Genomic DNA, 57,671 nt, shown 5'->3' with positions numbered 1-57,671 from the left:
TTCGCGCTGGGCGTAGCCGCAGCACATGCCGGCGTTCCAGGTCTTCATCGTGGGCAGGCGGCCGGTTCCATTGGGAAAGACCGTCACGAACCCCGCTGCATCGGCATACTCGTTCATTTCGCAGAAACGAACCATCGTCGGGGCATTCGACAAACCACCATGAAAAACGAACACCAGGGGCCAGCCTGCTTCTGGCTGCTGGGCCTGGGTCGGAATGTACACCCAGAACTCCCGCTCGCGATCGTCCGAATCGATCGTCAGGCGGTGACGTCCAGGTGGAAGTTCCTTGATCGGTGTCGTCGTCATGGTCTCTTTCCAGGAAAAACTAGGCTGGCTGCTTCTTGGCATCCAGAATGGCTCGCTGCAGCTCTTGCATCGTCACGATGCCGATCGGCACGCCGCTGCGACTGACTACCTTGGCCATGAGTTCGCCAGTGCTATGCAATTGAGTGATGGCCGAGATGCAACTGTCGCTCGCTCTGACTTCGGGAAGGGGGTGGTAGTTTTCGATCTCTTCACCGTCACCCATATAAAGGTCGCAGATACGAACGTATCCAATCGGAACGGTACGCTTCCCCTGCGTTTCAACAATCGGAATCACTGAGATCTGCTTCCGCTTGGCAACGCGGATGAGGTTGTTCACTTTGGAGCCTATCTTTGCGGTCCAGACTCGGGAAAGGGGCGTGGAAATCGAGGTTACCCGGCGGTTGGCCACCCCGAACACCCCTTGGGCGACACGCCGCTGGGCTTTGTTCAAAATGCCGAACTCTCCCCCTTCTTCCAGGAAGTCTTCCAGCTCGGTCCGAGCCAACGCCAAGCGAACCGTTTCCGGCGATTCCCCCAGCAGCGTCTGCAGGGCTCGTCCCAACACCCACAAAAGTGCCGAGCAGGGGGCAAAGAGCACGGTGAACACGAAGAAAAGCCAGCCTGTTCGACGAAGCAAAAAGTTCGGTGCTCGATAGAAAAAGTACTTCGGCAACAGTTCGCCATAGACGAACAGAACCGGCGCCATTACCAGCGGCAGCGCCATTTCGGCAGTCGAGTTTCCGGGGAATGTTGCCTGCGTAAAGAGCACGATCGAGAGGGAAACCATGTAATTGGCGACGTTGTTGCCAATGAGCGTGGTCGCCACGAACAGTGCGGGGTGATTCGTCAGAAACAACAGGAACCGTGACAGCCAATCGCCCCCCAGCCCATCGAGGACGAGGCGCACTCGCGTCACGCGATAGAAACCCGTTTCCGAGCCACTAAAGAAGGCACTGAGAAACACACCGAGCACGAATAGAAATAGAACGATGCCCATGGCGTCACTCTTCCTCCTGACGCATGGTCAACCGAACGAGTATGTGCCCCTCGGAGTGCTGTTCGACCACTTCGAAATGAAAAGGCCCCCACTCCACTACATCTTCGACTTCCGGGATGTGTTCCAGTTCTTCCTGCAAAATACCGTTGATCGTCGCGTGCCGCGTATCGGGTAACTCCAGATCAAAATGCTTGGCGAGACGACGCACGCTGGTCATGCCGGAGACCAGGTAAGCACCATCTTCCTGCTCTTCGAACGTCTTTCGCTGCAGGATTCGTTCACTGCGTCCGTGGGCGTACGAGAAGATCGTTTCCATCATGTCCCGCAGCGTGATCACGCCGATGGTCTCGCCCAGTTCATTGACCACCGCGGCGACTTCGTTCTCGGTGGACAGCATTTGCTGGAACACTTCCGAAGCCTTGGCACACCAGGGGAAGACCAACACTTCCTGGGCAAACTCTTCCAGCTTGTCGGCCGGCAGTTCGGTGGCATCCACCAGGTTGATCGCGCTGACGACGTCGTCTCCCTGTTCGTCGGAAATCAGCAGATAACCGCTGGGAGTCATCTCGGCATCGAGATCTTTCAGCGAGACCGGCGGATGAAACATCTTATAGCGCATCCGTGGCCGCATCATTTCCTGGGCCTGCGAATCGGACAGGCTCACGATTCCCCGCAGGGCCATCTCTTCCTGCTTGAGCACCGTGCTGCTTTGCATCGACATCTGGATGGCTCGTTCCAGGTCGGAAACCTGCATGTAGGGTTCGGCCTCGAAACGTGGCCAGATCAACCGCTGAGAGAGGGTGCTCACGCCGCGCATCACGGGTCGAATCGGATCGATGACGCGAACCGCAAAGGCGATCGGCACCGCCAGCAGCGCGGCCAAGGCCGGAGCACGCAGCACGGCCAGGCTTTTGGGAAGCATCTCACTGAAGAAGATGATCACCAACAGGGAAAGGGTCGAAAAGAGGGTCGCGTAGGTCGACCCAACGCTATTCTGCAGACGCAGCCCGACGATCGACGCAACCGCGAAGTAGGCGACGTTGACCATCAGGTTCCAAAAGAGGATGGCCGAGAGGAGCCGGTCTGGGTCGCCTAGCAGACTGGCCGCGGCACGCTGAGACGTCGTTCCCTTACGAAAGCGTTTGCGATCTTCCAGCTTCAAATAGAAGAAGGCTGCTTCCGATGCGGAGAAGACTCCTGAGCAGGCGACCAACAGCAGCATTGCTACCAACCAGGGTGCAATGGCCACAATGACGTCCAACCCGCCGCTCCTTTCCGATGTATCGTTGTTGCGAATCTACGCTTACATGACCAGTCGAGACTAGTCCTCGTCGTTCCCTGAACGACGACCAACCTCGATGTCGAACTGGCTGATGGCCGGAATCAGCATCGCGATGGTCGTAAAACCATAGGCCAGTGCCGTCGCCAAAGCCACCTCAAATCCTTTCCCCAACAGAAAGCTGACAATCGCAAAAAACGAGATACCAGGCAGCAGGAGCGTCGCCGTAAGGATCGCAGGGGAAGGATTTCGATGACCGATGGCCACGTACAAGCCCAAGCCACCTCCAGCAACAAAGCCCAGGAAGGGGAACAGTTGAAAGTGGAACGACTCGGTGAAACTAATCATCAGCAGGATACACGTTATCACGCCGAGAAACAAAAAGAAGACCGTTCCCAGGCTCACGCCGATCGCCGTGCGGCTGTTGGCGTAGGTCATCCCGCAGTGTAGCCCCAGCATCGTGACGAAGAAATACATCACCACTAGGCCGGCGGTGACGAAGATGAAGCTATCCAACTGCATCGCTCCGGCAATCCAGAGATACGCCGTAACGGCCATTGGCGCCAGGATCATCTCGCGCGTGACCCACATCACCCCCCACAGCTTCCCGAAGGTGAACTCTTTGGGGGTCAGGTCGGTGACCAGCAGCAGATCGAGGGCCTGACCGTCCCGTTCGTTGGTTACGGAAGTCACCGCCAATGCGTTCACGATCACCAGGCTGATCAGGTAAAGCGGGACGATCCCCCAGGCAATCGGCGGAATGGTCGTGCCCAGCTGGTCACCTCGGTAAACGGCCGTGCCGGCGGCAACCATGCTGTACAGCATATAGGTCGCGGCAACCGCCAAGGCCAGGTAGACGAACTTGATGATCAACACCTTGCGGCCATAGGCCCAGGTCTGCGTTTCCCGCCAGAGGATTGGGTTTTCCCAAACCTGGCGATGATCGATTTTGACCTCGGTGGTGCGGGCATCGACATGGCCGGAACGGCGTTGTTCGTTGGCGGCATGCTGGTCGGCAGCCTCGTCCATCTTGGCCATGTCGTGCTCAGCACCCCAGATACTCTCTTCCAGCTGCTTCGCTTCCATCTCCTTCCCACGCCGGGCTTCCCGCGAAGGATTCCAGACGCGGACCAAAGCGATCGCGATGCCGTTCATGATCACAATGCCCAGCGACATGATCAGCACATGCAGGCCAATCACGCCGCCGATCGATGCCAGATTCCCTTCCGCGGTTGGAAAGGGGTTGGCGGCTTCCATCACGGCCCAGATAGGATTGATGGCGGTTGCCCAATCGGCCGCCGAAATCCCCAGCAAGCGATCAAACAGGACCCGCTGCGAAACGACGACGCTAAAACCGAGAAGCACCGTCACCAACATCGCGGTCAGTGCGAGCGTCTGGAATGTTTTTTCTCGCCACAGGGCAATCGTGCTGCCGATACTGCCGGCGGCCAGCGCCGTGATGAAGGTCACCAGCAGGACACGAAGAACCTGGTCAGCCGAAACCCCGCCAAAGAGAAAGAGAGCACAGAACACAGGAGCCGCGGCCATGATCAGCGCGAAGACATTGATCAGGCTCGCCAGCATTTTTCCTAGCACCAACTCCGAATTATTGAGTCGGGTCATCAGCAGCAGAATGAGCGTCTTGCGGTCCTTCTCTTGGGCCACTGCCCCGGCCGCGCTAAACGCCGCGAAGAAAATCACCAGGCAAAGCTGAATCGGGGCCAGGATATGAAAGATGCTCGCCCCGAAGCGTGCCATATCTCCAACGCTGGCAATCACTTGCGTTCCCGCGAGCACCAACCACGCCGTGCACATCAATAGGAACAAAGCGGCCACATAGACCGAACGGTAGACGTAAAACTTACTGCGACGCGGAGTTACGGCTGCCTCACGCGTAAAAACCGGACCGATAAACAAGTCCAGACTCCCAAACAGGTTACGTGATATCGGGGAAACGAATCATTATAACACGGGCAGGTAAAACGAAACCCTTCGCTTGATCCGCTGGTTCAATTTAAGCGAATCTTCGTAATTTGGGCGAATCGGAATGGTAAAGCCTCTGGGAAAGGTCCCACCCGCGAAGAGGAATATTTTTCCGCAATTGAAACAATAATCCTCCCCCCTTATCCCTCTTACTTTTTAGATGCCACCTGGCGACCGTGGCATGATTGGACATCAAGGCGTTGACTTCACCTGCACCCGACCGGCTCAGCGAAGCCGAGATAGCCGATTTGCATGCACTCCATGCGGAAGAGCTGCGCAGGTTTCTGTGGGGTGTGGTAGGGGAAGCGAGCCTGGTTCAAGACATCGTTCAGATTACCTTTCGTAAGCTGGTCGAAGTCGGTCACGAAACCCAAGTCGAGAGTCGCAAGGCTTGGCTGTTTCAGGTCGCTTACCGCGAAGCCCTCGCCCAACGCCGGCGAAGTGCAACGCAGAAGAGGGTGCTGGAAAACCTCCAACAGGATCCTCGCCGAAACGAAGATGGCTCACCAGCCGATCCCCTGGTCGCCCAGGAAACGGCAGAGTCGGTTCGCCAGGCCATTAACGAGCTTTCGTCAGAACTCCAGCAGGTCCTGCGAATGCGGATTTACGAAGACAAGACATTCGCCCAAATTGCTCAGCAGCTCGACATTCCGTTGGGCACGGCACTCGGCCGAATGCGAAACGCGATGAACAAGCTGCGCGGCAAGTTAGCTTGGATCGAGCGTGAACCATAACCTCAACTCACTTAGTGAACATGATTCGTAACGACGAACATCCCCAGCAGCCCGCCGATGACGACCGCTTCCTGGAAGCGACGCGGTATCTCCTGGACGAGATGACCAGCGAAGAGGTCGAGCAGTTTGAAGCCGATCTGGCCACCGACCAATCGCTCCGCGAGCGGCTGGCGGAGGCCGTTCTGCTCGTGCAAGCAAGTTACCAGGCGTATGTGCCTCATACCGTTTCCAAGGAGCCCGTCGAGGTAGCCTCACCAATCGATGCGGCTCCTGGAAGCGGGCTACGGCTGCGTATTCTGCTTTCCTTGGCTGCTGGCCTGCTGCTGTTCCTGGCGAGTGGCTTTGCGATGGTTGCCTGGTCAGGCGGGGGTTCGCATATGGCCGAACGTACCGTGGACAAAGAAGACATGCAACTCGCCGCCGTCTGGGTAGAACGCATTGAAGACAACACGGACGCCTTGACCGAGCAGTGGGCAGAACTGCCGGATGACGAAGACGAATTCATCGATCAACTGCTGGTCAGCACGCCTGAGAATCCTCCGAGTTGGATGCTCAAGGCTTTGGCTGCCCAGCAGGAAACCGATTCCGAGGCACCCGCTCTTTAATGGCCTTTTACGGCTAAAACCTCGATCCCCTGTCGATACGTTATGAATATTTCCTCGCGAACTCACGGCCTTCTCATCACCGCTTGCCTGGCAGCTTATTGCTCGCTGGCCTGGGTCGGGAACGCCGTAGGGCAAGAGCGGACGACGCCTGTTTCCGCCGTCAAGCCGGACGCTGGTCGTCGGCAAATCGCCCAAGCCCCCATGAGTGATCTGCGTCTCTCAGCCGAGGAACGTAAACGCCGCGAAGAAACCGCACTCGCGTTCGCCAAGAAACATCATCCGGAACTCGAGAAACTTCTGCGGCAGCTGCGGGGTATGGATCAGAAAGAGTACGCCAAGGCCATTCGCGAACTTTACCGTGTGAGCGAACGCCTGAGCCTGCTCGAATCGCGCGCTCCACATTTCTACCAGGTGCAGTTGGATTTGTGGAAAGCAAACAGCAGCGCCACCTTGCTCGCGGCAAGATTACAACTGAATCCCGGTAACGAAGACCTCCGCCAGGAATTCCGAGCCGCGCTCCAACGGAAATTTCAAACGCAGATTCGCGTCAATGAAGAAGAACTCGCCCGGGCTCGAGAACGCGTCCAACGTTTGGAACAAAACCTCGAACGTCTGGAACGAGACGGCCCTGAAATGATCGAGCGGCAGCTACGACAGCTGACGCCGAAGAAGAACCCCAATCCCTAGTCGAAACACCTGGTGCCCATGGCACCTCATTGCCAATCAATCTGACAACCGCTCATGACACCCCATCACCACGCGAAGGATAGCAATTTCATGAACGCCACTTTCGCTCGTTTTTGTTTCTCGTTGTTCGCCCCTGCCATTGCCTTGGCGACCGTGGCTCCGCTTTCCGCGGAATCCCTGGAAGGGAGCCGTCCGTCCGGCAAGGTCATGCCGACGCTCATCGAGCGTTTTACGCCTGAGGACGTCCAGGAAACGCCAGACTTCCAGAAACACGTCTCGCCCCTGATGGGCCGCCTGGGCTGCAATGGCCGCAGCTGCCACGGTTCGTTCCAGGGACGCGGCGGTTTCATCCTCTCGCTGTTCGGCTACGACTTCAAAGCGGACCATGCCGCCATCACCGAAGGGGACGATCCTCGCGTCGATACCGATTCGCCCAACGAAAGCATGCTCATCTACAAACCCACCGATGAAGACATGCACGAAGGGGGCAAACGTTACGAACTGAACAGCTGGGAACATCGCGTCCTACACAACTGGATCAAAGGTGGAGCGAAATTCGACGCCGATAACGTGGCCATCCTCGATAAGCTGGAAGTCACGCCGGAAGAAATCGTCTTCAACCGTAAAGACCAAACCGAACCCCTGCGCGTCGTGGCTCACTGGGCCGACGGTACCAAGGAAGACGTCACCCCACTCTGCCGCTTTACGACCAACGACGATCAGGTCGCGGAGATCAACGGCGACGGCCTGGTCACCAGTGCTGAAGCTGGCGACACGCATGTGGTAGTGGCGTACGACAAAGCCGTCGTGGCCATCCCGGTCATACGTCCGGTCAGCAAGTTGATTGGCGACAACTACCCGGCCGTTCCCACGCCCACCAAGATCGACCAGTTGGTCGTTCAGAAACTGAAAAAGCTGGGCATCGTCCCATCTGATTTGTCATCCGACGAGCAGTTCCTCCGCCGCGTGAGCCTCGATATCGCCGGGACGCTTCCCTCCCCCAGTGAGATCCGCGAGTTCGTGGCCGACAAGGATCCGAACAAGCGCGAGAAGAAGATTGATCAGCTTCTCGACACGCCTGCCTACGTCGCCAAGATGACTACTTTGCTGTGCGACATCACCGGCAACAACGACCAGCAGTTGGTCAACGTATCGCCGATGCGAGTCGGTCCCGCCCAGGAATGGTACGACTGGATCTACGACCGCGTTGAGAAGAACGTCCCTTACGACGAAATCGCAGCCGGTATCGTTCTCGCCCGTAGCCGCCTGGAAGGAGAAAGCTACCGCGAGTATTGTGAAGAAATGAGCGACATGTACCGCGACGGAGGCACCTTCGCCGACCGCGATTCCATGACGCACTACTGGGCTCGCCGCGAATTCCGTCAGCCGGAGGAACGGGCCATCGCGTTTGCCTATGCGTTCATGGGCGTGCGGATTCAATGTGCCCAGTGTCACAAGCACCCGTTTGACGTCTGGTCGAAGAGTGACTTCGACGAGTTCAAGACTTTCTTCACCGGTGCTCGCTTTGCCACTCAGCCACCTCGTTATGACCAGGAAGGCTTTGCTCAGTACGAAGAAATCCTCGACAAACTCGATATCGACAAGAGCTTGAAGGGGAATCAGCAGCGCCGCGAGTTTGCCAAGGAACTGCAAAAAGGCAAGACGGTCCCCTTCCCGGAACTGGTCGTCATGCCGGTCAGCAACATCAGCCGCAATGCGAAAAACAACAAGAACCGCAAAGGCCTGCCATCCCGTTCACCGGAAGCCCGTGTTCTCGGCGAGGAAGCGATCGATCTTCGCGACTACGAAGACGTCCGTGAACCGGTCATGGAATGGCTGCGCGGGAAGGACAACCCCTACTTCGCTCGGGCCATCGTCAATCGAATCTGGGCGACCTATTTCAGCGTGGGCATCGTCCATCCGACCGACGATCTGAGCCTGGGCAATCCTCCGAGCAACGAGCCACTGTTGGATTACCTGGCCAAGGGCTTTGTCGAGCACAACTACGACCTGAAGTGGGTTCATCGCGAAATCGCCCTGAGCCGTACCTATCAGCTCTCGTGGGTTCCTAATGAAACCAATCGTCTCGACGTACGCAATTTCAGCCGATCGGTTCCGCGCCGTTTGCCTGCCGAAGTCGCTTACGACATCATCCAACAGGCAACTGCCGGAGACGATTCGATCGCGACTTACCTGACCGACATTGAAGATCGGGCCATCTCGATCCCTGGCACTCGGATTCAGGGGAACGCTCAGTATCCGCTGCAGATCTTCGGACGAAGCGAGCGAGCCAGCAACTGTGACTGCGATCGCAGCATGGAAGCTACGCTCCTACAGACCGTCTTCCTGCAAAACGACTTTAGCCTGCACGCTTCGATGGCCAACGGCAACAGCTGGATTGGTCAGGTTCAAAAGTCGATGAAACCGCAGATCGACAAAAAATCAACCGAAGCCAGCAAGATCCAGGCCCAGATCAAACGCTTGTACGAGCAAATGGGTAATGGTCGTGCTTACGCCGAACGCCTCGCCGCCAAAGGGGACCAGCAGCGTGCCAGAGAAATGCGTCAGAAATTGCTGGCCGGCAAGAAGCGTTTAGAGGTCTTACGTGCCCAATTGGAAAAGGTGCAAGCCAAAGAAGAGAAAGAAAAGACGGAAGTAATCGCTTTTGATTCACCAGCCGAAATGGTAACCGAGGCGTACCTCCGCACGCTCAGTCGCGAGCCGAGCGAAAAGGAAATGACGATTTCGCTGGCACATCTGAGAAGTGCCGACGAGCCCGTTGCCGGTCTACACGATCTGATGTGGGCCTTGCTGAACACCAAGGAGTTCATCGTCAATCACTAACGTCCTGTTCCCTCTCCCTTCCCAAGGGAGAGGGCTAGGGTGAGGGTTGGAAAGCGTGCGCCCGGCTTGCCCCCTCACCCTAACCCTCTCCCCCTTAGACGGTGGAGAGGGGACCCAAAAACTGAACACTACCCACTGCACACTCAAATACTAGGATCACCCGTATGCCCACGAATCAAACATGTGACGGAGTACGCCGCCGCGACTTTCTGAAAGTTGGCGTCATGGGCGGCATTGGCCTGAACTTGGCGACCTATCTTTCCATGGCTGAAGCTGGCGAAGTCTCCGGCGGCGGTCAGGCGAAGGCCGGGATCTTCGTGAACTTGAACGGGGGACCGACGCACATCGATACGTTCGATCCCAAGCCGGAAGCCCCCAGCGAATACCGTGGGGAATTCAAGCCCATCAAGACCAACGTGCCCGGCATCGAGCTGAGCGAGCACCTCCCCAAGCTCGCCCAACAGGCCGACAAGTACGTCGTCATGCGGGGTGTTTCGCACACGCTGGCTGCCCACCAATTGGGTACCGAATACGTCAACACCGGCACGCGTCCGATTGCTTCGCTACAGTATCCTGCCTACGGTTCGATCGTGAGCAAGGAGCTGGAAACGCCGGAAGATCTTCCTCCATTCGTCGCCATCCCACGTAGCGCCCAATCGGCTGGCTACCTAGGCGTTAAGTACGCTCCGTTGGCGACCAACAGCACGCCTCGCCCTGGTCAGGCTTATTCGGTGCGCGGGATAAGCCTGGCCGGCGGGCTGACGATCGACACCGTCGAGCGTCGCCACAAACTGCTGGCCCAGTTGGACCAAACCTTCGCTGGTTTCGAGTCGGACGATCAGCTGTTGGATGGTCTCGATCGTTTCAGCCACCAGGCGCATGCGATCATCACTTCCAAACGAGCACGCGATGCGTTTGACGTCTCGAAGGAAAGCCCCGCGTTTGCCAAGAACTTCGAGCAAGACGAGTTCAGCATGAGTTGCCTGCTGGCGATTCGCTTGATCGAAAGTGGCGTCCGTTTCGTTACCATCACCAATGGTGGATGGGACACGCATCAAGACAATTTCGCTCGTTTGAAAGATAGCCTGCTTCCCAAGCTGGACAACGGCCTGGCAGCGCTCTTCAATGGACTTCACTCCAAGGGCATGTTGGATTCGACGGGCGTGTTCGTGACCGGTGAATTCGGTCGTACGCCGAAGATCAACGGCCGCGGCGGTCGCGATCACTACCCGCGCTGCATGACCATGCTGATGGCTGGCGGCGGCGTCCGCGGCGGTCAGGTCGTCGGCGAAAGCGATGAGAAGGCCACCTTGCCGAAGGATGGTGTCGGGTTCAAGCCGGACGATGCGGCAGCCTCGTTCTTCTATAACCTCGGCATCGATCACACCAAGGAATACCACACGAATACCGGCCGACCGATCACCATCGTGCGTGACGGGCAGGTTATCCGCCAACTCTTCTCGTAAGAGAAGCCGAGGCATTTTCGCGTTTCACACTTCGTATCTTTTCCCCCTTCCCATTTCGGAGTCCCTGTAGTATGTCTCGTTGTCACACCCTGTTGATGTTCGCCTTGGTGGCCGTCCTGTCCGTTGGTACCGCCCTGGGCGCGGACGACGCCAAGCCGAAGAAAAAGGAAGCCAAGGCTCCGCAGCGCGGAATCTTCGCTCAAGTCATGAAGCTCGACCTGAGTGCCGAGCAAAAAGAAAAGGTCACCGCCATCCAGAAGGAATTCGGTCCGAAACTGGCCGAACTGACCAAGGCCGTCGGTCTGACCAAGGAAGATCGTGAAGCTCGCATGGCTGCCATGAAGGAAGCCAAAGAAAAAGGCCTCAAGGGCAAAGAGATGCAAGAGTACGTCAGTGCCAAGGCTCCTCTGACGGACGAACAAAAGGCAGCTCAGAAGGCAGTCGCCGAACTGAACGGCAAGATCCGTGAAAAGCTGGCTGGCGTTCTGACCGACGAACAAAAAGAGAAGCTCGGCCTCAATAAGAAGAAGCCAGGAGCGAATAAGAAGAAGAACAAGGCCGAATAGGCTTCCCGCCACAACAGGCTGACGGCGGCCAAGTGTCGTCGTCAGCTGGCACCTTCGCGAAGCGGACCGGACATGTTTCGGTCCGTTTTTTCGTTTCTTGAGCGTAAAATTCCCCTACAACCGGCATAATTGCCCCCAAACCGAGCTTGTCGGATGATCCCCCGGTTGGCGATGATTCTCTCTGCCGCGTAACCTAAACTATCCCATGAGTTTCTTTCGTCACTTATTAAGCCGAATCCCCATGCCCCAGCCGTGGAAAAACCAGGGTCTTGGCCTGATCGTGCTGCTAGTCCTACTGGGCCTGGCCATGATCTACGTCCCCGGCTGGATTGCCGGCATCATCCGCGAAGGAAACGATCTGGGCCCCGTCGGCAAATGGATTTACTTCTCCTTTGTCAGCGTCGGGGCAGCGCTGCTTTTGGGTCTTGCCGGATGGGGGCTCTGGACTTTGGTGATCGCCAAGATCCGCAAAGAGCGACGCCGCGAAATGCGGAACCGCAACCCAAACGAACTCACGCCGGACCAGCGTCGAGCCGAGCTGAAAGAGAACCTGGAAAGCATCTCCGAACTTCGCGACGAGATGACCGACGGCGACTTCCGCGATACGGTCGATCCGATGATCGATCGGATTGAAGAAAAGCTCGAAGGGGGCAACCTCGAAATCATCGCCTTCGGCACGATCAGCAGTGGAAAGTCCTCGCTACTCAATGCTTTGGCCGGGCGCGATGCGTTCAGCACCGATGTGGTCGGCGGAACGACCGTTCGCCGCAACAAAGTCGAGTGGCCCGGCAACAACAAGGTGCAACTGATCGATACGCCAGGGCTCGGCGAAGTCGATGGAAGCATTCACCAGGAAATTGCTACCCACTCGGCTCACGATGCCGACATCGTACTGTTGGTAGTCGACGGCCCTTTGCGTCATAGCGAGTTCCAACTGCTGGAACTGCTGGCCAAGATGGACAAACGGGTCATCATCTGCCTGAACAAGGAAGACTGGTTCACCGACGCAGACAAAGCCAAGCTCCTGCAGCAGATCACCCAACAAACCAAAGAAATCGTACAGGCCGAAGACATTCTCTCGGTTCGCAGCCGTTCCACCAAACGAAAACGTGTTCGCGTGCTGCCCGATGGCAATGAGATTGATGAAGAAGTGGACGTTCCGCTAAGCATCGAGCCACTCGCTCGGCGGATGATGCAAGTCATCAAGAAGGATGGGACTGACCTGCTGCTGGCCAATCTTCTGACGCAGTCTCGCGGACTGGTCGAGAAGGCCCGCAAGGAAGTCGAGGACTCCATCGATCGCCAGGCCAACCAACTGGTCAATCGATACATGTGGGCCTCAGGCGGAGCTGGCGCGTTCACCAACCCTTTGCCTGTGCCGATGGTCGAACTGGCAGCCGGCGTCGCGATTTCCACGAAGATGGTAATGGACCTAGCCAAGATTTATCGCCAGGAAGTCGACCTGGACATCGCGGTCAGCCTGCTCGGTCAGCTGAGCAAGCAATTCATTGGTTACCTCGGCGTGCAAATGGCTGCTCCCGTCGTGGCCATGGCGATCGGTTCGATGATCAAAACCATTCCCGGCATCGGAACCGTGTCCGGCATGCTGCTCAACGGCATCGTGATGGCGCTGGTCACCCGTTGGATTGGCAACATCTTCATGGTCTACTTCAAACACGGAATGCAAGAGCCTGAGGGCGGTCTGGCTGGGCTGGCCCGTCGCGAATGGGACAAGGTCACCGATTCCGCCTACCTGCGAAAACTGGTTCAGGAAGCCCGACAACGTTATGTCGACCGAAAGTAACGACAACCTAAGTCCCGATCGGCCTGCAACGACCGATGATGTCGTCGATTCTGGCGTCGCCACGGCCGCTCCTTCCCCCGAGGCGGTCTCGGCCGACGATCGTCGCTACATCGACGCGCTGCAGTCGGTGCGCCATACGCTCGACCGCTTCCGAGGATGCAGCGACCAGGAAAAGGAGTTATTGCGGCGAGATCTCGGTCAACTCCAGAACATGGAAACGAAGCTGACCAGTGGCCGCGTCGAGATCGTCGTCTTCGGCGAAATCAGCACGGGCAAGTCGGCTTTGATTAACGCGCTTGTCGGCAAGGCCGTCACCCAGGTCGATATCCAAGGGGGATGGACCAAAGAGGTTTGGCACGTTGCCTGGGAAGGGGCCGGGTACCGCATTCCCGGTCTCGCCGATAGCGAAGTCGTGCTTATCGATACGCCTGGCATTAACGAGGTAGGCGGCGCCGATCGTGGAGAAATGGCTCAGGACACCGCTCGCCAGGCCGACGTGATCTTGTTCGTGATCGACTCCGACATGAACGAGACCGAATACTCGGCACTGATGGCGCTGGCCAACGTCAACAAGCCCATCATTATCGTCCTCAACAAGATCGATCAATATTCGCCGCGCGAACGAGAACGACTGGAAGAGATTCTCAACGAGCGTCTCGCGGGCATCATTCCTCCCGAGAGCATCGTCGAGACGGCGGCTCAGCCGAAAGAAGTCGAGTACATCATTCAACAGGCCGACGGCACCGAACGCAGCGAATGGAAAACGCCTCCGCCGAAGGTCGAAGACCTGAAACTGCGTCTGCTGGAAGTCCTGGAAGAGGACGGGCTCGGTCTCTTGGCACTCAATGCGGCCATGTACGCGGCTGACAAGTCGGACCGAGTCGCCTCGCTGAAAGTGAAGATCCGCGAGCACCGCGCCAACCAAACCATCTGGAGCTTCGCCGTCGTGAAAGCGACCGCCGTGGCAGTGAACCCAGCTCCGGTTTTCGACGTGCTGGGTGGCAGCGCCGTCGATGTCGCCATGCTGCGGGCCTTGGCCCATATCTATGGCATCGAGATGACCTGGTCGAATATCGAAAAGCTGGCCAGCAGCATCCTTCAAGCAGCCGGCTGGACCATTACCGCCGAATTGGGTACCCACGCGCTGAGTTCCGTCGTGAAAACGCTCACCTTGGGCTGGGGCACGGTCCTGACGGCCGTCCCTCAAGGTGGTGCCGCCGGCTACGGATCGTACATCGTCGGCAAGGCGGCGAAGTACTACTTCGAGCACGGGGCCAGTTGGGGGGACGAAGGACCGAAGACCGTCGTCAAGCGGATCCTGGAAGAGACCGATAAGAAGTCGGTCGTGCAGGATTTGAAGGAAGAGATCCAGAAGAAACTGCACCTGAACCGACACTCGACCGGCGGGAATTAGTCCGCTACTTGGTGGAATGCTTCTGTTCGACCTCTTCAATCCCTCGTTCGATCATCTGCTGAAGCACATCCAGGTCGACGTCGGCCAGTCGCTTGATGTAAAGACATCCCTTGCCGGTCTTATGCTTTCCGAGCTTCGCCAGAAGCGGGGCCATCTGCTGGATGTCACATGTCAGATACAGACTTATCTGGTTCTTACGCGGCGCGAAGCCGACGATCATGATGTCTCCTTCGTGTCCTGACGCGTACTTGTAATGGTACGTGCCGAAGCCCACGATGCTGGGGCCCCACATCACGGCTCGTTCCCCCGTGGCGGCTCGCATCATCTTCGACAACTGCTTGCAGTCTTTTTTCTGTTGAGGGTCTTCCAACGCGTCGATGAACTTTGCCGCGCTGACCTGGGTCGGTTTCGTCTTGTTTTCCACCATCGCTACTTCGTGCCCTATCCAATACAACTTCAGATGAGATGCCTGCCCACTAAAGATACCATGGTCGAAATCCGACAAGCAAACCTTGTCAGGCAATCGGCGGACGGGCAAATGCATTACAATGCAGACGCTCGCGTAACCTCGATAAATCAAGGAAGGCCCCATGCAACCGACATACGAAGAACTGGCCAAGATGATCGACCATTCGCTGCTGCACCCGACCATGACGGACGAGCAGCTGGAAGCTGGCTGTCAGGCCGCGATCCAATACGGCGTCGCGTCGGTTTGCATCAAACCATACTACGTCCGTCGTGCGGCCCAGTTACTTCAGGGGAGCGATGTCCTGGTGGGAACGGTCATCGGTTTCCCCCATGGCAGTAACCTCACCGAAATCAAACGATACGAAACCCAACTGGCCTGTCAGGACGGCGCGGTTGAGGTGGATATGGTGATCAACGTCGGCAAGGCCATCAGCGGCGACTGGGAGTATGTGCAGCAAGACATCGAAGCGGTCTGCCGGGAAGCTCACGGGCATGGTGCGAAGGTCAAGGTAATCATCGAGAACGATTACCTGGCCAGCGGCGGGGGTGGCTTGAACGGGGATGCCCTCAAAGAGAAGCTTTGTCAGATCTGCGAAACGGCCGGAGCCGACTGGGTGAAGACCTCCACAGGCTTCGGTTTCGTCAAGCAACCCGATGGCGGCTACAACTACCAAGGTGCAACCGAGCACGATCTGAAACTGATGCGTCAGGCCGTTTCCGAAACCGTTCAAGTGAAAGCAGCCGGCGGTGTACGCGATCTGGAAGGACTCATCCGCGTGCGGGAGCTCGGCGCATCACGCTGCGGCGCCAGCGCCACAGCCCAGATCCTGGATACCTACGGAAAAGACGACGTCAGCGGCACTGGGACGCTGGGTGGCGGCGGCTACTAAAACTCGCCTGGATCGTGGGTAGATTGGTAGAATGAAGCAGACACCTTCGCTTCATTCTACCAACCTACCCTGGCCATGCTTCGACTTGCCTTGCTATCGATCTTCCTACTCACTCTTCGAGTACCGGGATCTCTCTGCGCGCAGGAAACTTACTTCAGCGACGTGCCACTGGGCATCGACTGGATCATCGTCCCGCAAGATAACCCCATGTCGGCCGCCAAGGTCGAACTCGGCAAGCAGCTATTCTTCGACGTTCGCCTGTCCGGCAACGGCACGCTCAGCTGTGCCAGTTGTCATGATCCCAACAAAGGCTGGGCCGACGATCGGAAGTTCTCGCCAGGAGCCCACGGCCAGTTCACCACGCGCAACGTTCCCAGCGTCGTCAACGTGGGTTTGCATCGGACCTTTTTCTGGGACGGGCGAGCCGCTTCCTTGGAAGAACAAGCCTTGGTTCCGATGACCAACCCTGCCGAAATGGACATCAGCCTGAACGAGCTGGAAAACCGACTTCGGAGTATTGACGGCTATCGCTTGCAGTTTGAAGCCATCTTTGCGGACGGCGTCACGTCCCAAAACGTCGCCAGGTGCCTGGCCTCGTTTCAGCGAACGCTGGTCGCTGGCGAAACGGCTTACGATCGTTTCCGCGGAGGGCATGCCGATGCACTGGAAGGAGAAATCGGCCGCGGCAGTGGCATCTTCTTCGGCAAAGCAAACTGTGGCAACTGTCATATCGCCAAGATCTATACCGACCACAAGTTTCATAACATCGGAACGGGTATCCATGACACCAAACAGGATCGAGGCCTTGCACAGCGAACCGGCAAGGAGGCAGACATTGGCAAGTTTCGCACTCCCCTGCTCCGCGATCTGGCGTTAACGGCCCCTTACTTTCACGATGGCAGCAAAGCGACGCTTCAAGAGGTGGTCGACTTCTACAATGAAGGGGGCGGGAAGAATGCGAACCTCGATCCACATATCGTTCCGCTACAGTTGACGCCGGAAGAAAAGAAGGCACTGGTCACGTTTCTGCGAGAGGGACTGCGGAGCAACGTCTATCCCCGAATCGAGAAGCCCCAGTTGCCGAAGTAAGCCCTACTTGTCCGGGTCCAGGCACTCCAGTTCCGTGTAGAACATGGCAGCCGGATTGATGCGATTCGCTTCCAGAAAAGCTTCCCGCTCGCGCACGATTTCCGTCTGAGCCAGTGCTGGCAAGACGATCCCCCAGATCCCGGCGATACAAAGTCCGGTGATTCCGAGAGCGACCCAACCGCGGTAGCTGCGAGTTGACTTCATTACGATCCCCAGGGAATGACTTTGAACGCCAGGTACGCCATCGCCAGGGTCAGAATGACATTCAGCGTCTGACCGCAGACATACAGCACCAACGGCTTGCCACCATGGAACTGGGACGACAGTTGGCGGAAGTTCAGGTCGATGCCAATGCAGATGAAGGCCAAACAGAACAGCCAGCCGCGTAGTCCTTTGGTGACCGCGGTCGTGCCTGAAACCAGCATCTCGCCTTCGCTCGAGGAAGCATAGATGAGCGAGGCGACGATCGAGGCCCCGATGAACCCCAGTACGAACTTCGGAAAACGCTTCCAGATTTCGCCAGCGCCGATCGTGGGCTTCTCTCCCTCTTCGCTGTCGGAGCGCGTCGTCCAGTAAACGGCAACCCCAAAGGCAATCACGCCGATGAGAATGTTCTGGATCATCTTGACGGTGGCAGCGACTTCCAGCGCGGTATCACCCAGCAAACCACCGGCGACTGCCACGGCTCCGGTCGCGTCGATGGTTCCGCCGATCCACGCTCCGCCCAGTTCTTCGTCGAGCCCCATCCACGTAATCAATGCCGGCATGACGGCCATCATCACGGCCGTGAAGCAGAGCGACAGACCAATGGCAACGGACAGTTCTTCTTTTTTCGCCTTGCACGCAGCCGCTGTTGCGATCGCCGCCGAGACGCCACACACCGACATATCGGCCGAGATGGTCATATTGAGTGACGCCGACTTCATCTTCAAGATCTTCTGGCCGAACCAGAACGTCGTGATCAGCACGATCGGCGTCACCACCCAGGCCACCATGATGCCAGGCATGCCCAGGGCCATCAGGCGACTGAAAAGGACTTCCGCACCCAGGATGACCAGGCCCGTCTTGATGTACAGTTCCGTGCGCATCGCCGCTTCGCCCAGCGCGCCGAAGGCCTGCTTGCCAATCGTATTGCCGATAATCAAACCGACCACCAGCGCCCACAGGGCATACTCCAGGTTGTAGTTCTTCACCACGGACTGTCCCGCCAGAACGTAGGCAATGGTGGCCAATAAGAACAGGATCAGAAAGCCCCCCAGGAACGCCGCTGGGTTGGCCTTGGGGCGCATCAGAGGCGACAGCGCCGTCATGAAAACGCCCAGGATCACAAGTGCCCCGAGGGTGCCGGGCCAGGTCGCTTTCGGTTTGTCCGCCGGTCCGGTGAATGCGTCGACCGGATTCGCTTCCCAGCCCCCAGGCTTGCTGACGTAACCCTTCAATGGGTTGGTGATCGCCGTGACGGTGTCCCCTTCAACCGTCTCCTTCCCCAGCATGAGCGTGGCCGAGAAGCACAGAACCAGCAGCAACATGCCGGCCACGATGGCAATCACATCTTCGGAAAGTCCCGTCCGGTTGTCCGCAGTGGAAGCAGGTGCGCTATCAGATTCGTTCATGAGGTGCTACGGCGAGGAAGGAAGTTGGGCAGGCGTGTTATTCTCTGGAAAATATAACCAAATCGTTAAGAGTTCCCAAGTCGGAAGACCGTAAGATCGGTCGCTTCGCAGCGAATCACCCCCTAGAATGCCTTGTTGCTGAAGGAATTGGGAAATCAACCGCCTCTTGTGACAACTTTCTCCTAAGGATCGCTGCAAGGAACGCCGCTGGTACAGTAGAATGCGAAATGGCAAATCCCCCTCTCAAGACGGACAACGAATCGGTGAAGGGGAAGATGCTTTTATCGTTTCTTGATTTGGAGGCCCATCGCAGGCAGCGCATGTTTCCCGATGAGACTGCCCTCAGCAATTTGAAGGACAACGAGCGCGTCGTGCTCTACCCTTCGTATGCCTATCCGGCTCCTGATCAAAGCGGGTGGATTCTGCAGGTCCATGGAAGTGTTTTCGAGGCCGTGCCGGAGAACCTTCCCCGCAAGATCATGATCCGTGTTCTGGCACGCTTGATGGGGGCTACCCAAGAACAACTCGAGACCAGCGTCTTTAAGCAGCGGATCTTAGGCTTCACCGTTTATCAGCACGGCGGCAAAGAGATTGCCGTAAAGATCGGCGACAAGATCTACCAACTGCGCGGAAAGACCAAGAAGAACGGCCAGTTCCGCGGAACGGTGTTCATTCCCAACGAAGACGTCGACACCATCGCCATGACCGTCGGGGCGACTCGGCATGTGCGCTACGCAATTCACTCCAAGTTCGACGTGGCGACCCCGCTGGAAGGTCTGGTGAAGCTGATCGATCGCGACGGTGTCTCGGTCATTTCAGACATTGACGACACCGTCAAACATACCCAGGTTCATACACGAAAGGATATGTTGGCCAATACCTTTCTGCATGAGTTCGCCACCGTGCCAGGCATGGTCGAACTGTACCAGAAATGGCAACAGCAAGGAGCATCTTTTCACTACGTCACCAGCAGTCCCTGGCAACTGTTTGAACCCCTCTCGGAACTCTTCCGCGACCAAGGTTTGCCGGACGGTTCGTTCCACATGAAAAGCGTTCGCTTCCGAGACCCGACGGTGTTGCAACTGTTCATTGCACGACGATGGGGTAAGCGCAAAGCGATCAAGCAATTGCTGCGGACGTTCCCCGATCGCAAATTCGTGATGGTAGGGGATTCGGGCGAGAAAGATCCGGAAACCTACGGCGTGATGGCTCGCAAGTTTCCTGAACAGGTCGTGAAGATCTTCATTCGCGACCTGGGTGGGAAGAAGTCAACCGACCATCGCTTCGCCAAAGCATTCCGACGCGTGCCGGAAGAGAAGTGGCAGCGATTCACCTGCCCTTCCGAGATAAGCGACTATGACATGCCGGCCCCAGCACAGCTCTCGCGGGTCGAGGCCAACGGAGACACCAAGTCGTAGGCGTCTTCCTAGACTTGGGTATATCCCAAACCGGTGATGATTTCGTACATCTCTTCGTACGTGATGAATCGGCGACGATTGCGGAGCTTGTACTCGTCGATCGCCAAGGCCAATTCATGAGCGCCAGGGGATAACCCTTCATGGCTGTTGGTAAATTGGCGTCGCTCGAAGACCGGCGTTTCGCTCGGTTTACGAGGGCTACGTCGGTCGACAAAGGAAGTCGTCGTCGCAGGCACAGGTTGATTCATCGTTGGACATCTCCGACTGTCAGTCTTCTTCTATACGTTGACGGATACTGGCTCCGTGGTTCGGTCTTGAAAACTTAGAACGCATGTTGGCGAAGTCAAACCATGATGACGGATTGCCACACTCTGCAGCGTGACTTGAGAAAGGCGAGCCCAAGCGATCGGCATAACCGGCACAATCTGACGTTCCATCAGCAGCGAGCCTAGCGCCGCATCGTCTGTTGTGCCTGTTGTCGGAACACCGGCAACTGCCCGACCAACTGCAAAGCGGACGCATGCTGCGGATTTACCTGCAGCGCGGAGTTCGCCGCGTACTCGGCTCGAGCCAACCGTCCGGCGGCGACTTCGCATTCGGCCCAGGTATAAAGCAGGTCGGCAGTCATCTCGTTCGTTTCAGCGAGTTCCGCCAGGCAATCGGCCGCATCAACATGCCGCCCGAGATCTCGGTAGGCCAAGGCCTGTTCCACTCCCACATCGGCCGGCAATCGATGACCGAACTCGGCTTGCCGGACCATGGAAATACAGGCCAAAGCCTGGCTGGGCTGTCCCAATTGCCGATAGGTCGATGCCAGTCGTAGTTGGACATCACGATTGGCCGCCTCGCTGTTGGTTGCGGCTCGAATGTAGCACAGCTTCGCTGATTCTAGATCTCTGCGCACCAATGCCAAATCGCCTTGAAGTTGCCACGCCGGAGCGTATTTCGGATCGCATTCGATCGCCCTGTTCGCCGAAATGTGAGCTTTGGTCGGATCGCCGGAGTCGAGATACATCCGCCCGATTCGAGCATGCAAATCAGGATCGTCACTTCCCAGCGTCTGGGCCGATTCCAGTTCCGCGATTGCCTCGGCCTGCTTACCGGTCTTCCAGAGCGTCTGGGCGTAATGCATTCGGGCTTGAAGATCGTAGGGAGCGTTCTTCTTGGCCTCGGCCAAAAGTTTCTCGGCATTCTCCCAATCGTCGCGGTGCATTGCCTGAACACCGCGCTGCGTCAGTTGACGTGCCTGGACGATTTTCTGATGCGAGGCGTTGGCCTGGCTGAACGTACTGCATCCACTGAGAACTGCTAGCACGAGCGCACCGAGCACGATTCCGCTTGCGCAGAAGGCGCGGCGCCTGGCCAATTCCGAGGATTGCATCCATTCCATAGGGGTTTCCAGCGAATCGTTCGCCGTCGGTAGTCAACTGGCAGAGACTACCAAACCTGCGATTTTCATCCTAGATCAGGCTCGGCTCGTCGGTTTGATCGCCAATAGGCAAACAAGCTAAACCCGCTAAAATACGGAAAAACAGATCGAATTGATTCCCAGGGCGATTCGCCCCCGGCTTCTTGAACCATTACGCATCGAAGGCTGCCGTGGTTGCCACATATGACAATTTAGGCGTGAAGTTCTCATACCCCGAGAACTGGCGAATTTCGGAAGACCAAACCAACGCTTGGCCGCGTAGCGTCTCGGTCCACAGTCCCACCGAAGCGTTCTGGACGTTGATGATCTACGAACCCGGCACCGAGCTCGAGGCGCTAGTCGACGCCGTTCGCGACGCGTTAAGTGAGGAATACACTGACTTCGAGTCGGTTCCGGCCCAGCAGACGATCGAGGGAGTCGACCTCATTGGATGTGACCTAAACTTCTACTGCCTGGACTTTCTGGTTCAAGCCAAAATCCGGGCTTTGATGCTGGGGGTACGCCCTTGCGTGATCCTTTGCCAAGGGGAAGACCGTGAGTTCGACGAAATGGAACGGGTTTTTTCCGCAATCACGCACGACCTGATTCGCTCGTAGGAGAACACTGGAAAGGGGACGTTAGCGTCCACTATAATTTTTCTCTGTTGGCGGATCATTCATCTACGATTCTCAACTTGAGGAGAGCCTCGCGATGTCGATTTCCACCGATCTCCACGAAGACACCTTGCAGAAAATCGGGGAGACCTCAGGCCAAATCTGGGCCTATCTATCAGCCGAAGGTCCCGTCACCATTACCAAATTGGCCAAAGAGGTGGGCGAAAAGAAGGACCTCGTCCTGCAAGCCGTCGGTTGGCTGGCCCGCGAGAATAAGCTGTTCTTCTTCGAGAAAGGCCGCAATAAGCTGATTGGCCTGATCGACGAGCACGGCCCTTCAGAGTCGTAAGCCCCTTCTTGTTAGCTCTCAGGATGGCTACGGCTTTCTAGTTGATAGCCATCCGATCTCTTAGTTGGCCACGTCGTCGTAAATCGGCAGATGACGGTGATACACTTCCAGCGAAAGCAGATTCATCGTCGTCACGTAGATGCGTCCGGCAAAGCCGCCCCAGCGGTCCGGTATGTCCCCCTTCGGATCCCAACTGCCAGCTGCCGGGCCTTCGAGAACCTGGGTCTGCTCAAGCATCACGTGCAGTTTGCTATCCCAGGCCTCCCAGTGCTCGCCCCGCATGTGGAACATCACTTGGGTCGCGTAATACCAGTAGTACGTATCGCGCAGCGGAGCTTCCGGAGTACCGAGCGCCGGCAAGTTCTCTTTTAGATAGTCCGCGCTATCCTGCAGGATCCGGCTGTCGCGACGATTGCCCAAGTAAAGTTGAATCAGAGCCCCCACGGCCGTCATTGTCTGGCTTGGGTCACGGCCATGACGCTGCTGTGGCGTATCAGGAGCATTCGGATTGTAGACGTAGACGGCACGGCCGCGTTGGCGTGATTCGGCCGATGCCAACCATTTGCGGATTCCCTCAAACGACTTCGGATCAACCCGTAGCCCTGCCAGCTGACCGCTCTTAAGGGCTAATGTCATCCAGCCGGTCACCGACGTATCGCTTCCATTGCCAGGAGTGTACCGCCATCCACCCAGTTCCGGATCTTGCGAGGCCTCGATGAAGTCAAGCGATTTCTGAGCTGCCGCGCGCAGGGACTCATCCTGTGTCATGCCGTACGCTTCACATAGGGCTAGTGCCGCAATCGCATGGCTATACAGACGACAACTGGAATTCGAGGTGGCGTCCATTTCGATGTACAGGTCGCCGTTGGGTTTCTGATTCTCAACCAGGAACGTGACCCCACCACGCACCTCGGTTTCGTATTTGTCGCTCAAATGATCGTAGCCGGCCCCCAGGAACGCCAACAGCGAGAGTCCCGTAGCTGCCGTATCCGAGTTCAGTGATGCCAACTCGTTGCGGTAGATGTTGAAGTTCTCGGGATGAACCGCCGCGAACCCCTTCAGGCTCCAGCGTCCATCCGAGGATTGGTGACGAGCCAGAAACGCGAGACCGCGTTCGATGGCTTCTTCGGTTTCGCGGCTGGGTCGGCGTGAACCATCCCCTGCCCCTTCCCCCTTCCGCATCGCGCGGCGGCTGAATGCTTCGGTCGGAACGGCTGCCTTGGTGCTTAACAGCGGACCACGACGCCCAGGCGACCGGACGGGAATGTTGGCCATGTTCGTTGTGATTTGAGGTGCATCACTGGTACGTCTTCGCCCAATGAATCCTGGCTGGGTGGCCGCTCCGATCGGAGCTCCGGCCAGATCGTTGATTCCTGGCCGTCCTGAGGGCATCGCCGCACCGCCGACGTTACGTCGACGAATCTCCGGTACGCTACCCAAGCCTGGCAGCGAGCCTGCAATATCGCCTCCACCGGGCTGCATCGCGGCACCGCCACCGCCAGGAACGCCTTCGGCGGTTGCGCGCGTGCCAATCACCGGGCTCGCACCAGGCGTCCGGCTACCCGGTAGTCCCTGGGTTCCGGAGGCCATTTCGGCCAGCGAAGGGCCATCGTTTCCGCGATTACCCGTCCCGCGCGAGAGTGCCGAGAAATCGGCGCCACGATTGGCACCTGGTGTTCCGACTTCGGCCGCTCCGACTTGACCACTACCTATCTGATCGGCTCCGTTCCCGTTGGCTCGACCGAGGTTCATCGAAGGGGACGAGAACTGTCCGGAAGCTAACGCATCGGCGTTGGCAGCCGCTTGGTTGCCGCCTGCTGGTCCCTGGAATTCGATCTGAGCACTCGGACCGGCCATCGCTTGAGCACCGGCGGAAGGAGTTCTACCGATCGATGGGGTGGCCTGATTGCTGGTTACGATCCCCTCGTCACGCGAAGCCGTGCTACGTGTGGCTCCATGTTGCTGCACCATCTCCGCCGTGCGATCGGCGGTGGAAGGCCGAGCCCAAAGCTGACCTGGGTTGGTCGCGTTGGCCGTCACGCCATCGCCACCGACCTCTTGCCGAGCGACACTACCGGCGGCAGGCCGTAGCTGCGAATTGTTTGATTGACCAGGTGTAGGTCGGGGAAGTTGATCGCTGACGGTCGTGTTGATCGTGGGCAAGTTGCTGGCCGAAGCATTACGGGCAATATCAGCCGACGAAGCAGACGGAGCGATCTGCATCTGGGGGCTTTGCTGGCTGCGCGTCATTGCCATGCTGGAAGCCATCGTGGTTGGACTTGGCGATTGGACCGTAGCACGAGGCTGATTGGCCTGCTGCTGGGCTTCCTGGCGAGCGAGATCAGCGGCTTGAGCCTGGGCGCGAACTTGCTGCGGGTTATTGCGCTGAACCTGGACGTTCTCGGCCTGGGTTTGCGCTAGATTATTGGTTTCCGTTCGCTGACGCTGAACCTCTTGTGCCTGGCTAGGGGAAAGACTCGGCAGGTCTTGGGCAGTATTCTGCCGCTGAAGATCGGTCATCCTTTGCACAGCATCCTGGATGTTGGATGCCTGACGCTGCATTTCGAGAGCTTGGGCGGATCGCTGTGCGGCAGCTTCCGCGGCGGATAACTCAGGCTGGCGTTCTTCTTGCCGCTCGACTTCAATCTGCTGAGCCTGTTCGACTTCGCGCTGTTGCATTTCGCGCGCCTGCTTGGCAAGCTGCGACGGCAGATCTTGCAGCGTTTCCTGCTTGGGCTGTTCGACCTGCTGCTCGCGACGCTGCATTTCCTCGGGCTGAACTTCACGCGGCAGATCTTCCTGCGACACGTCGTTCTCTTTCATCTGCGGCTGCTGGTGTTCGATCTTTTCCTGCTCGAGCGGATCGACCTGAGCTTCCGCCTCTCGGGTTTCGACCGGTTGTTCGTACTCGCGTTCCGCATCGCGATCTTCGTTGATCTGAGCGGGGCTATAGTCGGGAATTACGACGGGTTGCCGCTGGGGCGTTCTCTCGCGATTTTGATTGAGTGAGGTATCGGCAACTTCGCCGACGTCGATCGCGACCATGCCGAGAAACATGCTCAGGTGGAGTACCAGGCTAAGCACAATCGAAAGTTGAATACCGCGACGAACGCTGCCCAGGTCCAACAGAGGAATGATGGCCATCCCCACCAGCCATGCCACCGCCGCGAACGCGATATAGACCTTGGCGTTGAAGTACCACAGCTCGTGATCCCAGTCGAACAGAAGATAGCTCGACGCGCCGAAGTACAGCATGAAGAACGTGAATGCCGTGTAGACCGGCCACGCCTTCTCGTCGGTTGACGAGAGCTGTGGGATCTGATCGTCCTTACTCCAATGCTTTGCCATGGTTTTCCGCTAAGCTCCAAATTTCATGCGGAGCGATTGCTACCTAGTTTGGCTCGAGGGCAGCCGTGCTGATCGAGTAATTGCTGAGCTTGGCCTTATTGCAGGCGTTCATCACCTGAACGCTAAATTCAATCTTGCTTTCCTTGTCCGCTCGAATGATCACGGAGCTTTCCGGATTATCGGCGGCCGTCTGCTCGAGGATCTCTTCGATCTCCGTGATCGAGCGTTGGTCGCCGCGTACGAAAAAGCGACCATCCGCATCGATATTAATGAACAACTCGCGCGGCTGGGATATCAGCGGCTGAGCCTCGCTGGCGGTCGGCAATACGACATCCAACTTGTAGTCTTCTTCATCGAAACGGGTCATCACCATGAAGAAGATCAGCAACAAAAAGACGATGTCGATCAGTGGAGTAATATCCAACATCGATCGAGCTCGTCCACGATTCAGTTTGACTGCCACGGGCTTGGTCTTCTTCGCAAATACTTTTTTGTGGGATCAATACCGACGACTACTGCGACCTGGGCAACGCTTGCGTTTGCGAGACATCCAACGTTCCGCCGGGAGCCGCGGTCTTGGGTGGCTCCATCGTCTTGACCGCCGGCGTAGATGGCCCGTCGTAAGTACGGTGCTTCGCTCGCAGCTTGCCTTCGTAATGCTCGAAGCCAGGGATCAAATCGAACAGAATTTCGTCCATCTCGTGAAACAGCGCCACAATCCGGCTTTCAAAGTACTGGGCGAAGATCATCGCGGGAATGGCAATCGTCAAACCACCCAGCGTCGTGACCAGGGCCACAAAGATACCACCAGCCAACTGGTCGGCACGATCGGCCCCAATTTCCAACTGGGTTGTTTTGTAAAACGTCCAGATAATGCCCCAGACGGTACCCATCAGCCCTAAAAGCGGTGCCACGCTTCCCATCAGGGCGATCCAGCGGACGTTGCCGTACAAACGATCCGCTTCGCGTTCGGTGGCCTCGGCCACGGAGTGCTCGACCTCCGACTGCGGGCGACCAATTCGCAGGAGCATCGTTTTAATCACATTCGCGAGCGAGGAGGGATACTTCTTGCATAGCTTGTACGCCTCGCGTGGGTCGAGCCCTTTCTCCGAAAGACGCAGCTGGGAAAGCTCGCGTTGGAGTTGATAGGGGATGATCTTCGACTTTCGCAGCGCGAAGAGACGCTCGAACGTCAGCGCTACCACGATGACCGACATGATCCCCAGCGGGATCATCATCCTGCCGCCACGCAGAATCAGACTGACCAGCGTCAGCGAATCGGTGTCGCTTAGTCGCTGTTCAATCAGCGCCGGCGACTCTTCGTCGGTTGGCTGCTCGGTCGCGGCGCCCCCATCCTGAGCAAGAAGCGGCAGCGTGAAGGCCATTACCGCCAGGATAACCAGGATAGAGCGAGCTATTGGTGACATAGAGAATACGCTTCCAAGTCGCGTTGAATCATTCATTTCGGACAGGTCACTTCGCCGGGTTCGGCGTTAAAGTTGGGCCAAGGCCTCAAGCCGGGCCTGGGCCAGCTTGGCTTCCGCCGCTTGTGGATAACGCTGGACAACAAGGGTGTAAAACTTCTTCGCTTCCTCAACAAACGTTGCTTTCTCGGCGGGCGGAGCCTGACGAATCTGTACTTCGTTACAACGACCGATTTCATAGGCACACTTGGCCTGCCATGGCTTGACGCTATCGAGCGACTGCTCGCCGCCGAAGCCATAAACCACGCGTTTAAACTGGCCAAGAGCATCGTCGTACTTCTTTTGTTCGAAGTAGATTTCGCCCAACATGAATCGGGCCCGAGCCCCGGCGAGCCCGCGTGACTCTTCGGCGGCTTTATCAAAGTAGGTGATCGCCTCAGGCGTTTTCTTTTCGTTGTAACTGGCCCAGCCTAGTTCATAGTACGTTTCACCCAGAAGAGGCGAGCTTGGCAGTTGCTCGACCAATTGCGTGAACCACTTCCTCGCTTCGCCCCACAACTTCTGCTGGCTGGCCGATTGGCCGGCGTGCAGCATCAACAGCGATCGCATTTCATCGCTGGAAAGTCGCTTGGGATCGACACGACCATACGAGTCGAGCGCGGCGTCGTACTGTTTATCCTTGTAGAAGCATTCTCCCTGCATGAAGATGGCATCGGATGCCAACGGACCGTTGGGGAACTTGGTGATCTGGCTGCCGAATCCGTCCAACGCTTCCTTCGTTTTGCCCTGTTGGTACTGCGACCAAGCCTGCTTGTAGAGCGCCTTTTCCCCGATTTCAGGGGCCTTGGCCTGGTTGGCCGACGAGGTGTACCACGTCTCGGCTTCGGCAAAGTCATCCTTCGCGTAGTACGATTCCCCCACATGATACATGGCCTCCGCAGCGAGCGGGCTCTGGGGGTGTGCTTTGGCAAGCTGCTGGAAGCTGGCGTTGGACGCGTCTCCCTTGCCCTGGGCTCGTTGAGCCCAAGCTAACTCGTAAAGGACCTTATCGTCGCTGATGAACTTGGGATTCTGCTGATGGATCGCGGTGAACACCTTTTCCGCTTCCGCCGGATTCTTGGCATCTACCAGGCTGACGCCTTTGAGGTACTCGGCTTCTAGCTTCTGCGTCGGATCTTTGCTCTTGGCGACGACCTGGTTCAAGTCGTCAATCGCTTCCTGGTACTTCCCTTCCGAGCGACGTGCGATCGCCCGACCGGTGTGGGCATCTACGATCAACTCGTGCCCTCCATGCTTGGCAATTAACTCACTAAACGCTTGATCGGCTTTGCCGGGGTTGGGCTGCTTCAGGTAGGCCCATGCTTGTCCATACAGGGCATGCGGCGCGAGCGTAGAGTTTGGCGACTTGGCGAATACCTGGGCATATGCGGCAGCGGCTTCGTCGAAACGATTGGCGGCGAACAGGAATTCACCCAGTCGGAAGTTGACCTGATCGAGGATCTGACTGTTGGGATAACTCGAGAGGATTCCTTGCGCCTGTTGAATCGCCGCGGTCGTGTCTCCCTTGGCATGTTGCGTACGGGCCAACATCAAACGGGCCTCGTCGGCCTGAGCCCAACTGGTCGAAGCTTTCACCGAAGCTTCCAGCGACTGTTGCGCCTTGTCGAACTGGCTCTGCTGAAAGGCACTCGCCCCCACCAGGTAGTTTGCCTGGGCCAGAAGGTCCGCGTCCTTGAGAGAGGACTGAACGGCTGCAATGGTCTTTTCGACGTCGGCAAACTTGTTTTGCAGGTACTGCGTAAGTGCCAGACGCAGCTGCCAACGTGCCACCTCAGGCCGCGACTTTCCTTCGTTGATCAATGCTTTAAGTGACTGCTCGGCTTCGGCCAGCTTGTCGGTTTGCAGTTTGGCTTCCGCACCGACGTACATGGCATCGAGACGAGACTGATCTTGCGGGTACTTCTTGGCGAACTCGTCGGAAAGGGCTGACGCCTTGGCGAAGTCGCGCGTTTCCAGCGCGGCGAACGCGGCGTTGTAAAGTGCCTGGGGAGCCTCAGGCGTGTCCCCATGATCCTTGGCAATACGCTCGTAGAGAGCAATGGATTCTTTGCTTCGTTGAGGCTGCTCGTAAATGGCGTCGGCCATATCCATTTTCAGATCGACCAGAAACTCATTGCCGTTGGCCTTCGGGAGGATGGCTTTTGCTAACGCTTCGGCTTCGGCCGCTTTTCCTTGCTGCAAGTAGACGCGGGCCAACCAGTGTGCCGCTTCGACTTCAAATTGCCCCCCTTGGCGTCCGGCGGCTGCCAACCAGCGGGCCGCGTCGTCGAGTCGGCCGGCACGATAGTAACAGCGACCAGCGAGCATCGTGGCTTCCGGGGCATAAGAAGACTTGGGGAAGTCTAACGGAATACGAGCATAGGCATTGCCGGCCTTCATCAGTTCGTCCCGCTGAAGCGCACAAAACGCGAGCCGGTACATCGCATGATCGGCGAGTTCAAAGTCTTTCTTCTGAGAAGCTTCTTCAAACAGTTTCTCTGCGTCGGCGAATTGGTTTTGCTGAAGCAAAGCTTCCCCTTTTCGCATCGTGATTTCCGTCGCCAGCGGATTGCTGGCATACGCGGTCAGGAACTGGTCGTACACCTTTTGCGCGTCGGCGTACTTTTGTAGCTCCTCAAGCGTTACCCCCTTGGCATACAGGGCATCCGGAGCGAGCGGGCTTTTCGGGAACGATTTGACTAATTGATCGTAGGCAGCGATCGATTGCTCTTTTTGCCCCGAAAGATACAGCGACTCACCCAGGAAGTACTGAGCCTGGTCGGCAAACTCGGTCTTGGGAAAATCCTTCAACAGCGCTGAGAAACGTTCGGCTGCGTCTTTGTATTTCGCCTGGTTTCCGTTCTGAGCCCAGGCGTAATTCGCCGATGCCAGGTTCAGCATGGCCTCTTCTCGGAAGTCGGCCTTGGGGTATTTCTTCAGGACAGTCTCGAAGTTCGCGATCGCGTCGGCATACTTCTTCAGTTGCAGCTGACAAACGGCCAGGTAGTTTTGCGCCTTGGCCGCCAAGGGATCGCTGGGAAATTTCTCGACGAACTTTTTCCATTCATCCGCCGCCAGTTCAAATTCGCCTGCGTTCTGGTAGTTCACGACGTCTGAGAAAAACAGGGCGGCTTCCTGCGAAGACTCTTGTCCCTGTGCGGACGAACCGCAAATCAATAGCAGTAGCAATACTGGAATGGATAGCAAACGTGCTCGTCGGCAGGGCTCGGTCCCTTTGGTTACGCGTCGTGCGTTGGGGACGCTATGGCCCGAAAACTGAGACAGCATGGAACAACGGTCCTCGTTATTTGTCAGCAAGGTGCAGGCAGATGGGGAGGGTCTAAGTGGTGATCTATTCACCTTATTGTGACGGAAATTCCGTGAAGTTTCATTATTCCGCCTTGGGAAACCATTTCTAGAGCTAAATTTCGGAGTCGAAAAGGACTTTGCAGCTTTTTTAATCTCATTGTCGATCATGATAGAAAGGATTGACAGTCTCTGCAGGGAAAAACCTTGTAGGATAACGAGTTGCCGTCATTCAATCACCCACGACTAGAGCCCCCCACCTTCCCAACGAACTAGGGAGGCAGTTCCCCCTGGGCAGCGAACTCGACCGGCTTCTCCATTACGAACGTTTTCCGAGATGGATCGCGTTTCGCCATTATTCAACAAAGCAACGAACGCATGGCAACTTCTCTGATCACCGGCGGGGCCGGTTTTATAGGCTCGCACCTGTCCGAAGCCCTGCTGGGTCTTGGCAACCAGGTCATTGTGGTCGATGACGAGTCGACCGGATCGAAGCGAAACATCGAGCATCTCCTGGCAAACCCCAATTTTCGGTTTGTCCACGGTACCGTCTCGGACAGGACGCTCGTTCGTGACCTGGTCAACGAAGCCAACGAGGTTTATCACCTGGCTGCCGCAGTCGGTGTGGCCCTGATCAACCAAGAGCCGATCCAAACGATCGAACGCAACATCTACCCGACGGAACTACTGCTGGCGGAAATTCAGCGGCGGAATGCCGAAGGGGACGAAGTTCGCATGTTCATGGCCAGCACTTCAGAAGTGTATGGCAAGAACCCCAAGGATACCTGGACCGAAGAAGACGACTTGGTATTCGGCGCAACAACGCGTCCACGCTGGAGTTACGGCGCATCTAAAGCGATCGACGAATTCCTCACCCTGGCCTATTGGCATCAGAAGAAGACGCCGGTGGTGATTGGCCGATTCTTCAACGTCGTGGGACCACGGCAGACCGGGGCCTACGGAATGGTGCTGCCTCGCTTCGTCGATGCGGCATTGGCCGGTAAGTCCCCGATCGTTCATCACGATGGGAGTCAGATTCGCTGCTTCGCGCACGTGGCCGACGTGATCGGAGCAGTGATTCAACTCATGCGAACCGATGCCGCACTGGGCGAAGTCTTCAACATCGGCAGCGACCGCCCGGTGACCATCCTAGAACTCGCCAAGATGGTCATCGATCAGGCCAATCCTGGGTTGGACGTCCAGTTTCAGACGTATGAAGAAGCTTTTAACGCAAAATTCGAGGATATTTCGCGCCGCGTTCCAGATCTGACCAAGATCAAGAATTGCATCGATTACGCTCCCCGGCATTCGCTGGAAGACATCATTGCCGACGTCATCAAGTCCAAGCGTGCCTAACCCCCACCAGAGCTATCCAATCCATCAAAACGCTTGACGCTTCGGCACATTCCCGGTGGAATATTGGGCAGGGGCGCCCTATACTTAACCAGCTGGAATACTAAAGGTTTCCAGCGATTCTTTCGCCAGCTAGTCGACAAGCAACTTATCTCCAAAGCTCGCGCGGCTGCCCCAATGGCCTGCGAGGACGGCAAACCTGACTTCGGTCCTGGGCAGACTTGAAATTCAGGCGTAACCAACAGGATGCACATCGCATGTGGAATATTCGTACACCGCACATCACTACCCAAACGCGCGGACTGACGCTCGTCGAAATGTTGATGGCGACGGCGTTGACCTTGATTATGTTTGCCGCCGTGGCCCAAATCTTCGGCATGATGGGCACGGCGATGCGGGACGCACGAGCAACCATCGAGCTTTCCGGCAACCTTCGTAGCGTCTCCAGCCATCTACAGCACGACTTGGACAACGTTTCGGTCGATGTCTTGCCGTGGGTCCAGCCGGGTGCCAATCAGGGTTATTTTGAAATCATCGAAGGTCCTGATCGGGATGTTGATTTCGCGGCGTTCGACATTATCGGTGACGATCCTACGGTCACCACCGACCCCCACAACGGCTCCTTAGGGGGCGATGCGGATGACGTCATCTGCTTCACGGCTTACAGCAAAGACCAACCGTTTGTCGGAATCATTCAAGGAACGCTGCGAAGCGACTACCTGGACGGTACGCCGTACAAGTACTGGGTGGATCGTTCCGACACCACGCAGTTCACGACCATCACCTCGCACTATGCCGAGATCGTTTACTTCACCAAACACACACCACTTGAAGACACCAACCTCAATACGTGGAGTGAAACAAATCGACGCGATGCGGACGAAACGGTCACGCTTTATCGCCGCGTTCTCTTGATTCGTCCCGACATTCACCTGGGGTATATGGACAACGTCGCCAACGCGTTGCCGATCAACGCTCCGCCGAACTCCTACAACATGACCTACTTCGAGGCCATGAATTATTACGATCTATCGATGTGGTCGGCCAACCGCGTGGAATGGGCAACCAACTCGCTGGAAGATTTGCAATCTCGCCATCGACGCGTCGCACACGCCCCCTACTCTGCCGACGGGCAGACAGTTGAAACCGGAGTGAGCCTTCAGGTTTATGTGCCGGCTTCAGGCACTTTCGATCCAGCGCCCCTCCGCCCGCATGCGTTGATGTCGTTCGAGCAGCTGAATCGAGCTTTGGAACTAAGTGCAACCGGCACCAATGATCGCGATCGAACGGGCGAAGACGTAATGCTCACCAACACGTTGGCATTTGACGTCCGCGTCTACGATCCGATTGCCCCCGTACTTAACGACTCAGGCACGTCTCCAACATTGACCCTTTCGCCTGGCGACCCAGGCTATAGCTCTGGCAGTTCTACCAATTCGATGCCGGGGGCTTTCGTCGACTTGAATTGGAATCGCAATACGCCGACGACTCTGACGAACTATTACAACCAATCGTTTGAAGACGCTCCGAATACAAAATCGCAACTTCGTAGCATCGTTAGTACAGGCTCGGGCACGAACCTGAAGAGTACGCCCATCTTTGGCTCGACCTTTCCGGCTGACATCGACGATCTCAAGAATAATTTCTTCCTGCAGAATCCGTCGATGCTGAAAGCAACCCCCAGTTCGTCAATTCTCACCTTCGCCTACTACGACACATGGCCCTACCTGTACGAAGTCGACGGTGTCAACCAGGACGCCTCGGGCACCGATACCATCCCCGACGAAGGCACCAACGGCTTTGATGACGACGGCGATGGCATCGTCGACGATCATTTTGCCGTCAACCTGAATCCTACTGCCGATACCGATACCAGTGACGCTGGCGAAGCGAGTGAGTTGGAAACCGAGCCCCCCTATTCCAAAGCCCTCCGTGCCGTTTCGATCACGGTCCGAGCCATCGAGGAAGGGACTCGCCAGGTGCGACAAGATACGATCGTGGCGGACTTCCTGCCAGATTAAGGATATCCAAGCCGGAAACTTTCGAGGAAACAGTAGCGGGCACACTGGCTTAGGTGTGTCCGCTTTTTTTTTGCTTATGACAGAACCCTACATAATTCGACTCAACGGCCCCTGGGAAATGACCGCAGGCAGCCAGGACGAGCCCAAACGCGTCAAGCTACCAGCTTCGTGGCCTCAGATCTTGCAAACGGCGGGTGAGGGAACGGTCGTCCTCAGGCGTTGGTTTCACCGGCCGACGGGCATCGACGACGGCAGCCAGGTACAGCTTCACTTGATTGATCTGCCGTTTCTGGCCGAGGCCTGGATCGATGATGCCAGCCTCGGCGAGTTCTCAGCGGCCCAGAAGCATGCCGTGGAAGTCAAAAGCCATTTAAACGCTCGGTGCTGCCTGACCGTCGAGATCAAGGAACTCGTACCGCTCGAGAAGTCTATTCCGACTCCGCAGATTTCGCTGGCGATTCTTCCGCCTCGTTAGATTCGGAATCGTCTGACTTCGCGGGGAATCTATCCGTTTCGGGCCGAGGATCAATCAGGGCGATGATCGTTTGCCCTGCCTTCGGCACGAAACTGTCGTCGGCCGTGACGATTCTCAGGCGATTCGGTTCCGGGATCACGAATAACAGCGTCGCCGATTCGCCATGGGTTTGTTGAAAGTCGTGGTAGGTGAATTCTTCGGTGATCGTCGTCTTCTTGAATTGAGCCCCGGCGGTCACACGGCGGGCGATCTTATAGAAATCGAGCCCATGCCCGAAGATCACGCGTCCGCGCAAGTGGTCCGATACCGATTGCCGCTTGCCAGATCCGGAATCCCACGGACTGGTTTGATAGACCTCTTTTCGACCGAACAAATGGGTGAACTCCATGCAGGCAAGCGAGTTGACCTCGTCGTTCGGAGTGGCGGCCAGCAGACGCCCGATGCCGCCCAGGTTAAGTTCTTCACTGACGAAATCCGAGAGGATACTTGCACACTGGGCAGGCAAGTTCTGCATGCGAGCCGCCGTGATATTACGGAAGTTGGTATCGACCAGCATCACTTGGAAGCCGGCACTCTTGATCACCACGGCGAGCTCTCGGATCCAGCGATCGGCCCCGGCAATTAGCACCCCTTGCGGTGCCGGGCTAGCCAGTCCCAGCCAACGGGCAACTGGCGCGGCGGTCAGACCGTAAAACGTGACCGTTCCCACGATCACCATAAACACGACCGGCACGACGAGCGATCCCTCCGGGATGCCGCCGATCGTACCGAGATCGAGATTATCGGCCTGGTGCGCGAGTTCAAAGGAGAAGATCGAACCGACCGCAGCCGCCACGATCCCGCGGGGAGCCATGAAACAAAGAAAGACCTTTTCCCGCCAGTTCAAGCTGCTGCCCATCGTCGACAGAAAAACGGAGGCCGGGCGAACGATGACTATCAGGACGGCGACAAACAACAAACCCATCCAGCCCACTTCCAAGAGCGTGCCAAGGGAGATTCGCGCCGCGAGCACAATGAACAAGCAAGAGATCAACAGAACGCGGAGGTTCTCTTTGAACTCGAAGATATGCCGGACGGGAATGTGCTTCTGATTGGCCATCAGTAGCCCCAGCACGGTTACCGTCAACAGACCGGACTCGGTTTGAATGTAATTCGAGATCGCAAAGACGGTTAGTAGGACCGCCAGGATGAATGCATTGTGCAGGAAATCGGGGATCCAGTAGCTCTTGAGTGCGAAGATCATCATGTAGGCAGTCACCACCCCCAGAACGACACCAACGCCGATCGTCTTGGCGATCGACCACATTGGAGTAGCCCAGGTCGCTCCTTCGCCAGTCTGCATGATGAACTCGAACACGAGCACCGCCAGTACCGCGCCGATGGGGTCGATGACGATTCCTTCCCACTTAGCCAGCGAGCCAATCTTTCGCGAGGGTCTGATATGGCTTAACAGCGGTCCCACGACCGTCGGCCCAGTTACCACCACGATGGCACCGACCACGGCCGAAATCGCAGGCGAAAAGCCAATCAAAAAGTGCGCAGCTAGGGATGCCAATCCCCAAACAACCAGGGCCCCAATAGTAACCAGTCCCCCGAGTGCCGGACCTACCTCACGCAGTTCGGCGAAGCGCAGGCTCATCCCCCCTTCAAACAGAATGACAGCGACCGAAAGGGAGACGATCGGGAACAGGACTTCACGTCCAATGATTTCGTCAGGGCCATCGGGCAAAAAACTGGCCATGAAGCCAAAGCCCAGAAGTAGCAAAATGGAGGGAAGCCGTAGACGCCAAGCCAGCCACTGGGCAGTGATGCCCAGGGCCAGGATGCCGGCAAAATAGAGTAGGTATAGCTTCTCGTCCACGACGCGTTCTCCAGATCGCGAGCATTTCACTGGCCGCTCGCATTGCTACGGATCTTTAACCTACCTTACGTCACCGCCAGAGCAAACCCCGCGGATCTTCCCAAACCCTAATGATTTCTTTAGGTTAGAGTGTTCCACCTATTAGCCACTTAAGGTCCTTCATTTCCCGCCCAGGATTTTCACGCCATGCCAGTTGATCATCTCGACCGCCCTAAACCTCCCACGATCTTGGTTCTCCTGCTAACGCTGGCCCTGGGCTGGATGATGCCCCTTGGCAACCTTTGGGCTCAAACGCCAGGGCTTACTCCGGAAGAAATCGAAGAGGGTTGGATCTCCCTGTTTGATGGAGAGACCCTTTTCGGGTGGAACCAGGTCACCAAGACCGATTGGAAAGTCGTTGACGGAACCATTCAAGCCACCGACGGCGAGATCGGACTGCTTTGCACGACCACCCAGTTTGCGGACTACATTTTGCGCGTCGATTTTCTGGCCGAGGAGAACACCAACAGCGGCGTTTTCCTGCGAACTTCTCCCAAGCCGAAGAGCCCCACCTACGATTGCTACGAATTGAATATCGCTCCACCCTCGAATTCCTTTCCCACCGGCAGCTTTGTCGGTCGCGAGAAAGTCACGCCTGACTGCCCGCCAGGTGAGTGGCATACGTTTGAAGTCCGCGTCCAAGGTCCCGTCCTGGAAGTGAAACTGGATGGCGAGGTCGTTTCGACCCTGGAAGACCCAACTTATCTCGGCAAAGGATTTATCGGGCTACAGCATAACGACGGGAAGATCCAATTCCGTAACGTCAGCCTAAAACCGTTGGGGCTGAAGTCGATCTTCAACGGTAAAGACCTGACCGGATGGAAACAGTACCCAGAGATGGCTACCAAGTTCAGCGTTACCGAAGAAGGTGCCATCCACGCTCAAGACGGCCCAGGCCAACTGGAAACGGAAGGTCTCTATGCTAATTTCGTTCTGCAAATGCAGGCCAAGACCAACGCCGAGAACCTCAACTCAGGCGTCTTCTTCCGCAGCATCCCCGGCGACAAGATGATGGGGTATGAAAGCCAGATCCACAACGGCATCGAAGGGGGCGACCCGACCAAGCCTCTCGATAGCGGTACGGGGGCCATCTTCCGCCGCAGCGTCGCCCGAAAAGTAGTCAGCAAGGACCAGGAATGGCTGACCAAGACCCTTATCGCGGAAGGTGCCCATATCTCGGTTTGGGTCAACGGCTATCAGGTCACCGACTGGACCGACCAGCGGAAGCCGGATGAAAACCCACGTCGCGGGCAACGCCTAACCGCCGGGTCGATCATTCTGCAAGGACACGACCCGACGACCGACGTTCTCTTTCGCAACTTCCAGATCCAGGAACTGCCTGAACGCTGGCCCGTCAAGCGAAGCGAATAACAGAACGCCTGGCGCGAACGACAAGAGAAAAGCCACGGATCCAAGATCCGTGGCTTTTTTTGTTTTCTGTTTCAACGCAATCGCTCGAATTCGCCTGCGTTTAACTGAGTTGTACTAGCTTGCGAAGTTCTTTCGGCAGCGGGAAGTGAACTTCTTCTTCGCGGATGCTGCGAGCTTCGATCTTGGCGTCGAACTTCTCGACCAGGTAGTCGAGACATTCCTGAACCACATCTTCAGGAGCACTCGCCCCGGCGGTTACCAAAACGCCCTCGACGCCATCAAACCATTCTGGCCGGATGTCGCTGGCACCGTCGATCAGGTAGCCCGGCGTTCCGCTTTCTTGAGCGAGTTCCTTCAAACGCTGACTGTTGGAGCTGTTCTGACTGCCGAGGACCAGTACCAATTGAGCTTCCGTTCCGAGGATCCGCACCGCCTCCTGACGGTTTTGAGTCGCGTAGCAGATGTCGGCCTTAGGAGGTCCCTTGATGGACGGGAAACGCCCCTTCAAACGATTGATGATCCGCGTAGCGTCGTCCACCGAAAGGGTTGTCTGGGTGAGGTATGCCAACTTTTCAGGATCGGCGATCTCCAGCCGATCGACGTCATCTTCTGTCTCGACAAGGACGATCGCCTCGGGGGCTTCCCCCATCGTGCCGATGACTTCGTCGTGTCCTTCGTGTCCGATCAGGCAGATCGTGTAACCCAGCTTGGCGAACTTGATCGCTTCCAAGTGCACCTTGGTCACTAGGGGGCAGGTTGCATCGATCGCGGTTAAGTCACGCTCTTTGGCCGCATTGCGAATCTCGGGCGAAACACCATGGGCACTGAACAAGAGGATCGACTTCGGAGGGACTTCCTGGACGTCGTCCACGAAAATAGCCCCCTTCTTTTTGAAGGTTTCGACGACGTACTTGTTATGGACGATTTCGTGGTAGACGTAGACAGGGGCACCAAAGGTCTTGAGGGCCAGGTCAAGGCACTCAATCGCCATGTTCACCCCCGCACAAAACCCACGGGGACTTGCTAAAATCACTTTCATTGGATTGGAAACCTCCTCCATACCATGCATCTTACCGCAACCCATCAGTAGGGCCTAGGGCAGCCGCCTGAGCCGGTGCCAGCACCGCCCAGGGGGAAAACGGACTTTCCTTCGACTCGAAATTGCGCAAAATTTGCAGTTTGCAATCCACTTCGCTACCCGCGAATACCATTTGGCAGCAACACACTTCCAGCTTTCCCGGATAACTCGTGACTCCATTTCAGTACCAATTGGCAAACTACGGACCGACCGCCAGTTGGCAAACCCCCAGCACGAGCGAAGCCTATGCCTATTGCCAAGATTTGACGGCATCGTCCTACGAAAACTTCTCAGTGATCAGCTGGTTTCTGCCCACTGAGTTGCACCCCCACTTCGCTGCCATCTATTCGTATTGCCGTTGGGCAGACGATTTAGCGGACGAGACCACCACCGACGCTGAAGGGCTCAAGTTATTGGCCTGGTGGGAAGAGCAACTCGAATCGTGCTACCAGCAGGAGGCCCATCATCCGGTGTTCATCGCCCTGAAGCGTACCATTCGAGAATTCAAGATTCCCATTACTCCGCTGCGTAATCTGCTCATCGCGTTTCGCCAGGACCAGACCAAAAAGCGGTACAACACCTACCGCGAGCTGTTAGCCTATTGCCGAAACTCGGCCGATCCGGTGGGCCGACTGGTGATGTACCTCGGGCACTGCTACAGCCCCGAGGCGGTCGTCTATTCCGACCGCGTCTGCACCGGCCTCCAACTGGTCAACTTCTGGCAAGACGTCCGCCGCGACTTCGACAAGGGACGTATCTATATCCCGGCCGAAGACTTCCAGCGATTTGATCTTTCCATCGACGACATGCCTGCTTGTGCCGAAAAGGATGCCTTTCGCGAACTCATTGAATTCCAGGTCCGCCGCGCCGAACAACTGCTGGCCTCCGGCGAACCGATCGTCGATTACTTCCCTTCGAATTTGAAGGTCGACATCGCCCTGTTCGTCCGGGGTGGACAAACCATTTTGCGGCAGATTCGCCAACAGCGATTCGACACGTGGAGCCATCGCCCGAAGGTCAGCAAAGGGACGAAGGTCAAGCTCTTGGCTCAGGCCTGGTGGGAAATCCGCGTCCGCAACAAGCAGTTCCGCGCCGATGCCTATGAGGTGCCGGCATGACCGATCACCTATCTGCCAGCTACTCCCTGTGCCGCCAATTTTCCAAGCAGTCTGGCTCGAATTTCCTACTCTCGTTCTGGTTCCTTCCCCGCGAGAAACGCCAGGCGATGTATGCCCTATACGCGTTCTTCCGTCATACGGATGACCTGGCCGATGAGGAGGGTTCAGACCAAAAGGCCAGTCTCCGAGCATGGCGAGACCATTTCCATTCTGCCCTGCGAGGTGATTTCAACGATCCACGCCTGCTGGCGTTGGTCGATACGATTCGCCGGTATGAAATCCCCGAACAGTACTTCCTGGAATCGATCGAAGGAGTCGAAAGCGACCTGTCACGTACGCGTTTCGCCAACTTCGACGAGCTTCATCATTACTGTTACCAGGTTGCATCGGCGATTGGTTTGAGTTGTTTACCGGTTTGGGGCGTTCGTCCGAATTTCGATCGAGACGCGGCCATTGCCGCTGGCGTGGCGTTTCAACTGACGAACATCCTCCGCGATATCCACGAAGACGCCCAGCGAGGGCGAATTTATATCCCGCTCGATGACCTCCATCGCCATGCAGTACCAGAGGAGTCTCTTCTCAAAGGGCAACTCACGCCAGGCTTCAAGCCTCTGATGCGATTCGAGATCGACCGCGCGGAAAAGCTTTTCACCAAAGCCAAAGACCTCCGCAATGACCTTCATCCGGATGGTCGGCGAATTTTTGACGCCATGACGGAGACGTACCACGATCTACTCAATCAGATAGCCCGAACTCCGGAAGATGTGCTCCGGCGGAAGATTCAAGTCGGTTCTTGGCGCAAAGTGAAGCTGTTTGCGCGGCTGGCCATGTCGCGGATGCCATTGGGATCGAGGAGACCTCTGAAAGCGGAGGTTCCGTAGTGGATACCAGCGCCATGCGCGGGCAACGCGTCGCCATCGTCGGAGGAGGCCTGGCCGGCATCGCGGTCGCCGAGGCACTTTCGCGGTTTCCCTTCGAGATCCATTTATTCGAGGCAAAGCGTTCGCTCGGGGGGCGTGCCGGGGCCTATCAAGACCCGGACCATCCCTCGCTGATCGATCGCTGTCAGCACGTGGCCATGGGGTGCTGCACGAACTTTCTGGGGCTCTGCCAACGCTTGGAGTTGGAAGAGTGTTTCCGGCGCGATACGCGCCTGCACTTTATTGATGGCGATGGCAAAGCACACCCGTTCGAGGCCAGCAGTTGGCTGCCGGCTCCCATTCATTTAGCCGGCGCCTTTCGTCGCCAGACATACCTTTCCAAGCCGGATCAGAAGCGAATCGCGGCCGCCTTGTGGGAGATGGCTCCTCCGTCCGCGGTTGAAAAGTACGCCGGTCGGAAGATGCACGATTGGCTGATCGAACAACTTCAATCGGAGGCCTCCATCCGCCGTTTCTGGGAGATCGTTTTGGTGAGTGCGCTTGGCGCCCCCCTTACCGAGGTCTCCTTCGTGGCGGCACGAAAGGTCTTTGTCGACGGCTTCCTGCGGCATCGACGCGCCTACCAAATCTACGTACCGCGAATTCCACTGCAAGATATCTTCGACGTACAGGCCGCTCAAAGGCTGGGAGAACGCGGCGTACGCTTCCACCGGCAATCGCCCGTTCGTCAAGTCGCGTACTTCAACTCGCGATTCAACGTCCGCTTCGGACAAGGGAGCGAGGCAACCTTCGAGAACTTCATCGCTGCCGTCCCTTGGCATCAATCTCCGAAGCTCTTCTCCCCCATCCTCAAAAACTTGATGCCGAAGCTCGATAACGTGGACGAAATTGACTCTTCGCCTATTTCCAGCGTTCATCTCTGGCTTGACCGTCCACTGACCAAGCTGCCGCATGCGGTGCTGTTGGATCGCACCAGCCAGTGGGTGTTCAACCACGGGGCCCGGCAATTCAAACAGACGACCGGCCACTATTACCAGGTCGTCATCAGTGCCTCGCATGACTTGGCTGGCGTGAAGCACGAAGAGCTTTCTCGGCATATCTTGGGCGAGTTGGTCGGAGCATTTGGGTCCCAGCCAGCACCGTACCTTCTCGACTACCAGGTAGTGACGGAAAAGCAGGCCGTCTTCGCGGCGACTCCTTCGATGGAAGGACTGCGACCAACGCAAGGGACCATCTTGCCTGGGTTGGCCCTGGCGGGCGATTGGACCAAAACCGGCTGGCCGTCCACCATGGAAGGCGCCGTCCGCAGTGGGTACCTCGCCGCGGAAGCCATTCTTCGCAAATACGACTACCACGAGCCGGTCGGGGATGCCGATCTGCCGGTCAGCTTGCTTTCGCGAATGCTTTGGGGCCTGGGAAAAGAGGAGCGGCTCCGTTAGCTCGGAAACCATTTTGCGGTTATTTCCTACTGGGGATGATTTATCCGGTTAGGAACCGAAAGAGGACCATAATGTTCGCTGCTCGCATTTTTTTGGCCATCGTTGGCGCTGCCTATCTCATCCTCGGAATCTGGTGCGCGGTGGCACCGGCGCAAACCTCGAAGTCGGTAGGATTCGATCTCGAGCCAGGCAGCGGGCAGTCGGAGTATTTCACCGTGTATGGTGGTCTCGAGTTTGCCTGGGGGCTGATCTTTCTCATGCCGCTGGTAATGACCGACGCAATCCGGCCGATCCTGATCGCATGCGTGCTGATTCACGGCACGGCAGTCATCTTCCGAGCCATCAGTTTCTTTCTCTTCACCGGCATGGGGACGACGACATACGCGCTCGCTGGCGTAGAGTGGGTGATCTTTCTGGCTTCGGCGGCGATTCTAGCCTACGTGAGCACGATTCACGCAGCAGACTAGCTCTCGTCCTCGTCTCGCACCGCAAAATCAAGCTGTGGAAGAACGCCACCCAGAAAGCCGGCCAGCTTGTCGCTTGCCTTATTCGCCATTGCGTTCAGGTTCCACATATCCTTGATGCTGCCAGGCCGGTTGAAGATCGTCGCCGCGGCGGCACCCAGCATGCCGGACGTCGTTTTCTGGCTCATCAACTTCTCCAGGTCTTTCGGCAGCGGCTGATCGACCGTGTCGGAAATGATGCGAACGGAGATTAGCTTGGTTTGTTTCTCGTGACATGCCTGGGCGATTGCCAGGGTCTCCATATCGACCGCTACCGCCGTGTGCTTTTCGCCGAGTTCACGCTTCTCTTCGACCGTGCGAATGATGCGGTCGACCGTTAATAGCTTGCCACTAGCCAGGCCTTGCGTCGCTTCAATTTGCTCGGCAGTCAAGTTGAGGGAAATGCCAACCTCATTCCCATCCAGATCCCCAACGCTGTTGGCCATGACCACATGACCACGCTTCAAGTCCGAAACCAGCCCACCGGCAAAGCCTGCCGAGACGATCCATTTCGGCCCGACGATTTCGATCACATCGCGGACCGCGGACGCGGCTGCTTTCCGTCCGACGCCGGTCTCCACGACCCCCACCACCCGATCCCCCAACTTGCCAACGGTGACCGTTCGCTTCTCCATCTTGATGGGCGTCGGCGAATCGAGCGACTCTTTGAATCCGGCGGACTCAATTCCCAAAGCAAACAGAACGACGACTTCTGGCTTGGGGACATCTTCCGGGGCGACTTCCTCCGAGTTGTGTTCGGCCAGTTGCTGCGAAACAAAGTCTCGCACGACTGTTTGGCCTTGCTGCCGGAGAAAGTTGGAAACGAGGTAACGTAGGAGCATCGGATAGTTTTCAGCGTGAAGTGTGCCGTTTTCAGCGATTGAAAGCCACGACAGTGGACCTATGCGGGGCACCGCACAGGTCCACTGAAAACGGGCACTTCACGCTGAAAACTTGAATTTCGCCCCTTCGCGATCGGGCGCGGAGGCATCTACAATACAAGCTTCGCTCATGAAGCAGGTCGATTGCAAGGTGATTGGATGTCGGAGTGTCGTTATCAATATGACGTAATTGTCGTCGGAGCCGGGCACGCGGGTACCGAGGCCGCCATGGCCGCTGCGCGGCTGGGAGCGAAAACGGCCCTGCTGACGACCAATCTCGACACGGTCGCCCAAATGAGCTGTAACCCGGCCATCGGCGGAATCGCCAAAGGGCAGATCGTTCGAGAAATCGATGCCATGGGTGGCATCATGGGGCAGGCCATCGACGCTACCGGCATCCAGTTTCGGCTGCTCAATCGCCGCAAGGGGCCAGCGATGCACAGCCCCCGGGCTCAAGCCGATAAGAAGGCCTACCAGTTTTGGGTCAAGCTGGCCGTTGAAGATCAAGCGAACCTCGACCTGAGGCAAGAGATCGTCAGCGATCTGCTGACCGAAGAAATCGACGGCAAAAAGCGAATCACCGGCGTCAGCGTGCATGGCGGGGCCATCTATGCCGCACCGCGCGTCGTGCTGACTACCGGCACGTTTCTCTCCGCGATCATGCATACCGGCGAAACGAAGACGCCGGGAGGTCGCGGGGGCGAGGGTACTTCCAGCGGCATCAGTCGTGCTCTGAATCGACTCGGCTTCCGGCTCGATCGTTTCAAGACAGGGACGCCAGCTCGTTTGAATTTCAATTCGATCGACTTCGACAAGACCGAACTTCAGCCCGGCGACGATGACCCACAGGCTTTTTCATATCTCACGGAAAAGCTTCATCTCGAACAGATGCCGTGTCATATCACTTACACCAACGAAAAGGTGCACGACCTCATCCGAGCCAACTTGAGTCGAGCCCCCATGTACAGTGGTCAGATCGATTCGCGGGGACCTCGGTATTGCCCCAGCATCGAGGACAAAGTCGTTCGCTTCGCCGACAAAGATCGGCACCAATTGTTCCTGGAACCAGAAGGCTTCAACACGCGCGAAGTCTACGTCAACGGCATCTCGACCAGCTTGCCGCGAGACGTTCAAGACGGGATGTTCAAGCTGATTCCCGGTCTCGAGAATGCCCAGATCATGCGGTATGGCTACGCGGTCGAGTACGACTTCTGCCCGCCCGACCAGTTATGGCCTTCGCTGCAGACGAAGGACGTCACCGGTCTTTACTTTGCGGGCCAGATTAACGGAACCACGGGTTACGAAGAAGCCGCCGCCCAAGGCTTGATGGCCGGTATCAACGCGGCACTGGAAGGTCGTGGAGAAGAGCCGTTGGTACTGGGGCGTGAACAAGCCTACATCGGCGTACTGATCGACGACCTGGTTACCTGCGGCGTCGACGAGCCGTACCGGATGTTTACCAGCCGGGCCGAGCACCGCTTGATGCTTCGCCAAGATAACGCAGACCGCCGGCTAACCCCACTTGCGCACCAGCGTGGCCTGATCCCGGCTCATCGGTGGGAAGCGTTCACGCGAAAGCTGCAACAGATCGACGTCGCAATGGAAGTCCTGGGCGGTACCCGGCACGAAGGCACTCTCCTGGCGAACATCCTGAAGCGGAATGATTCGTCGTGGGAGCAGGTCTGCGAACTAGCCCCTACCCTCAAGGAAATCACCGACGAAGCCGCCCTCCAAGTCACCTACGACATTCGTTACGAAGGTTACATCGCTCGTCAGCAAGTTGAGGTCGAGCGGCAAAAGCGTCTTTCTCACAAGCGAATTCCTGAGTCTTTCGATTTTACGCGCCTTAGCCAGATGCGAACCGAGGCCCGCGAAAAGCTCTGCCAAATTCGCCCCACCTCAGTCGCTCAGGCCGAACGGATCAGCGGAATCACCCCTTCTGACATTGCCTTGCTACTGGTTTATCTCGATGGTCGGATGGGGGCAAAATCCTCCTAACTTGGGGTTATTGATAGGGTTGCTATCACTAGCAAGCAATCAAAAAGTCCGCAAATTCCCGAAGGCTTGCCCTTGAAAGCTTTTGGATTGTGATTAGGCAAAATATTCGGCAGGGTTTTACTTTGTGCCACAAAGTGTTGTCGCATATAAACTTACGACATCAACATCAATCTTGACGTGGCAATCTAGGACAGTATAATTCCGGCATCTGGCAAATTCGGTAAACAGGGTATATCCGGATGAAGAGCGGAAATACTCATTTATCGCGGGGTGCAACGATTACACACCTTCCAGAAAATCAGAGTTTTAAACGGGATGTACTCGTTTGACACGGATGCGCGGAGCGCGAGGATGCTCAGGAAAACGTGGCGGCCTCCAAACTCACTTATCGCATTGGTAGCCAAACACGCTAGGGATAGGATGACAGCACATGAAAACAGTCTTTACCACCGGTGAAGCAGCGAAGATCTGCAAGGTCAGTCAACAGACCATCATTCGTTGCTTCGACTCAGGGCAATTGAAAGGATTTCGCGTCCCAGGTAGCCGGTTTCGTCGCATCCCGCGTGATCAGCTTTACAACTTCATGCGTGAGAACGGCATCCCGACCGATGCTTTGGAAAGTGGCAAGCGTAAAGCTCTGATCGTCGACGACGACGTCGACCTGGTCGAACTGCTGGTCGACGCGTTTGAACGCGACGGCCGCTTCGAACTGAGAACCGCCAACAACGGCTTCGACGCCGGCATGCTGGTGAAGGAATTCCACCCGGACATCGTCGTGCTGGACATCATGCTCCCGGACATCAACGGCAAGGAAGTCTGCCAACGCGTTCGCATGGACAAGACGATGGAAGACGTCAAAATCCTGTGTATTTCCGGCATGATCGAACAAGACAAAGTCGCCGACCTGATGGCCTGCGGGGCCAACGAATTCATGCAGAAGCCGTTCTCGGTCGAAGCATTGGTCGACAAGGCCTGCAACATGCTGGACATGGAATCGGTGAATTCCTAAGCGATCAGGAATGCCGTAGGGTGCGAACAGCGCAGCGAATCGCACCAGAAATACCAACTCGGTGCGATGCGTTTCATTGCTCGCACCCTACGGGATGTTATGACTTCTTCCTATGGCCGACTCGATCGAATCGGAACGTGATCTGCGTGACGAAAAGCTGAACAGCTTAAAACGTCTAGCCTACGGTGCCAGTCACGAGATCAACAACCCGCTGGCCAACATCGCCAGCCGTGCCCAGGCCTTGCTAGTCGGCGAGACCGATCCCGATCGCCGACACGAACTGGCCACCATCTATGCCCAAGCGATGCGTGGGCACGAAATGATCGCTGACCTGATGCTATTCGCACGACCTCCGCAGCCTCAGTTAAGCCAGTGCCAATTGAGTGTCGTCGCCAAAGACGCGGTCGGACAGATGCTTCCAGTGGCCCAACAGCAAGAGACCGAACTTAAGCTGATCACCACGGAGCACGATACGAATCTGACGGCCGACGCCAACTTGATCACCTTGGCAGCCTGTGCACTCATTCGCAATGCGCTCGAAGCATTGAAAAGCGGTGGGAAAGTTGAGGTGACACTGGCGACCGATGATGAAGTCGCTACGATTGCGGTTCAGGACGATGGTCCCGGCATACCAGACGATCAGGCTGAGATCGTGTTCGATCCCTTTCACAGCGGGCGCGAAGCAGGCCGAGGACTCGGTTTCGGGCTCACCAAGTGCTGGACGATCGCCCAGGCACACGGGGGTGATACTTACGTCGACACGGCGTATGGCCCCGGTGCCCGGATCGTGCTGGAAATTCCCCTGTCGCCGAAAGCCACTAGCGAGAGCGAGTAACGGATGGATCCGCACCCTTTCGGATGGTTGAGCCTGGTTCCTCCGTTGGTTGCGATTGCTCTGGCGATTCTTACGCGGCGGACGCTTCTTTCCTTGCTGTTTGGTATCGTCGTGGGTGCCGTCATCCTGCAAGGCGGCAACCCGATTACCGGGCTCTGGTCGGCCTGCGCTGACTACTTGTGGGTGAAAGCTACGGACTGGGACAAAGTTCAGGTCTACCTCTTTACGCTTCTGACCGGCGGAATGATCGGCGTCGTGTCCGCTTCCGGCGGCATGCGAGGACTAGTGAACCTAATCGTTTGCTTTGCCAACACCCGGGTTAAAGGTCAGGTCACCGGATGGCTGATGGGGCTGGCGATCTTCTTTGACGACTACGCCAACATGCTGCTCTTGGGCGGAACGCTCAAGGAAGTGACCGACCGCCTGAAAATCTCCCGAGAGAAACTTGCCTACATCGTCGACTCGACTGCGGCCCCAGTCGCTGGCTTGGCATTAATATCGACATGGGTCGCGACGGAGATCAGCTTCATTGAAGAAGGAATCAACCAAATCTCCGGTTCTGAGAAACCAGACGCTTTCCTGTTGTTTGTCGAGAGCATTCCGTATCGTTTCTACTCGTGGTGGGCGCTGCTGCTGGTTCCCCTGGTCGCCATGACTCGGCGCGACTTCGGCCCGATGCTGAAAGCCGAAGTGGCCATGCTCAGCCAGGGACCGGCCAGAAATGCGGCATCCGACGATGAAGGCACCTTGCCGGAAAGTTCCAGTTGGCTGAACGCCGCGATCCCAGTGGGCACCATGCTGATCGCCGTGATCGCCATATTGCATTGGACCGGATACCAGGCCGCCACAGGCGAAGAGGTGGAACCTTCTCTGCTGCAGATCATCGGCCAAGGCGACTCGTACAAAGCACTCCTCTACGGCTCGGCAATCAGCCTGGCCGTCGCGGTCCTGCTCATCGCACCTCAGCGATTACTCTCGGTCGGTCAAATGGGGCGGGCAATCCTGAAGGGTTTTCGCGCGATGCTTCCGGCCCTACTGATTCTTTGGCTGGCAGCTTCGTTGGCGGCTCAAACCGAGCCCCCAACGTTCAATGAGGAAACAGGGGCAATGACCCTCAACGGTCTCGACACGGCCGGGTACCTGAAACAGCTTCTGGAAGCGAATTTGCCGATCGAAATGCTCCCCACAACCGTCTTCATTCTGGCCGCTGCCGTGGCGTTCTCGACCGGCACCAGTTGGGGCACGATGGGTATTCTTGTACCACTTTCCGTTTCCCTCTCCGCTGGCATGTTGACCAGCGACGGAGAGCCCCTCGACGTCGCCGATCCGGTCCTGCTATCGGTCGTGGGCAGCGTGCTGGCCGGGGCGATCTTCGGCGACCACTGCTCCCCCATATCCGACACGACGATCCTGTCGTCGCAAAGTTGCGGCTGCGATCATATGGCCCATGTTCGCACGCAGATGCCCTATGCGATTCTCGGGGCCGTGCTATCGGTGATCCTGGGGACCGTTCCGGTTGCCTACGGTGTGCCAGTCTATTTGTGTCATGTCTTGGGTGTCGGGGCGATGGCGGGAACGCTTTTCCTGTTGGGCAAGAACCCGGAAACGCTCGCGGCGGAAATCGAAGCCGAATCTTAGCGATGCTTGGTCGATACGAAACCATTTTGGGAATCGCCAACCATCAGCCGCGTGGAACAAGCTGCGAAACGCGTTGTAACTGTTACAAGATCCGTTTGCCGGCGGCGAGTGACCAAACGCTGGCACTTTACTCTTTGCGCTGCTTTTCACTCGCTGCGGACCGTCAGCAACCATTTCCGCATGTTCGACTTGCGCGGTCTTGCTGGCATTGGCGGCTAGGGATGCTGTCAGGCCGCTTTCGCTAATTATTTGCCTTCTCGGCATAGCGGTTGCAATATGATAGAGCGTTCCCCAAATGACCCTGTGAGAAGAAAAGAGGTTCCCCATGTTCAGGAAGACCACGCTTGCCGCCTGCGTTATGTTTGCGGCCCCCGCCCTGCTTTACGCGCAGGATGAACCGACGATCAAATGGGTCGACGCCACCTACAACGAAGACCGCCCCCTGACCCGCTTGGCGGCTCCTGGTGATTTGAAAGATCCCGGAGCGATCGAGCTTTCGTCCTCCAACGGCACCGCCGATCCTTCGTCCACCGTGCAGCGTGCCTCGGCCATCACGCCGATCAACCAGCAGGAAACCGTTCTGCGAACGTACGTCGGTCAGCCGGTCGAAACACCTTCGCGCACCGTCGTCGAGAGCCAGCCGCAACAGACCGTCGTGCAGTACTCCAATGAGCCCCGCACCGTGATCTATGACAACCCGCAGCCAATCCAGCAGGAAGTTCGCCGCGTCGAGTATCCCGCCTACCAGACGCAAACTTCCTATTACGTCGAACCGGTAAACCCGAACCCGTGGCACTCGATTAACAACGGCGTGCAGCGAGTTCAGTACACGGCCCCGGCAACGTATTCGGCTCCCGTGACCACTATTGGCACCCCGGTTGTCGTCAATCGTCCTGTCACGACGATCGCTTACAACAACCCACCGGTGATTCAGACACCCATCGTGACTGGCCCAGTCCCGGTTCCTAATGCCGCCGTGTACCCGGTCGACCGCACGACGTTCCGGCCTGTGTTGCCGATCATCCCGATGAACGACAACTCGTACGTCGGACGTGGCCTCTTAGGCCAGCCGAAGGTTTATACCGAAGGCCAACCGATCCGCAACAGCCTGCGGTACATCCTCCCCTAACGACCCAAATCCCAGGAGGGCGAAGGGGCGTTCCCAGAGTGGAACGCCCTTTTTTGTTTCTTGACGCGTTTTGAAGAGAGCTTGTTGAGGAGGAGAATAGAACCCCGTCCTTTTTACCAGTCAGTCTTCCTGAATTTGCGTGTTGTCGGCAGAAGAAGGATCGGCACTCGCCCACATCTTCCAATCGGGGTTTAGTTGATGAGCCTTCTCTCCGTCGGGTCGCGCTTTGTCCAACTCCCCCTTTTCAACGTAGGCGTTGTATCGCAACGCGTAAGCCCGATAATCATTTGGAGCCAAAGTAATGGCCGAGGTAAAGTCCGCGATTCCTGGGTCGATTTCTCCCAGGTCTACCAGGCACGCGCCACGGTTCAGATAGAATACGACGTCCGAGGGATCAAAGCGAATCGCTTCCCCATAGTGTTCAACCGCTTTCTGTTTCCTGTCGGTTGAAGAGTAAAGAATGGCAAGATTGTTGCGCAAGCTGGCTTCGTCAAAACCGCAGACAATGGCCTTTTCGTAATCTGCGATGGCCTCATCCTTGCGGTTCATCTCCTTGAATACAAGAGCTCGATTGTTCAAGGCAACGCCATCATCCGGGGCAATCTTCAACGCTCGGTTCAGATCTTCCAATGCTTGATCCATTTCGCCCAACACGGCGTACATGCCACCCCGACCCCGAAGTGCTTCCACGCTATCGGGATGCTCGGCAAGGTAAGCAGAAAGGATCTCTTCGACTCGATCTTCATCACCGTCGTTGAGTGCTTGCCTCACATCCTGGATCGTCGGGCGGGCCTGTGGCGGACTACATGATGTGCCGGCTACCAGCCCAATAAGGCAACAGAAGCCGCACCCAAGCCATTTCCACGATGTTGCGTACACCATTTCCAAACTTGCTCTTCTGGTTATCGAACTCACGAACCAATCCTCAACGAAAAGAAGATGTTCAGAGAGGGGCAGCGATACAGGCATCCCAAACGCAGGCTAATCAACCACTACGTCGCCAGTCCCAAACGTCGCAGTTCTTCCACAACACCGGCAACAATGCGTGCCACGTCGTCGGGATTGGCCGAGGTTTGACCGGCCGGGCAGCCACCCACCGGCTCGTTCACGAAGCCTTCGGCCGAGAGCAGGCACTGCAGTTCCTTGCGGAGGATCTCCACTTCCAACTTCTGGCTGGGGGATTGCGGCTGGCGGCCGCTACCAGGCTTGAAGCCGCGCAGTGCGAGTGCGGCGCGGAAACCTTCGGGGAACTCGCAGTTCTGGATCATTGCGTCGAAAAGCGTCAGCAGCCGGTACTGCAGGTCGCGGGCTTCGTCGATTCGTCCCAGCAGCGTCAGGTCGTACAGACGGCGCGTGATCTCCGGAACGACGCCGCTGGTCGCATTGGTACCGCCATCGCAACCGATCAGCAGCATGGGCATCAGGGCCGCATCCCAGCCGGTCATGAAACTGAAGTCAGGACGCACGGGACGAACGGCCGAAATCATTCGCATCATGTGTGGCAAGTCGCCAGACGAATCCTTGATCGCCACAACCCGCGGGCACTCTTCGGCCAGGCGGCGAACGGTTGGCACGTCGATCGGCGAGGCGAACATCGGAATGTTGTATAGCGTCACGTCGATGGGTGTATTGTCGCCGATTTCCTTGAAGTAGGCGTATACGGCCGAGGGGCTCAGCTTGTAGTAAAACGGCGAAACGATCGCCACTGCGCGGCAGCCCATCTCGTGGTAGGCTTCGCACGCTTTGAGTGTTTCCTTGACGTTGGCTTCAGCGGCACCGGCGAGGATCGGGACGCGCCCTCGGGTTTGATCGGCGATGATCGCGATGATCCGGCGACGCTCTTCCACGGTGAATCGCAGGAACTCACCGGTCGAGCCGTTGGGATAGAGCCCGTGAACTCCCTTTTCGATCAACCAGTCGACGTAGCGCCGCAGTTCGGCCTCGTGAATATCACCATGAGTATCCAGGGGAACGATATTGGGGGTGAAGATTCCGGAAAGTCGCGATGGGGAGGCGGCCATGAATTCTATCCCAGCGGCACGGGGGTTAGGCGAGGTGGTAGGAAACCCGTTAGAATTTACGGGCCATGCTTGGTGTAGGTAAATACTGATTCAAGAAGCTTAGCATAGTCGCCCCAAGCAGCCACGTCAGCCCATCAAAGCCAATCGCCCGGTGTCACGCAAAAAACGCCCTGAACGAATGCCGAAAGACGCTTCCTCTCCTTGGGAAGCACCGCTGTGCGTATGGATTTTCATCGTTGGAGCGATCGTTTACGCCCTGTGGTACCTCTCCGTTCCCATGCCATGGCCGGCACCTCAGCCAGGGGAAACGGCCTATCTGCCCACGCGTGGCATGCTGGTGCAGACTGGTCTTCTGTTGCTGCCGGAAAGTATCAGCTTGTGGTTTGGCGGGGGGGAAATGCCACTGGGTCTGCTGGATCGACTCGGGGTGATACTCATCACGGCGGTGATGCTGCTGTTCAGCTACGCCCTGGGTGAATTCCTGCTAGTCCGCCTGAAACTGCTCGATTTCTTTGGCCGCGTCGATGGTATCGTCATGCGGCTAGCGATCGGGCTGACGATCGTCTCGTGGGCAACCGCCGTGCTGGGGATGTGCGGTCTGCTAGATCGACCGCTTGCCATGGTCCTTTCGCTGGCCATTCTTTTCGTCGCGCTTGGGGCTGCCTGGAAGAAGCAACTCTTCGCACCACGCGAAAGGGAAGTGGAACTCGAAGACCCCAAAACGGAGCAGCCCGAGGGAGAATCGTGGTGGTGGCTGTTGGCTGCGGCTCCATTGTGTTTGTTCATCATTGGCGTTTCGATTCTGCCCCCATATGAATACGACGTACTGGAATATCACCTGCTGGTGCCCAAAGAGTGGCACATCATCGGCCAGATCCGCGTGCTGCCCAATAATGTTTACAGCGGCATGCCGATGGGTGCGGAAATGTGGGCCTTGCTGCCGATGGTCGTTCTGACTGGCAAACAGGCCTGGCTGACCGGGGCCTTAGTGGGCAAGTTGATCATCGGTCTGTTTACGCTGCTGACGGCTGGGCTTCTCTATGGAGCCGGGAAACGTTTGATGGGAGTGTGGGGTGGTCGCGCCGCGGCTGTTGCGGCAATTGCGGTTCCTTGGCTGACCTATCAAAGTGGAACCGGGCTGGTCGACGGGGTCTGGGCGTTCTTCACCCTGGCGGCGGCCTACCCGGTACTGATCGTCCTGAATGACCCACAGAAAGAAGGTCACCGCGACGGGCTGGCAATTCTCTCGGGTCTGATGGCCGGTATGGCGTTCAGTGTGAAGTACCCTGCCCTGCTGGTCGTGGTGCTGCCGGTCTTTGCGTTCTGGGTGTTTGCGGCTGGTCGCGACTGGCGTCTGCTGCTGATGCATGTGGTTGCGGTTACCATGGTCATTTCACCTTGGCTGATCCGCAACACGATCGATACCGGTAACCCTGTCTTTCCTTTGGCTGGAAATGTATTCCCAACCGACGTTCGCTCGGAAGATCAAATCGAGCAGTGGAATCGAGCCCACCAGGTTCCGATCAATGCGGATGGCAATCGCTATTCCATGAGCCAACTCGCAAGTGGAATCATGACGCCCTTTGGCCGTAGCCCCTGGGCAGGGCTGGCGATTGTTCCCCTGGCCATCTGCGGGCTCTTCTCCCCCAGTCGAAAGCTGGTCATCCCTTTGGTGATTCTGTTGGCCACGTGCTGGATTGTGTGGTGGGGGCTTTCGCATCGTCTGGAACGATTTCTCATCCCGGCGATTCCGTTGGGTTGCCTGCTGGCTGGCATCGGAGCTCAGAAGATTGCTCCGTTTATAGCGGGACGAGTGGCATTGCGCATTTGGCTGGGGCTGAGTCTCTTCGCCGCGCTGATGCTGGTGAATCAAACGCAGTCGATCAAGCTCGATCCGCGAATCTTCGTTTCGCTCGATGCGCTGGCAAAATCTCACACTTCCGGGGCAATCGCTTATTTGAATGAGAACGTCGCCCCAGGCGATGCCGTCCTAGTAACGGGAGATGCGGCACTTTTTTACTTACAGCCTCCGGTCTTCTATCACACCTGCTTCAACGACTCGACCATGACGCAATTGGTCAATATGACCAAAGAAGAGCGCCAGGCTCATTTAGCAGAAGCCAACATCGCTTGGATCTATGTACACTGGGGCGAAATCGAGCGATTCCGTAGTCCCGGGAATTATGGCTTTCCGAGTGACGTCACCCGAGATTTGTTTGCGCAAATGGAAAGTCAGGGCGTTCTGGAGCCAACCGAGTATCAATTGGGCAATCCAGAGAACCCCACGGTCGTCATTTATCGTGTTCTACCGGCCAGCGGCCCGTAGGTCTGGCTTGCTCCGATTGTCATTCTGGCATAGGCTGAAGGCTTGGACGAACTGATTCTTCCCCCTTAGTCCGTGATGAATTAGCCATGATGGATGGATCCTCCTCACTCGCCCGAGATCGGCGACCCGATGGAGACGCCGCGCAGCGCGTCGGCAACGCTCCTACGCTTTCAACTGCCATGGAGCGCACCTCGAACTGGCTACTCTCCCAGCAAGCCACCGAAGGGTATTGGTGTGCCGAACTCGAAGGGGACTCGATCCTTCAAAGTGAGTACCTTTTGCTGCTGGCGTGGGCTGGCCGCGAACAATCGGACGTCGCCCAGCGTCTCTCTAAGAAGCTCCTTGAGCAACAGCGTGAAGACGGCACCTGGGCTCAGTACCCGGAAGCCAAGATCGACATCAGTTCGAGCGTCAAGGCATACTTCGCCCTGAAGCTCACCGGCCACAAGGCATCGGCCGACTATATGATCAAAGCCCGGGATGCCATCCTGCAAGCGGGCGGTGCCGACGCCGTGAACAGCTTCACTCGGCTGTACCTGGCCTTATTGGGTCAGATCCCCATGGAGATCTGCCCAGCCATTCCGCCGGAAATGATCCTGCTGCCCAGTTGGTTCCCGCTGAACATTTACCGCATGAGCAGTTGGTCGCGCACGATCTTCATTCCCCTGGCGATCTGCTGGGCATTGCGACCGGTCGTCGATCGCTCGGAAGAATGCTCGATCAAAGAACTGTTTATCAAGCAGCCCCACCAGTGGCCAGAACTTCGCTGCCCTGGCCAGGAAAAAGCGAAGGGTTTATTCACGTGGGATCGTTTCTTTCGCACGGCCGATCGTTGTTTGAAGAAAATCGAAAAGCTGCGACTTCGTCCCCTGCGATCACGTGCACTCAAGCTGTGCGAAAAGTGGATCCTCGATCGCATGCCCAAGAGTGACGGCCTGGGGGCGATTTTCCCGCCGATCCTTTGGAGCATCGTCGCTTTCAAGGCTCTCGGCTACGACGACGACCACCAAGCGGTAAGGTACTGCTGGGACGAGATCGACAAGCTGATGCTTCACGATGAAGAGGCCGGCACGACACGCATTCAGCCGTGCAAGAGCCCCGTCTGGGATACGACCATCACATTGCGTGCCTTGGCAGCTGCTCGCCATGGAGCCGACGAACCAAGAATGCGGAAAGCGATCGACTGGATGCTTTCCAAGGAAGTTCGCGACCAAGGGGACTGGACCAACAACGTCCGCTGCGAGCCTGGCGGCTGGTACTTCGAATTCAACAACGAGTTCTATCCCGATCTCGACGATACCGCGATGGCCTTGATGGCCCTGCAGGAGCAACTGGCCGAGTGCGGCGTTTCGTTGGAAGTGCACCCTGGTCAATCGTGGGAAAACACCACGATCGTCACCACCTCGAACAAGGTTTCGGCCGACGATGCCGTCAGTCAGGCCGTGCTGCTCGATAAGGTCTCCGGTGCCACCAAAAGGGCCCTGGCCTGGAGCGCCGAGATGCAGAACCACGACGGCGGCTGGGGCGCCTTCGATAAGAACAACGACGCCGAGTTTCTGTGTAAGGTCCCCTTCGCCGATCACAACGCCATGATCGATCCAAGCTGGCCAGACTTATCGGCCCGCGTGATTGAGGCGTACGGTCTGCTCGGCGTGAACCAAAACAGCCGCGGCAAGCTGGGGGACGTGGTTCGCAAAGCGATTACCTACATCCGCGACAATCAGTACGAAGATGGATCATGGTTTGGCCGCTGGGGGGTCAACTACGTCTATGGCACCTGGCAGTGTCTGGTAGGACTGACCGCGGTAGGGATTCCAACCGACGACGAGGCCGTCCAGCGTGGAGCCCAGTGGCTGATCGACACCCAGCAGCAGTCCGGTGCCTGGGGCGAAACGTGCGACAGCTACGAGAACCCCAACCTCAAAGGAATCGGCACGCCCACGCCATCGCAGACGGCCTGGGCGCTGTTGGGCCTGATGGCTGCTGGCCATGAAGATAGCGATGCCGTTCGCCGGGGGATCAGCTATCTCCTTTCGACGCAGAAGGAAGACGGTACCTGGGACGAAGAGCCTTACACCGGCACCGGTTTCCCCCAGGTCTTCTATCTCCGCTACCACTATTACCGCATCTACTTCCCACTGCTGGCCTTGGCCACGTGGGCCAAAAAATCGAGCGAAACGAAAGAAGGATCGCGATGAGTGTCCCAATCTCGCAAATGTGGACCGTCGCGTCGTACGTCCTCAAACAAAAGCTTCTCGGCCGCAAGCGTTACCCGCTGGTCCTGATGCTCGAACCACTCTTCCGCTGTAACCTGGCCTGTGCCGGCTGCGGCAAGATTCAGTTCCCGGTCGAGATCCTCCGTAAACAGCTCACCCCTGAGCAGTGCTTTCAGGCAGTCGATGAGTGCGGAGCCCCCATCGTCAGCATCCCAGGCGGCGAACCTCTGCTGCACCCGCAAATGCCGGAGATCGTCGAGGGACTGATTAAGCGTAAGAAGTACATCTATCTCTGCACGAACGCGCTGAAGCTCGAGAAGGCGCTCTCGCAGTTCACGCCGAGCAAGTACCTTACCTTTTCGGTTCACATGGACGGCCCGCGTGAAGAACACGACCACGCCGTCTGCCGGGAAGGAACGTACGACATCGCCGTCAGCGCGATCAAAGCGGCCCTCAAGCAAGGCTTCCGCGTCACGACCAACACTACGCTGTTCGATGGAGCCCAACCGGAACGGATTCGCGGCTTCTTCGACGAGATGATGGAACTCGGCGTCGAAGGGATGATGCTTTCCCCAGGCTACAGCTACGAGAAGGCCCCCGATCAGGATCACTTCCTCAAGCGAAATCAAACGTATCGCCTGTTTCGCGAGATTTTGTCCGCTCCGAAGAAGGCCTGGCAGTTCAATCAAAGCCCGCTGTTTGTTGAGTTCCTCAAAGGGAACTACGACCTCGAGTGCACTCCGTGGGGAAACCCTACCTACAACATCTTCGGCTGGCAGAAGCCATGTTACCTGGTCGACGAAGGGCACACGCAAACGTTTGCCGAGC

General features: G+C 57.1%; 47 protein-coding genes (2 of these 47 running past the window's edge). 29 read left to right on the top strand and 18 right to left on the bottom strand.

The window, feature by feature from the left end; translation table 11 throughout:
* The 4 genes in view from Pan97_RS04780 to Pan97_RS04765 are tightly spaced (at most 60 nt apart) and all read right to left on the bottom strand, a layout consistent with a single transcriptional unit that may run on beyond the window.
* Positions 1-306, bottom strand: partial view of an extracellular catalytic domain type 1 short-chain-length polyhydroxyalkanoate depolymerase gene (locus tag Pan97_RS04780; RefSeq protein WP_165698613.1) — the start only. It extends 588 nt beyond the left edge of the window; 306 of the gene's 894 nt are visible here — the first part of the coding sequence; its start codon is at positions 304-306; its stop codon lies off the left edge, out of view.
* Positions 307-325: 19 nt separating this feature from the next.
* The gene (locus Pan97_RS04775) at positions 326-1,303 is read right to left on the bottom strand and encodes a CNNM domain-containing protein (protein WP_144970993.1); all 978 of its coding nucleotides are present in this window, start codon (positions 1,301-1,303) and stop codon (positions 326-328) included.
* A 4-nt stretch (positions 1,304-1,307) separates the two neighbouring features.
* Positions 1,308-2,564 carry a CNNM domain-containing protein gene (locus tag Pan97_RS04770; protein ID WP_144970992.1) on the bottom strand — a complete coding sequence of 419 codons (1,257 nt, stop codon included), beginning with the start codon at positions 2,562-2,564 and terminating at the stop codon, positions 1,308-1,310.
* A 60-nt stretch (positions 2,565-2,624) separates the two neighbouring features.
* Complete coding sequence (locus Pan97_RS04765) at positions 2,625-4,499, bottom strand: ABC transporter permease subunit (protein WP_144970991.1); 1,875 nt, start codon at positions 4,497-4,499, stop codon at positions 2,625-2,627.
* Positions 4,500-4,765: 266 nt separating this feature from the next.
* Between Pan97_RS04765 and Pan97_RS04760 the strand changes: the two genes are divergently transcribed.
* From Pan97_RS04760 to Pan97_RS04725, 8 genes are all read left to right on the top strand, one after another.
* Positions 4,766-5,299: an RNA polymerase sigma factor gene (locus tag Pan97_RS04760; protein ID WP_165698612.1), complete on the top strand. Its 534-nt coding sequence runs from the start codon at positions 4,766-4,768 to the stop codon at positions 5,297-5,299.
* 20 nt (positions 5,300-5,319) lie between these two features.
* Positions 5,320-5,904: a hypothetical protein gene (locus tag Pan97_RS04755; RefSeq protein WP_144970989.1), complete on the top strand. Its 585-nt coding sequence runs from the start codon at positions 5,320-5,322 to the stop codon at positions 5,902-5,904.
* Between the two features lie 42 nt (positions 5,905-5,946).
* On the top strand, positions 5,947-6,591 hold the full coding sequence (locus Pan97_RS04750) for a hypothetical protein (RefSeq protein WP_144970988.1): 645 nt from the start codon (positions 5,947-5,949) through the stop codon (positions 6,589-6,591).
* 90 nt (positions 6,592-6,681) lie between these two features.
* Positions 6,682-9,435 carry a DUF1549 and DUF1553 domain-containing protein gene (locus tag Pan97_RS04745; RefSeq protein ID WP_144970987.1) on the top strand — a complete coding sequence of 918 codons (2,754 nt, stop codon included), beginning with the start codon at positions 6,682-6,684 and terminating at the stop codon, positions 9,433-9,435.
* A gap of 164 nt (positions 9,436-9,599) precedes the next feature.
* The gene (locus Pan97_RS04740) at positions 9,600-10,901 is read left to right on the top strand and encodes a DUF1501 domain-containing protein (protein WP_144970986.1); all 1,302 of its coding nucleotides are present in this window, start codon (positions 9,600-9,602) and stop codon (positions 10,899-10,901) included.
* Between the two features lie 71 nt (positions 10,902-10,972).
* A complete protein-coding gene (locus Pan97_RS04735) occupies positions 10,973-11,467 on the top strand; it encodes a hypothetical protein (RefSeq protein ID WP_144970985.1) in 495 nt (164 codons plus the stop codon).
* A 241-nt stretch (positions 11,468-11,708) separates the two neighbouring features.
* Positions 11,709-13,271, top strand: a complete 1,563-nt coding sequence (locus Pan97_RS04730; protein ID WP_165698611.1) for a YcjF family protein — start codon at positions 11,709-11,711, stop codon at positions 13,269-13,271.
* Positions 13,255-14,685 carry a YcjF family protein gene (locus Pan97_RS04725; protein ID WP_144970983.1) on the top strand — a complete coding sequence of 477 codons (1,431 nt, stop codon included), beginning with the start codon at positions 13,255-13,257 and terminating at the stop codon, positions 14,683-14,685. The genes Pan97_RS04730 and Pan97_RS04725 overlap by 17 nt, the downstream gene beginning before the upstream one ends.
* 4 nt (positions 14,686-14,689) lie before the next feature.
* On the opposite strand, the gene Pan97_RS04720 is transcribed toward Pan97_RS04725, so the two are convergent.
* Positions 14,690-15,190, bottom strand: coding sequence for a DUF1801 domain-containing protein (locus Pan97_RS04720; protein ID WP_196782285.1), 501 nt, complete (start codon positions 15,188-15,190; stop codon positions 14,690-14,692).
* Between the two features lie 85 nt (positions 15,191-15,275).
* On the opposite strand from Pan97_RS04720, the gene deoC reads away from it, so the two are divergent.
* Positions 15,276-16,043, top strand: coding sequence for a deoxyribose-phosphate aldolase (gene deoC / locus Pan97_RS04715; RefSeq protein WP_144970982.1), 768 nt, complete (start codon positions 15,276-15,278; stop codon positions 16,041-16,043).
* A 75-nt stretch (positions 16,044-16,118) separates the two neighbouring features.
* Positions 16,119-17,132 (top strand): cytochrome-c peroxidase, encoded by a 1,014-nt coding sequence (locus tag Pan97_RS04710; protein WP_144970981.1) that lies wholly within the window; start codon positions 16,119-16,121, stop codon positions 17,130-17,132.
* Positions 17,133-17,135: 3 nt separating this feature from the next.
* On the opposite strand, the gene Pan97_RS04705 is transcribed toward Pan97_RS04710, so the two are convergent.
* Together Pan97_RS04705 and Pan97_RS04700 are read right to left on the bottom strand one after the other, a co-directional pair.
* Entirely contained in the window at positions 17,136-17,336 is a 201-nt protein-coding gene (locus tag Pan97_RS04705) for a hypothetical protein (RefSeq protein WP_144970980.1), read from the bottom strand.
* Complete coding sequence (locus Pan97_RS04700) at positions 17,336-18,745, bottom strand: YeiH family protein (protein WP_144970979.1); 1,410 nt, start codon at positions 18,743-18,745, stop codon at positions 17,336-17,338. Before Pan97_RS04700 ends, Pan97_RS04705 begins: the two co-directional genes overlap by 1 nt.
* A 227-nt stretch (positions 18,746-18,972) precedes the next feature.
* Here Pan97_RS04700 and Pan97_RS04695 point away from each other — a divergent pair, with 227 nt between their 5' ends.
* The gene (locus tag Pan97_RS04695) at positions 18,973-20,163 is read left to right on the top strand and encodes a phosphatidate phosphatase App1 family protein (protein WP_144970978.1); all 1,191 of its coding nucleotides are present in this window, start codon (positions 18,973-18,975) and stop codon (positions 20,161-20,163) included.
* 8 nt (positions 20,164-20,171) lie between these two features.
* Here the strand turns inward: Pan97_RS04695 and Pan97_RS04690 are convergent, their stop codons facing one another.
* A complete protein-coding gene (locus tag Pan97_RS04690) occupies positions 20,172-20,411 on the bottom strand; it encodes a hypothetical protein (RefSeq protein ID WP_144970977.1) in 240 nt (79 codons plus the stop codon).
* 200 nt (positions 20,412-20,611) lie between these two features.
* Positions 20,612-21,553 carry a tetratricopeptide repeat protein gene (locus tag Pan97_RS04685; RefSeq protein WP_144970976.1) on the bottom strand — a complete coding sequence of 314 codons (942 nt, stop codon included), beginning with the start codon at positions 21,551-21,553 and terminating at the stop codon, positions 20,612-20,614.
* 236 nt (positions 21,554-21,789) lie between these two features.
* On the opposite strand from Pan97_RS04685, the gene Pan97_RS04680 reads away from it, so the two are divergent.
* A complete protein-coding gene (locus Pan97_RS04680) occupies positions 21,790-22,188 on the top strand; it encodes a hypothetical protein (RefSeq protein WP_144970975.1) in 399 nt (132 codons plus the stop codon).
* 94 nt (positions 22,189-22,282) lie between these two features.
* Positions 22,283-22,534, top strand: a complete 252-nt coding sequence (locus Pan97_RS04675) for a winged helix-turn-helix domain-containing protein (RefSeq protein WP_144970974.1) — start codon at positions 22,283-22,285, stop codon at positions 22,532-22,534.
* Positions 22,535-22,594: 60 nt separating this feature from the next.
* On the opposite strand, the gene Pan97_RS04670 is transcribed toward Pan97_RS04675, so the two are convergent.
* From Pan97_RS04670 to Pan97_RS04655, 4 genes are all read right to left on the bottom strand, one after another.
* Positions 22,595-25,882: a hypothetical protein gene (locus Pan97_RS04670; protein WP_144970973.1), complete on the bottom strand. Its 3,288-nt coding sequence runs from the start codon at positions 25,880-25,882 to the stop codon at positions 22,595-22,597.
* A 43-nt stretch (positions 25,883-25,925) separates the two neighbouring features.
* The gene (locus tag Pan97_RS04665; protein ID WP_144970972.1) at positions 25,926-26,309 is read right to left on the bottom strand and encodes an ExbD/TolR family protein; all 384 of its coding nucleotides are present in this window, start codon (positions 26,307-26,309) and stop codon (positions 25,926-25,928) included.
* A gap of 85 nt (positions 26,310-26,394) precedes the next feature.
* The gene (locus tag Pan97_RS04660) at positions 26,395-27,309 is read right to left on the bottom strand and encodes a MotA/TolQ/ExbB proton channel family protein (RefSeq protein WP_165698610.1); all 915 of its coding nucleotides are present in this window, start codon (positions 27,307-27,309) and stop codon (positions 26,395-26,397) included.
* 66 nt (positions 27,310-27,375) lie between these two features.
* Entirely contained in the window at positions 27,376-30,633 is a 3,258-nt protein-coding gene (locus Pan97_RS04655) for a tetratricopeptide repeat protein (protein WP_165698609.1), read from the bottom strand.
* A gap of 396 nt (positions 30,634-31,029) precedes the next feature.
* On the opposite strand from Pan97_RS04655, the gene Pan97_RS04650 reads away from it, so the two are divergent.
* From Pan97_RS04650 to Pan97_RS04640, 3 genes are all read left to right on the top strand, one after another.
* Positions 31,030-32,007: an NAD-dependent epimerase/dehydratase family protein gene (locus Pan97_RS04650; protein ID WP_144970969.1), complete on the top strand. Its 978-nt coding sequence runs from the start codon at positions 31,030-31,032 to the stop codon at positions 32,005-32,007.
* 254 nt (positions 32,008-32,261) lie between these two features.
* Complete coding sequence (locus Pan97_RS04645; protein WP_144970968.1) at positions 32,262-34,025, top strand: PulJ/GspJ family protein; 1,764 nt, start codon at positions 32,262-32,264, stop codon at positions 34,023-34,025.
* Between the two features lie 118 nt (positions 34,026-34,143).
* Positions 34,144-34,500, top strand: a complete 357-nt coding sequence (locus Pan97_RS04640) for a hypothetical protein (protein ID WP_144970967.1) — start codon at positions 34,144-34,146, stop codon at positions 34,498-34,500.
* Here the strand turns inward: Pan97_RS04640 and Pan97_RS04635 are convergent.
* Positions 34,454-36,361: a cation:proton antiporter gene (locus Pan97_RS04635; RefSeq protein WP_144970966.1), complete on the bottom strand. Its 1,908-nt coding sequence runs from the start codon at positions 36,359-36,361 to the stop codon at positions 34,454-34,456. The genes Pan97_RS04640 and Pan97_RS04635 overlap by 47 nt on opposite strands.
* 186 nt (positions 36,362-36,547) lie before the next feature.
* Here Pan97_RS04635 and Pan97_RS04630 point away from each other — a divergent pair, with 186 nt between their 5' ends.
* Positions 36,548-37,771, top strand: a complete 1,224-nt coding sequence (locus Pan97_RS04630; RefSeq protein WP_241676360.1) for a 3-keto-disaccharide hydrolase — start codon at positions 36,548-36,550, stop codon at positions 37,769-37,771.
* A 100-nt stretch (positions 37,772-37,871) separates the two neighbouring features.
* Here the strand turns inward: Pan97_RS04630 and ispH are convergent, their stop codons facing one another.
* Positions 37,872-38,810, bottom strand: a complete 939-nt coding sequence (ispH, locus tag Pan97_RS04625; RefSeq protein WP_144970965.1) for a 4-hydroxy-3-methylbut-2-enyl diphosphate reductase — start codon at positions 38,808-38,810, stop codon at positions 37,872-37,874.
* Positions 38,811-39,019: 209 nt separating this feature from the next.
* Here ispH and hpnC point away from each other — a divergent pair, with 209 nt between their 5' ends.
* From hpnC to Pan97_RS04605, 4 genes are all read left to right on the top strand, one after another.
* Entirely contained in the window at positions 39,020-39,967 is a 948-nt protein-coding gene (gene hpnC, locus Pan97_RS04620) for a squalene synthase HpnC (protein ID WP_144970964.1), read from the top strand.
* Complete coding sequence (locus tag Pan97_RS04615) at positions 39,964-40,848, top strand: phytoene/squalene synthase family protein (protein ID WP_144970963.1); 885 nt, start codon at positions 39,964-39,966, stop codon at positions 40,846-40,848. The genes hpnC and Pan97_RS04615 overlap by 4 nt, the downstream gene beginning before the upstream one ends.
* On the top strand, positions 40,848-42,287 hold the full coding sequence (gene hpnE, locus Pan97_RS04610; RefSeq protein WP_144970962.1) for a hydroxysqualene dehydroxylase HpnE: 1,440 nt from the start codon (positions 40,848-40,850) through the stop codon (positions 42,285-42,287). Before Pan97_RS04615 ends, hpnE begins: the two co-directional genes overlap by 1 nt.
* A 71-nt stretch (positions 42,288-42,358) precedes the next feature.
* A complete protein-coding gene (locus Pan97_RS04605; RefSeq protein ID WP_196782284.1) occupies positions 42,359-42,754 on the top strand; it encodes a hypothetical protein in 396 nt (131 codons plus the stop codon).
* On the opposite strand, the gene Pan97_RS04600 is transcribed toward Pan97_RS04605, so the two are convergent.
* A complete protein-coding gene (locus Pan97_RS04600) occupies positions 42,751-43,632 on the bottom strand; it encodes a phosphorylase family protein (protein ID WP_144970960.1) in 882 nt (293 codons plus the stop codon). The two genes, Pan97_RS04605 and Pan97_RS04600, sit on opposite strands and share 4 nt — an antisense overlap.
* A 198-nt stretch (positions 43,633-43,830) precedes the next feature.
* Between Pan97_RS04600 and mnmG the strand changes: the two genes are divergently transcribed.
* From mnmG to Pan97_RS04575, 5 genes are all read left to right on the top strand, one after another.
* Positions 43,831-45,669, top strand: coding sequence for a tRNA uridine-5-carboxymethylaminomethyl(34) synthesis enzyme MnmG (gene mnmG / locus Pan97_RS04595; RefSeq protein ID WP_144970959.1), 1,839 nt, complete (start codon positions 43,831-43,833; stop codon positions 45,667-45,669).
* 430 nt (positions 45,670-46,099) lie between these two features.
* A complete protein-coding gene (locus Pan97_RS04590) occupies positions 46,100-46,678 on the top strand; it encodes a response regulator (RefSeq protein ID WP_105350268.1) in 579 nt (192 codons plus the stop codon).
* Between the two features lie 112 nt (positions 46,679-46,790).
* On the top strand, positions 46,791-47,513 hold the full coding sequence (locus Pan97_RS04585) for a sensor histidine kinase (RefSeq protein WP_144970958.1): 723 nt from the start codon (positions 46,791-46,793) through the stop codon (positions 47,511-47,513).
* 3 nt (positions 47,514-47,516) lie between these two features.
* Positions 47,517-49,151, top strand: a complete 1,635-nt coding sequence (locus Pan97_RS04580; RefSeq protein WP_144970957.1) for a Na+/H+ antiporter NhaC family protein — start codon at positions 47,517-47,519, stop codon at positions 49,149-49,151.
* 325 nt (positions 49,152-49,476) lie between these two features.
* A complete protein-coding gene (locus Pan97_RS04575; RefSeq protein ID WP_144970956.1) occupies positions 49,477-50,280 on the top strand; it encodes a hypothetical protein in 804 nt (267 codons plus the stop codon).
* A 120-nt stretch (positions 50,281-50,400) separates the two neighbouring features.
* On the opposite strand, the gene Pan97_RS04570 is transcribed toward Pan97_RS04575, so the two are convergent.
* Positions 50,401-51,051 carry a tetratricopeptide repeat protein gene (locus Pan97_RS04570; RefSeq protein ID WP_165698608.1) on the bottom strand — a complete coding sequence of 217 codons (651 nt, stop codon included), beginning with the start codon at positions 51,049-51,051 and terminating at the stop codon, positions 50,401-50,403.
* A gap of 221 nt (positions 51,052-51,272) precedes the next feature.
* Positions 51,273-52,301 carry a dihydrodipicolinate synthase family protein gene (locus Pan97_RS04565; RefSeq protein ID WP_144970954.1) on the bottom strand — a complete coding sequence of 343 codons (1,029 nt, stop codon included), beginning with the start codon at positions 52,299-52,301 and terminating at the stop codon, positions 51,273-51,275.
* Between the two features lie 178 nt (positions 52,302-52,479).
* On the opposite strand from Pan97_RS04565, the gene Pan97_RS04560 reads away from it, so the two are divergent.
* From Pan97_RS04560 to hpnH, 3 genes are all read left to right on the top strand, one after another.
* Entirely contained in the window at positions 52,480-54,627 is a 2,148-nt protein-coding gene (locus Pan97_RS04560; protein WP_144970953.1) for a glycosyltransferase family 39 protein, read from the top strand.
* A gap of 86 nt (positions 54,628-54,713) precedes the next feature.
* Positions 54,714-56,825, top strand: a complete 2,112-nt coding sequence (locus Pan97_RS04555; RefSeq protein ID WP_196782283.1) for a terpene cyclase/mutase family protein — start codon at positions 54,714-54,716, stop codon at positions 56,823-56,825.
* Positions 56,822-57,671, top strand: partial view of an adenosyl-hopene transferase HpnH gene (gene hpnH / locus Pan97_RS04550; protein WP_144970952.1) — the 5' portion only. It continues 272 nt past the right edge of the window; only the first 850 of its 1,122 coding nucleotides appear in the window; its start codon is at positions 56,822-56,824; the stop codon falls past the right edge of the window. The genes Pan97_RS04555 and hpnH overlap by 4 nt, the downstream gene beginning before the upstream one ends.

The organism is Bremerella volcania (genome assembly GCF_007748115.1).
GTDB lineage: Bacteria > Planctomycetota > Planctomycetia > Pirellulales > Pirellulaceae > Bremerella > Bremerella volcania.
This window is presented reverse-complemented; position numbering and strand designations above follow the sequence as displayed.

Excerpts from the sequence above, each read along its gene's own strand:
- Pan97_RS04775 (WP_144970993.1), bottom strand. The coding sequence starts at position 1,303 with ATGGGCATCGTTCTATTTCTATTCGTGCTCGGTGTGTTTCTCAGTGCC.
- Pan97_RS04755 (WP_144970989.1), top strand. The coding sequence starts at position 5,320 with ATGATTCGTAACGACGAACATCCCCAGCAGCCCGCCGATGACGACCGC.
- Pan97_RS04750 (WP_144970988.1), top strand. The coding sequence starts at position 5,947 with ATGAATATTTCCTCGCGAACTCACGGCCTTCTCATCACCGCTTGCCTG.
- Pan97_RS04745 (WP_144970987.1), top strand. The coding sequence starts at position 6,682 with ATGAACGCCACTTTCGCTCGTTTTTGTTTCTCGTTGTTCGCCCCTGCC.
- Pan97_RS04740 (WP_144970986.1), top strand. The coding sequence starts at position 9,600 with ATGCCCACGAATCAAACATGTGACGGAGTACGCCGCCGCGACTTTCTG.
- Pan97_RS04735 (WP_144970985.1), top strand. The coding sequence starts at position 10,973 with ATGTCTCGTTGTCACACCCTGTTGATGTTCGCCTTGGTGGCCGTCCTG.
- Pan97_RS04730 (WP_165698611.1), top strand. The coding sequence starts at position 11,709 with ATGCCCCAGCCGTGGAAAAACCAGGGTCTTGGCCTGATCGTGCTGCTA.
- Pan97_RS04725 (WP_144970983.1), top strand. The coding sequence starts at position 13,255 with ATGTCGACCGAAAGTAACGACAACCTAAGTCCCGATCGGCCTGCAACG.
- deoC (WP_144970982.1), top strand. The coding sequence starts at position 15,276 with ATGCAACCGACATACGAAGAACTGGCCAAGATGATCGACCATTCGCTG.
- Pan97_RS04710 (WP_144970981.1), top strand. The coding sequence starts at position 16,119 with ATGCTTCGACTTGCCTTGCTATCGATCTTCCTACTCACTCTTCGAGTA.
- Pan97_RS04705 (WP_144970980.1), bottom strand. The coding sequence starts at position 17,336 with ATGAAGTCAACTCGCAGCTACCGCGGTTGGGTCGCTCTCGGAATCACC.
- Pan97_RS04700 (WP_144970979.1), bottom strand. The coding sequence starts at position 18,745 with ATGAACGAATCTGATAGCGCACCTGCTTCCACTGCGGACAACCGGACG.
- Pan97_RS04695 (WP_144970978.1), top strand. The coding sequence starts at position 18,973 with ATGGCAAATCCCCCTCTCAAGACGGACAACGAATCGGTGAAGGGGAAG.
- Pan97_RS04690 (WP_144970977.1), bottom strand. The coding sequence starts at position 20,411 with ATGAATCAACCTGTGCCTGCGACGACGACTTCCTTTGTCGACCGACGT.
- Pan97_RS04685 (WP_144970976.1), bottom strand. The coding sequence starts at position 21,553 with ATGGAATGGATGCAATCCTCGGAATTGGCCAGGCGCCGCGCCTTCTGC.
- Pan97_RS04675 (WP_144970974.1), top strand. The coding sequence starts at position 22,283 with ATGTCGATTTCCACCGATCTCCACGAAGACACCTTGCAGAAAATCGGG.
- Pan97_RS04670 (WP_144970973.1), bottom strand. The coding sequence starts at position 25,882 with ATGGCAAAGCATTGGAGTAAGGACGATCAGATCCCACAGCTCTCGTCA.
- Pan97_RS04665 (WP_144970972.1), bottom strand. The coding sequence starts at position 26,309 with ATGTTGGATATTACTCCACTGATCGACATCGTCTTTTTGTTGCTGATC.
- Pan97_RS04660 (WP_165698610.1), bottom strand. The coding sequence starts at position 27,309 with ATGTCACCAATAGCTCGCTCTATCCTGGTTATCCTGGCGGTAATGGCC.
- Pan97_RS04655 (WP_165698609.1), bottom strand. The coding sequence starts at position 30,633 with ATGCTGTCTCAGTTTTCGGGCCATAGCGTCCCCAACGCACGACGCGTA.
- Pan97_RS04650 (WP_144970969.1), top strand. The coding sequence starts at position 31,030 with ATGGCAACTTCTCTGATCACCGGCGGGGCCGGTTTTATAGGCTCGCAC.
- Pan97_RS04645 (WP_144970968.1), top strand. The coding sequence starts at position 32,262 with ATGTGGAATATTCGTACACCGCACATCACTACCCAAACGCGCGGACTG.
- Pan97_RS04640 (WP_144970967.1), top strand. The coding sequence starts at position 34,144 with ATGACCGCAGGCAGCCAGGACGAGCCCAAACGCGTCAAGCTACCAGCT.
- Pan97_RS04630 (WP_241676360.1), top strand. The coding sequence starts at position 36,548 with ATGCCAGTTGATCATCTCGACCGCCCTAAACCTCCCACGATCTTGGTT.
- ispH (WP_144970965.1), bottom strand. The coding sequence starts at position 38,810 with ATGAAAGTGATTTTAGCAAGTCCCCGTGGGTTTTGTGCGGGGGTGAAC.
- Pan97_RS04615 (WP_144970963.1), top strand. The coding sequence starts at position 39,964 with ATGACCGATCACCTATCTGCCAGCTACTCCCTGTGCCGCCAATTTTCC.
- Pan97_RS04605 (WP_196782284.1), top strand. The coding sequence starts at position 42,359 with ATGTTCGCTGCTCGCATTTTTTTGGCCATCGTTGGCGCTGCCTATCTC.
- Pan97_RS04600 (WP_144970960.1), bottom strand. The coding sequence starts at position 43,632 with ATGCTCCTACGTTACCTCGTTTCCAACTTTCTCCGGCAGCAAGGCCAA.
- mnmG (WP_144970959.1), top strand. The coding sequence starts at position 43,831 with ATGTCGGAGTGTCGTTATCAATATGACGTAATTGTCGTCGGAGCCGGG.
- Pan97_RS04590 (WP_105350268.1), top strand. The coding sequence starts at position 46,100 with ATGAAAACAGTCTTTACCACCGGTGAAGCAGCGAAGATCTGCAAGGTC.
- Pan97_RS04585 (WP_144970958.1), top strand. The coding sequence starts at position 46,791 with ATGGCCGACTCGATCGAATCGGAACGTGATCTGCGTGACGAAAAGCTG.
- Pan97_RS04580 (WP_144970957.1), top strand. The coding sequence starts at position 47,517 with ATGGATCCGCACCCTTTCGGATGGTTGAGCCTGGTTCCTCCGTTGGTT.
- Pan97_RS04575 (WP_144970956.1), top strand. The coding sequence starts at position 49,477 with ATGTTCAGGAAGACCACGCTTGCCGCCTGCGTTATGTTTGCGGCCCCC.
- Pan97_RS04565 (WP_144970954.1), bottom strand. The coding sequence starts at position 52,301 with ATGGCCGCCTCCCCATCGCGACTTTCCGGAATCTTCACCCCCAATATC.
- Pan97_RS04560 (WP_144970953.1), top strand. The coding sequence starts at position 52,480 with ATGCCGAAAGACGCTTCCTCTCCTTGGGAAGCACCGCTGTGCGTATGG.
- Pan97_RS04555 (WP_196782283.1), top strand. The coding sequence starts at position 54,714 with ATGATGGATGGATCCTCCTCACTCGCCCGAGATCGGCGACCCGATGGA.